Raw genomic sequence first — 57,671 nt, 5'->3', positions numbered from 1 at the left:
GTTAAATTAGAATATATTCATAAATTAATGGGTGTTAAATTAACTGGAAAAGAAATTAAAAACTTGTTTAAAACATTAGATTTTGAAATTACAGATAAGGGAGAAGAATTGATATTTAAAGTTGATGAACTAAGAACTGATATTGTTCATAGTGCAGATATTGTTGAAGAAATAATTAGAATTTATGGTTATGATAATGTTAAATCAATTCCACCAGAAATTCTTTCAGACATTAAGAGTAAAAAACTAGATTTACGTTTACAAAAAAAAAGTGAAAACTATTTATTAGGTCTAGGATTTACAAATATTAAAACTTATTCACTTTTATCAAGTGAAATAGTGGAAAGATGAAATTTATTTGAAATTAAAAAACCAATAAATTTAATGAGTCCATTGAGTAAATTAAGAGAAACTTTTAGATTAAGTTTATCTAAATCAATTATAGAAATAGCTTCATTTAATTATTCAAAAGGTAATAAAAATGTTAAGTTATATGAATTTGCAGATATTTATGATATGGATAATTTAAGACAAAGACATTTAGCAGTATTAATTTCTGGAGATGTTATCAATCAAAAAAGTTATAATCTTTCAATAAAATCAAGTTATGCTTATTTAAAAGGTATTTGTGATTCAATTTTACAAACAACTTATAATCTTGATTTAAAAGAAGTTCAATTTGATTTGAATGAAAAAACATCAAGTGATATTCATCCTTTTATTAATGCAAAAATTATTTATAAAGGTAAAACTTTAGGATTTATTTATAAATTAAATCCTAAATTTGAACAATCACAAAAATTGGATTCAACTTTTGTTTTAGAATTAAATATAACTGCACTTCAAGAAATTAAAAATTCATTTATTAGAGCTCAAGAAGTATCAAAATTCCAAAAAACAACAAGAGAGGTATCATTTATTCTTAATTTGAAAGATAAATATTCAGAAATTATTAAAACTATTATAAATGACGTTAATTTTTTAAACAAAGTTGAACTAATAGATATTTATCAAGATGAAATACTAAGAAATTCAAACTCAAAATCAGTATCTGTATCATTTGAATTCAACAGTGTTGAAAAACAATTAACTGATCAAGAAGTTCAAAAAGAATGAGATAAAATATTAAGTAATTTATCAAAATTAAAAATAGAGGTAAGATAATGCTTAAAAAAGAAATTGAACTAAAAAAAGTTATTAATTTAGATAATGAACTTGAAATAAATTCAAATTTAAACATAAATCATGATTTGATTAAGTCAATTGATAAAGTTTATATTAAAGGTACTTTAAATTATCAAGATCTAATAAAATCAGTTATTGTTAATGCAAAAATAACTGCATCAATTTCTGCAATTGATGCTCGAGATGGTAAAGATATACAATTATTGGATCAAATTTATAATTGACAAGAAGAATATTATTTTGAAAATGTAAATGATGATCAACACAATATTGTATTAGGCGATAAATTTAGTATTTTAGACTATGCAATTGAACAAATTTTTTTAAATATACCTATGAATTTAACTAATAATTATGGTAAAATTTTATTTGTCGGTAAAAATTACATACTTATGTCTGAAGAAGAATACCAACAAGAACAAGAAAAACAAGTAGATTCAAGATGAGAAAAATTAAAGGAATTTAATTTTGAAAAATAAGTAACGGAGGTGTCAACATGGCTGTACCATTTAGAAAAACCAGTAAAGCTGCTAAAAATAAGAGAAGAAGTCACTTGGCTTTAGTTAGCTCAGCAATTATTTCATGTCCAAACTGTGGAAGTATGATTAAACCCCACAGAGTTTGTCGTGAATGTGGTTACTATAAAAATAAAGAAGTTAAAAAAGTTGATTAATTAATAAAATAGAGCACTTATTTAGTGCTTTTTTTGTACTTTGTTAGAAAATATTATTATTTTTAAGTATTAATTATTTTTTGCAAAATTTGTCGATTAATTTTCTAGGAGAAGAAAATATGGCAAATAATATTAAAGAAATATCACAAAGAATTATTCCTTTATCAGCACTAAATTCACTAAATGAAAATGGTTTCAATAGTATTTCATATGAAATAGATGAAAAAACATTTTATGAAATAGTTGAAAATTCAGATCCTTGATTATCAGTTAATTTACTTAGAAGTTTCTATTTTTACTATAAAATATACTTAAATAAATATTTTATAAAACCTTTAATTTTTAAAAAAAGTTCCTCGATTAATGAAATATTAGAAAATGAAAGAAATTTAAAAATAAAAATCGATAAAATAATAAACTTTTTAGAAAGAAAAATAATTCATTAAAAAATGTCTGTTTTGGGCATTTTTTTAATTATTTTGTGGGAGCAAAAAATTAAAAAATACTTGATTATGTAATAAAGTGGTATATAATTGTATATGTGTGGGAGAAAGTGGGGGGATTATTTATGTTATTTGGAAAATTTGAACATAATTTAGATGATAAATCTAGATTGACAATACCTTCAAAGTTACGTAATAATTTGGGCGAACTTGTTTATGTAACTAGAAGTATTGATGGAAATTGTTTAGAAATTAGAACACCAGAAAATTTTAAAGAATGATATAGTGAATTAAAGTCACAAAGTTCACTTTCTTCTTCAACACGTACTGTAGTTAGAACAATTTTTTCAAATACTGATGAATTATCAATAGATAATGCAGGAAGAATTAAACTTCCATTAAATTTATTAGAAGAAGTTGGAATTACAAAAAATGTTCAAATCACTGGGGCTGGTGAATGAATAGAAATTTGAGATAAACAAAAGCATCATAATTATGATAAAGATGCTAAAAATCAGCTAGTAGATGCAGCTGAGAAATTGGGCGGAGTAAATTAATGGCACAAGAACATACATCTGTTTTACTTAATGAGTCTATAGAAATATTGAATATAAAGAATAACGGAATATATGTTGACTGTACTCTTGGGCGAGCAGGTCATAGTGCAGAAATTTTAAAAAAAATAGATCAAGGACATTTATATGCAATTGATCAAGACGAAGAGGCAATTGCAATAAGTAGAAAGAAACTTGAAATTATATCAAGTAATTTTACTATTTTAGAGGGAAACTTTGCAGATATTAAAGTATTGCTTTCTTTAAAGGGTGTAAAAAAAGTAGATGGTATTTTATATGATTTAGGAGTATCAAGTCCTCAATTTGATAAAGCAGATAGAGGATTTAGTTATCGTTTTGATTCAGAATTAGATATGAGAATGGATCAAAAAAATACAAAAATCACTGCAAAAAATGTAGTTAATAGCTATGATGAAAAACAATTAGCTGAAATTTTTTTTAAATATGGAAATGAAAAATTTTCATGAAATATAGCAAAAAAAATAGTTGAAAAAAGACAACTAAAAGAAATTAAAACTACTTTTGAATTAGTAAATATTATAAAAGAGTGCTTACCTCAAAAAATTCTTAAACAAAAAAAACATCCTGCAAAAAAAGTTTTTCAAGCTTTAAGAATATATATTAACAATGAACTTGAAGTATTAAAAAGATCTTTAAGTAATTCATTAGAATTATTAAATCCAGGAGGAATTATTGTTGTAATAACTTTTCATTCCTTAGAAGAAAAAATTATTAAAGATATTTTTAAGACTAAAACAATATCAAAAGAGGACAAATTCTTAAGTAAACTTCCTGTTTTTGTGGAAGCTAAAAAAGATTATGAACTTGTTATTAAAAAACCAATTTTACCACAAGAAAAGGAATTAGAAAAAAATAGGAGAGCTCATAGTTCAAAACTTTGAGCAATTAGAAAGGTAGGCGAGTAAAATGTACAATGAAACTTATGCAGCAATTGAAATTAGCAAAAAATATATTAAATTTGTTGTAGGTAAATATAAACAAAATATTGGATTAAAAATTGTTTTTAAAGAAAGAGAAAAAAGCAAAGGTAATTGACTTACAGAAAATAATGATATAGTTGATACAAATCTTGTTGCTCACAGACTAATAAAAATGATAAATAAATATGAATCAATGTATAAAGAAAAAATTAAAAGAGTTTCAGTTGTTTATCCTACAGGAACACTTCAAATTAAAGAAGCTTCACCAAGCATTTTTATTGAAACTCCAGATAAAATAATAAGACCAGATCATATTAGAACTCTTTATAAAGATGCAAAAAGAGTTATTTTTAGTGATAATCAAATTGTTACAAATATTAAACCATATGAGTTTAGATTAAATAATTCTCACAGTGTTGCAAAACCACCAATAAATATAAAAGCAAATATCCTTTCTATGAATGCAAAAGTATATACTGCAGAAAAACATGTTGTTGATTCATTTGATAGAGTTTTAAAAACTTTAAATATAGAAAAATTAACTGTGGCAAGCCAACTATATTCTTTGGCAAAACAATGTAACGAAGGATTAAACTTTAGACACACATTTACTTTAATTAATTGAGATTGAGATTGAGTAGATATTGGATACTTTTCAAGAGAAACTTTGGTAAAAAAAGAGACTATAAATTTTGGTATAAAACATATTATTGAAAATTTAGCTACTAAAATGGCATCAAAATTTGATATTTCAAATAAATATATATTTAAACTATTAAATTTTTCTTCAACAACATTAGATAACATAGTTATTTATAGAAAATATATATCTAGTGAAAAAAGAACATATGAGTTAAAAACAATAGATATTAAAAAAATGTTGCTTGAAGAGTTAAATGTAGTTATTGATAAAGTTGACGTATTAATTGAAAGAGAAATGAGTGCTGTTAAAAACTTTAAAGTTTATCATACAGGTAAAATTACTGAAATTGCAGGATTTGAAAAAATCTTATTAAGAAGTAAATATAAAAATATTTCAGAAGCATATTATTCATTAGTAACTGGTGCAAGTGAAATTTGAACAACTTCTCTTTGTGGAATTATCAAGCATTCTCGAGCAATAAATAAAAATCAAAAAGAAATAAGAACAAGTACAGAAATTTATCATATGCCATTTTTGGATAATCCAAATCAAGTTCAAAACTATCCAAGAATGCAAGGAATGCCTATGTCACAAAATAGAGCAATGACAGAAAAAGAATATATGATGCAAAATCAACAAATGAATTATCAACAAAATCAACAAATTAACCAGCAATTCAATCAACAAATGTTAGTTCAACAAAGTTATCAAAATAATGAAAACTTTTTAAAAAATGGTATTATTAATACGCAAAGAAATAAATAATAAGGTGAGGAAAGAAATATGTCTACAAAATTAGAATTTAATCAAAATGCCAAGATTAAAGTAATTGGTGTTGGAGGAGGAGGTTGCAACGCTGTTAACAGAATGGTTGATGATAACGTTCAAGGTGTTGAATTTATTGTTGCAAATACTGATGCTCAAGTTTTATCTTCAAGTACTGCTTCAACTAAAATAATTTTAGGTCAAGAAGTATCAAAAGGATTAGGTGCTGGAGCAAATCCTGAAATTGGAAAACAAGCTGCAATTGAAACAGAAGAAGAAATTAAAAAAGCATTACAAGGATCAGATTTAATATTTGTTGCTGCAGGAATGGGTGGTGGAACAGGTACTGGTGCTGCTCCCGAAATAGCAAGAATAGCTATGGAAACTGGAGCTTTAGTTATTGCTATTGTTACAAAACCATTCAGATTTGAAGGAAGATTAAGAAATTCTTATGCTGTTCAAGGGTTAAATGAATTAAGAAAGTATGTTGATTCAATTATTGTTATTTCAAATGATAGATTATTGGAAATTATTGGTGGAATTCCAGTTCAAGACTCATTTAGAGAAGCTGATAATATTTTGAAACAGGGAGTTCAAACAATTACAGATTTAATTGCAGTTCCTGCTGTAATTAACTTAGACTTTGCTGATGTAAGAACTGTTATGAAAGGTAAAGGAAATGCTTTATTTGGAATTGGAATTGGTTCAGGAGAAGATAAGGCAATTGAAGCTGCAAATAAAGCTATCACATCATCTTTATTAGAAACTTCAATTCGTGGAGCTAAAGATGCAATTATTAACGTAACTGGGGGAAAAACTGTTTCGTTAAATGATGCATATGATGCAGTAGATATTGTTCAACAAGCAAGTGGAGAAGATGTAAATATAATTTTTGGTATAGCAATAAATGAACATTTAGATGATGATCTAATTGTTACTGTTATTGCAACAGGATTTGATGATGAGTACATACCACCAAAAATTATAAGTGATAACTCTTCACAAAAATCTAATGAAAAAAAGCATTTATCAAGTCAACAAGCTTCTTATCAAAAAGAACCAATTGAAACTGTTTATGAGCAAAGAACTTCATTTATAGCAAATCAAGATAAAAGACCAGAATATGTAAAACAAATGGAAGAAGAAAATAAACAAGATCAAGATAGATTGGTTCAATGAAATCAAGAAAATGTTGATTTAGAACCTAAAGTTGCACAAAAAATTGAAGATTCAGTTGAAGATGAAGATTTTCCAACATTTTTAAGAAAAAAATGATAAAAATATATAGTTTATTTTTATCAAATTACATAAATTTCATATTTTAAATAAACATATAATGTTTATTTTTTTTATTTTCTTTCTTATATTGTTGAAATTATAATAACCTTTTGCTATTATCTATATAGGCAATGAAGGAGACCAAAAAATGCAAGTATTATCAAATATTAAAAAATTTAATAATCCGATTGCCTTTTTTGCGTTTTCTACATTGTCATTTAAAAATAAGTTTTTTAAAGATAATGCGAACTTAAATATTAAAATGGCTATGTTATGCGCAAAACAACACATGGCGAAATGATCGTAATTGTTTATAGATAGACAATGTTTTAAATGATATTTACAATAAAAAACTGATTTTATTAATGATATTTATTATTTAAAAGAGTGATTTATTTTATAAACAGTTAGGATTTATTATGCCTGTACTTTTTAAAAATAGATTACTCTTTTTTTATGAAAAAATTACACTCGTAGTGTAATTGCAATAATAATTGCAGTTATTGTAAATACCAAGCAGACTAATAAGGTTATTTTAGAAATTCTTCTTAAAAAACCTTCCTCTTCTGATAAAGTAGTTTGATATCGTCTTCTTGCATCATTATAAAACTTTGCAACTTGCTTATTTTTGATTCAACCTATAATTAATCAAATTAATATAGCAAGTAAAGCAAAAGCTGTTATAATTCACTCAGATTTTTCTAAGCTTTTAAAAACAAAAATCCCAATGATGAAACTAAAACCAATAAGAAATAAACTTATTGAAACAGCAATTAGATAGTCATATCATCTTAGTTTCTTTGAATCTATATATTTGGTTTGTGAACCAATTGGATCTTTAGAAATTTCACTAACTTTATCTTTTACTTGTTGTGAATGAGCTTGTTTCTCATTCTCACGTAAATCTTTTAATTTTTGAAAATTACTTGTTTTATTTTTATCTTTCACAGTATCACCTTAATATTTATTATATAGGTTTTATAAGATAAAAATAAAATAGAAAGGACAACTTAAACTTATGGAAACAAAAGTTAATGGCTCAGAGTCAAACAGTGATAAAAGTAAAAACTCCCTTTTGGAAATGTTTGATGAAATTAGTTTAACTGAAGAAGTTAAGCAGACAAAAACTAGCCATTGAAATACTATAAAAAGTGTATTTAGACGTTCAAATGCATCTTTTGATGAATTTATGCAAAAAAATCCACTTTTATCATATTCTATTAAAAGAATAATTTATGCATTTATAACGTTATATATTGCAATTGCATTTGTGTTTGTAATATTAAGAATTGTGACTACTGATGGTGCATATTTATCAGATATTGATTTAGCAAAACATGGTATTGTATATGGTACTCCAGAATATGAAAGACTACTAGAAAATAGAATGAAAATGTTTGGTGTGTTTGGACCAATGATTCAACAAATGTTTATTTATTTAAGAAATATTACACCATTTATACCTAAAACAATTCTTCAAAATCCTATAATTGATGATCAAACTCAAGCTATAACAGGAAATCCAGTTACAATGTGATTTTATTTAGGAGTATTTATGAATAAAGCTAGTGGTGGTGTTCCTGGAACACTCGTTCAAGATGCTTTTGCTAAATCAATTCCTATATCATTTAAAATTGGAGGAATTGCTGTTGCATTATCATATTTTTTAGGAGTACCATTAGGTATTTTAGCTGCTAAAAATAAAGAAAAGTCAGCTGATAATGCAATTAATGGAACAAGCTTAATTATTAGTGCTATTCCAGCATTAGTTATAATAGGTTTGTTATATAAAATGTCAATATATGTATTTGGAGCTCAAGGATCATTTGAAGGATCAAATTTTGAAACAAAAATATGGATAGTTATTGGAGTAATGTTATTAATTATGCCAAAAATTATAGTAGATACTAGAAGATTTGTTTTAGACGAAATGACTGCTGATTATGCTAAATTTGCATTATCAAAAGGATTAAGTGAGAAATATGTTTTCTATGTACATATTTTTAGAAATGCAGGAGTTAGATTAATTAAAACTCTACCAGAAGTATTTATATTAACATTATTTGGATCAAGTATATTAGTGGAAAGACACTGATCAGTTGATGGTATGAGTAAATTTATTCTTAATGGTGTAGCTAATAAAGATACATTTGTTGTTTTAGGATATATATTTGTATCAGCTTCAGCAGGAGTATTCTCAAGTCTAATTGGAGACTTGCTACTTGCTACATTAGATCCAAGAATAAAATTAACAAAATAGAAGGGAATTATTTATGGAACAAAAACAATATACAAATGAAGAAATGAATTCTATAGATGGTTCACTCTTCAAAATAATTGGTGCAAAGCACGAAGAAGCAGAAAAAATTACAAATAAACCATACAGTTATTGAAAATCAGTATTTGCTAGAGTTAGCAAATCAAAAACATTTATTATTTCATTATTTTTATTAATAGTAATAATTATAATGGCATTTTCAATTGGTATTGGTAAAGAACCTGTACCAATTGAAAGACCAGGATTTGACTATGAAGCACCAAGCTGACAGCATATATTTGGTCTAGGGCAATTTGGAGAAGATTTATGAACTAAAATGTGAATTGGAGCAAGAACAACATTGATATTTACTTTCTTTATTGCTTCAATTCAAATAATATTGGGAATATTATTAGGTTCAATTTGAGGATTTTTCTCAAAATTAGACTTAATATTTATTGAAATTACAAGGTTTTTAACTCTTATTCCTTCACTAATCTTATGATTAATAATTATTTTCTTATTTGGAGGAACTACATCGATTCCAGTATTAATATTTGGTATATCACTTACCAGTTGAATTACTTTAGCAGCTGTTATTAGGGTTCAAATTATGCTTGTAAGAAATGCTGAATATAATATTGCATCAAAAGTATTAGGAACACCAAGTTCAAAAATTATTAGAAAAAATATTATGCCAAAGATTTTACCAATAGTTATTCAAACATCAACATTTGCAATACCAACAGCTATAGCTATTGATGCATTACTTGCATACTATAACTTCGGATTTGTAACTAATACATTAGATCAAGCGTCTTTAGGATCAATATTAAATGAATTGTTATCTGGATCAGATTGAGAAGTGTATCCACACTTATTAATTATTCCTGTAGCATTTGTTGGGGGAATATCATTATTATTCTTCTTGGCAGGTAAAGTATTTGCCGATTCATTAGATCCTAAAACACATAGATAGGAGATAAAAAATTATGAATAAAGAAAATAGAATTATATCTGTTCGTGATATGGAAGTTAAATTCCAAGTTAGAGGTAATTTTTTAACTGCTATTAGAAATGTTGATTTAGATTTATATGACCAAGAAATTCTTGCAATTGTAGGAGAATCTGGAAGTGGTAAATCAGTTATTACAAAAACGTTTACAGGTATGTTAGAAGCAAATGGTTGAATAAGTAATGGTTCAATAGTTTATAGACCAAATAAAGAAACATTAAGCGATGAAAATCCTTACTTTAAAGAACCAATTGATATTGTAAACTTACAAAGTCCACTTATTTCAAAAGATGTTATTAAAAGTATTGTTAAAATAAATAATGAAAAAATTAAAGAATTATTAAAAGAAATTAAACAATTATATAAACTAAATCCTAAATATAAAGGCAATTTAGAAAAACAAGAATTAACAAAAATTAGATTAGAAAAATATATTGAACAAGAACAAAATGAAAGAATTTTATCTGGTTTAAATAAACAATTACAAAAAATAAAAGAGGAATTAGAATCTAGCTTAATAGATGAAGATAGTATTTTATCTATCAAAGAAATTAATAATAACAAATATAATTTATTATTATCAAAAAGAAAAGAACAATTAATAGCTCTTCAAGAAAATATAGGATTTAGATCAAATAATCGACATGCTAATAGAGTTATTAGACATAATTTAAAAATTAAAGCTATAGAAGAAACTATAAAAATAATTAATGATAATTCATATAGAAATAAACTAGTAGCATTAAAACTTGAAAATATCTTAAAATTAGAAATGGATATTAATAAAGTTAAACCATTAAATATGAAAATTAGAAATACTGTTTCTAAAATTATTGAAATGATTGAAAAATTCATTGAAACAAAAGAAGTATGAAATGATGAGCAAAAGAAATATGTACTAAATTATTTCTTAGATAAAAAATACTTAAATAGATTTGAAAATGAATTGCAAACTATATCTTTGTCAATAATTCAAAAAAATACTTTAGATAAAGATCATTTTCACAATATTTTAGTTGACTGAAAAAGAATTAAACACAGTGATATGGTAAATAAAATGAAAGCTCTAAAGGAAATTAGAAAATTAAGAGGTAAAACTATATCAACAATTTTTCAAGATCCTATGACTTCATTAAACCCACTATTACCTGTTGGTTTTCAAATTACAGAAGTATTAAGAAAACAAATACGATTAAATAGAAAAGAAGCAAAAGCAGAGGCTATTGAATTATTAAGAAAAGTTGGAATTCCAAATCCAGAAAAACGTTTTAAAGATATTCCTGGAAGATATTCAGGGGGAATGCGCCAAAGAGTTGTTATTGCAATTGCTCTTGCTGCAAGACCTAAAATATTGATTTGTGATGAACCTACAACAGCACTTGATGTTACAATTCAAGCTCAAATTCTTGATTTGATTAAAGAATTACAACAAGAATATAAATTCTCAGTAGTATTCATTACTCATGATTTAGGAGTAGTTGCTAAAATAGCAGATAGAGTTGCAGTTATGTATGCTGGACAAATTATTGAAGTTGGAACAGCAAGAGAAATCTTTGATGATCCAAAACACCCTTATACATGAGCACTATTATCTTCATTACCTCAATTAGGTAAAAAAGGTGACGATTTATTTTCAATTGAAGGAACACCTCCATCACTATTTAATGAAATTGTGGGAGATGCATTTGCTCCAAGAAATAAATATGCATTGCAATTAGATTATATTAAACAACCACCAATGTTTAAGGTTTCTGAAACTCATTTTGCAAAAACATGATTGCTTGATCCAAGATCTCCAAAAGTAGAAAAACCAAAAGTTTTAAATAACTTAAAAAAACGAATAGAAGAAGCAGAAAAGGTAGGATAAAACTATGTCAACAAATAAAGAAGTACTTTTAAATATTAGGGATTTAGTAATTGAATTTCGAAATAAAGGTAAGAAATTTAGAGCTGTTAAAGAAACTAGTTTTGATATCTACAAGAGAGAAATATTTGGTTTAGTTGGAGAATCTGGAAGTGGAAAAACTACAATTGGTAGAGCAATAGTTGGTGTACAGCCTTTAAAAGACGGTGCTATCTATATGGATGATAATATTGTTGCTGGTCGCCCAACAAGTTTATATAAATTAAATAAAGAAATTTCTAAGAAGTTAGAAAATATGTCATATAAAATGAATATAACAACAAGAGAAATTCAATCAAGAATTGATGGATTAAAAGCTTTTTATGAAAAATTTTTAGAAAATCAAAGAACTTTAAATAAAGAAGAATTAGAAAAATATGTAAAAAGTTCAAGATTAGATTATTTAAAAAATATTTTATTAGAAAACTTAAAATATATAAATTCTATTATAAAAAATGAAGATAGAATGATTAAATTTATAGATAATTTAAATTATTATGTACCTAAAGTTTCAAAAAAACTTGAAAGTTCAATTCTTTCAAAACTTAAAGAAACAAAAAAAGCAATTATTTCTATGAAAGATAATGCTGATGAAATTTATTTACAAATAAAAGAAATTAAAAATTATAGAGAATCAATTCAAGAAGTATCTGCTGATAAAGTTGATTTAGTTGTTAAAAAAATTTTAGAATTATGAAAAGTTATTACAGATAATCACAAGGAGTTTTTATCAAAACTTTCTTGAGCTAAATCATTACAGTTTCAATTAAAAGCTCTTTCTTCTCCTATGAGTAAAAGAGAAAAATATGTTAGTTATTACAACTCATTAATTTATGTAAAAAGAAGTGAATTTTTTGAGGAATGTAAAAAACAATTTGAAAAAATGAAACAAGAAGGAATAGATTCATCTGATAAAGAATATAAAAAATTGGAGTACTTTATAACAGATTTTTGATCAAAGAAAAATTTAAATTTAAAGGCATGTAAGAAAATTTTAAAATCTTTATCAGAAGAAAAAAATGTAAATGAAGAAATTAATTTATTAATTTCAAAATTAAAAAATACTGATTTTGAAAATTCTTTAAAAGAATTAGTTTCTAATGAAAAAAATATAACTGATAAAAAATTAGAATCATTAAAAACTGAATTTGAGTATATATCAAAAATAATAAATAAAAATATTATTAAAGATAAAGAACTAATTGAAACATATTATTCTTTAAAAGGTATAGAAAATATGTATACACCAGAAGAAACTGAATCATTTATTGATTTAACAGAATTTTTAGAATTACCTTCAATTGATGAAATAATTAAAGAATCATTCTTATTTAAAGTTCAATCAAAAGAACAAAAAAGAGAAAACAGAAAAAATATACAAATGATTTTCCAAGATCCAGGTTCATCGTTAAATGATAGAATGGCAATTGAAGAAATTATTGCAGAGGGTATGGAAAACTTCCCAGAACTTTATAAAAGTGAAGAAGAAAAAGAGTTATATGTAAAAGAATTTAATGAATTAAATCCAAATGAAAAAATCACATTTGATGATGCAACTCCATCTAAAGTTAAAAAAAATATTATTTTAAAACTTGTTAACTCAGTAGGATTACTTACTGAACACTTATCAAGATATCCTCATGAGTTTTCAGGGGGTCAAAGACAACGTGTTGGTATTGCAAGAAGTTTGGCAATGCAACCAAAAGTTATTGTTGCAGATGAACCAATATCTGCTTTAGACGTTTCAATTAGAGCACAAGTTTTAAACTTATTTAAAAAGTTTCAAGAAAAATTAGGTATTACTTATATTTTCGTTGCTCATGATTTATCAGTTGTTCGCCATATTGCTGATAGAATAGCTGTTATTTATCATGGACAAATAGTTGAAATTGCACCAGCAGAAGAGTTATTTAAAAATCCTCTTCACCCATATACTAGAGCATTGCTATCTGCAATTCCTATACCAGAACCAGAATTAGCTAAAAAGGCAAAATTAGTTGTTTACAACCCAGAAGAAGAACATAAAGATTACATATTTGATATGCCATATTTTAAAGAAATAAGAAAAGATCATTTTGTATGAGCTAATAAGAGAGAAATTAGTGAAATTAAAAAATCACTAAAAAAATAAAACAACGAAAGGAAGAATAAAATGTCAATATGATATAAAAAAACATTAGGATTACTTGGATTAGGGTTAGCAATAACAATGATTTCATCTTCAGTTGTTTCTTGTGGTGTAGCTTCTTTTGATGCTATTTTAAACAGATCAGTTTCAACAGATAAATATTATACAAATTATATAGCAAACTTAACAAGTTGAAATACAGCTCATTCAATGCAAGTATCAGATTCACTTATTTGATCAAATACTTATGATACTTTTCTATCTACAGATCAATATGGAAGAATCTTTGGTTCTCTTGCAGTAAGTGAATTTGGAGAGCAAAGTTATGAGTCTAAGAAAAAAATTTTAACAGTAGGTAAATCTGAAAATGATTCTAAAAAATGAACTTATGCTTTAAGAGAAATGAATTGAGTTGATAATAATGGAAATGTAGCGTATAAAAATGCTGACGTTGTTGAGGGAGTTAAAAATGCAGCAAAATATGCATTAAATCCAAAAAATAACTCAGATGTTTCTCTTTTATGAGTTTCCTTTATAAAAGGAGCTAAAAAAGTACAAGAATTCTATTCTAAAGGTGAAACAGCAAAAGTAGAACAACTTATTAATAGTAATGAATTTGGTATACAAAGTGGACAAGAATGAAAAGGACACAAAACAATTGTTTTTGAACTTACTAAATCAGCTTCTTATTTCGAGAGTTTATTAACTTATTCAGTATTTTCACCAATACCAGATACTTATAAAACAACTGTTAATAGCTATAAAAATGCTTTATTTAATGGAGCTTATTATGCAGTTAAAGCTGATCCAAACTCAGAAATAGTTTTAAAGAAAAATCAAAATTATGTTCTAAAAGATAGTACAAATATAGAAGAGTTACATTTTAGTTATTTAGATGATGGTTCTTCATCAAAAAAAAGAACATTATTTGAATCAGGTTCTAGTAGTTCATTTGAACTTAAATCTGATGATTTAAAAGGATGAGACAAATACATTGGAAAAGGTGAAGAGAAATATTATGAGAAACCAAATTTTGGTTCTGCATATGAAACTCAATCTCCTGATAAAGCTGGTTCATTTTTGATAATTTATAACTATTATAATTCAAACATTGATGATGGTTCATTATCATCAAATGAAAGAGAAAATGCTTTAACAGCTTCAAAATTGTTACAATCATCTGCTGCAAGAGCATATATTTCAACAACTTTAGATAGATCAGAAATGGTGAGATTTTTCTCAAAAACAATTGATCAACCAAATCAAAACTCACAAATGTTAAGAAATACTTATACAGGAACTGGAGTTGCTGCTGATGAAAAGCTAGTTGATTATACAAAATATATTGCAGCTCAATATGAAAGTAATTATAAAAAAGTATCTAAAACTATAACTGCAAGCAATGATTTAACTGCATTAGATGATGGTCAAGATCCATTTAAAGATAATTCAGAAAAATTAGTTGGTAAAACTAAAGAACAATTAAAAGAGGAAATATTAAAATTTATAAAAGAAAATAATTTAAAAACTCAAAATGTAAAAGGTTATAATGGACAAAGAGTTGTTTTGAAACTTATTTTAAATCCAAAAAGTAATACTTTACAAAATCCTTATATTAATTTAATGATAAAAAAATTTAATTCAATTAGTGATAATCCACTTTATATTGAAACTAAGACTTTATCATCACAGGATGAATATCTAACAGCAGGATCAAAGGGAACAACTGATTTATATATGTCAGGTTGATCTCCTGATTATAAAGATCCATCTTCATTTTTAGAAACTATAGTTTTAAAAGGACCTTATTCAGGATATAATGGTACTTCAAAATTATTTGAAGAAAAAAACAAATTAATTGAAGAGAAAAAACCTGTTATAGGTAATAATTATAAGCTTAAAAATGAAAGTTTATATACAACAGAAACTAAGGATTTATTAAAAGTTTTTGAAGATTATTCAGAAGATTATAAAAAAGTAGATACAACAAAAAATATTGTTACAGAAAGATATGAAGGTTTTGCAAAGTTAGAATATGATTTCTTTTATAGAAACTTCTTAGCTTTACCTACATTTACAAAAGCTATGCCAAAAGTTTGAACAGTTAGTCATTTAACTCCATATAAAAAATCATATGAATCTTTTGGAATTGCTGAATTTAAATTTTATAATGTAACTATGGATGCAAAACTTAGAAATAGAGAAGAATATATAGAATTGCTTAAAAAATATAAAGAAGAAAAATTAATAATATCTTTAGATTGAAAAAAAGGCAGAAAAGGTGCTCATTGAGCAAAAGAAACAGATATTAATGGTCAAGAAATTTAAAAAAATTATAATTAATATTTAAAAAAATCTACATATATGTAGATTTTTTTTATACTATTAATTAAGTAAAGGAGTATTAAATTATGAATAAACTTTTAATTCAAAAAATTATTGATTTGCTAAATAATAGAAATAGAAATAATTTTCATATATATAAAAATAATGGTTATATTAATTTATTAGGTTTATATCAACAAGCTATTTTTGAAGAAACAAATGATGAAGAAATTATGAAATTAAAAATTAAAAATTTTAAAAGAGTTGAATTTAAATCTTTTGATTCAAAAAATTTAGTTGGTATTTATCATCTAAATGAAAAGAAAAGTAAAAAGTGAATTGTAGCTTGTCACGGATTTTCTTCATCAAAAGAGTCTTCTGCAATAGCAAGTTATTATTTTAATAAATTAGGATACAACATTTTTTCTTTTGATTTTAGAAATCATGGAGAATCTGATGATGCACTAATAACTATGGGAATAAACGAGGAAAAGGATTTACTAAGTGCTTTACAATATGTAAAAAAAGTTCTAAAAGCTAAAGAAATTAATTTAATTGGCTTTTCAATGGGAGCACATACAGTAAATAGATTTGCATTATCAAATGAATTAAAAAAATATAATATTAAATTCGCTATTGCTGATTCACCTTATTTTGAAACAAATAAAGTTTTAAAAAAAATAATAAACTCTATAGGTTGATCTGTAATAGGAAATATTTTAGATAAACTATTAGTTGAAATTTATAAAGTATATAATAATAAATATAAAATTAATATAGAAGAAGATACATTAACTTATAAACTTCCATTATGTAAAAATACATTTCCAATACTTTATTTACATTCTAAAAAAGATATTGTAACAGATTATCGAGATAGTGAGAAGTTTTATAATTTAAGAAAAGTTTTAAAAGTAAAAGACTCATTAAATATTTTTCAAACAGGTGAACACATAAGAACTCAAATATTGCATACTGAAATGTATTGAAAAATTGTTGAAAATTTTATAAATAAAAAGTAAAAGGGCAGAATAATAATGAAAAATAAACAAATATGTGTATCATTAGAAAATGTTTCAAAAATTTTTAATAAAACAAATTTAGCTATAAAAAAAATAAATTTAAAAATTTATAAAGGTGAAGGTGTAGCAATAATTGGTCCAAATCAATCTGGAAAAAGTGTTTTGGGAAGATTAATTGCTAGTCAAATAAAACAATCTGGGGGAATAATTGAGTATAATTTTGAAAATGATAATGTTATTGCAAATATTGGTTTTCAATTTAGACAAACAACATGACCAATGGGGTTTAAAGTTAAAGAGGTTTTTAATTTATATAAAAATATTTATAATGTTAAAGATAAAAAGTGATTAGATAATTTAGTTCAAGTTTTTTGTATTGAAACAAGATGAAATAAAGTATTAACTTCTTGTAATACTTCTTGATTACAATTATTTTCAATTGCTTTAGGGATAATACACAAACCTGAATTGCTTGTTCTTGATGAAGTTTCTTCTTCAATAGGATTAGATTTTAAGATCAAAATATTGAATTTTTTAAAAGATTATAAAAATGAAAATAATGCTACTTTAGTTATTATTTCTCCTGATGATGCTACTTTTGAAATTCTTTGTGAAAGAGTTATTGTTCTTGAAACAGGATTCATTATATCTGATGACTATATAACAGATTGAAATAAAAATCTTACATTTGAAAAGTATTCATTGAATATAATGAATGCAATAAAACAAAATGAAATTACAGTTAAGCCTGATCAACTTTTTAAACCAATACTTAAAAAGTTTGAGATGAATGTTGAAAAATTTAGAGAAATTTATAACGCTTTTTTAGAAAAAAATATGAATTATGAAGATGAAAATTATATTATTGAAATAAGAAATATATACTTTCATTTAAATGAATTACACAATATATTAAATAGTTTACTTTCAACAGCAATGAATAAAAAAAGTATTGATCAAGTAATTTGACACACTAAAACACTTATTAAATATTTTAAAACTATTAAAAAGAAAATTAGCAAGTTGGAACCAAAAATAGAGTATAAAAAATCAGCAATGATATTTTTTAAAAATACTGAAAGCTTTCTAAAATATTTAGAAGAAGATTTATATAAAAGTTTTAAGTCTAATAAGTACATTGTATATGCAACTGAACTTACAGCAGCTCTTTCTAGAAAAGAATTAAAACAACTTTCAGTTTTAAAGAAAAAATATATTCAAGAAGAGATTAAGTTTATGAAACTAGAAAATAAATTCATAAAAAAACAGCAAAGACAATCAAAAACAACAAAATAAAATAAATAAAAAGGGAAGGGTTTAATATATGAAATCAACTAATTGAAATGTATTCAAAATTATATTTTCAATGCAAGTTTCAAATTATAAAAAAGATTTATTTGTAATTTTTTCAGGTTGAATAGTTACAATACTTACTCTTTTTATTTGATTAGCTTTTAAAAATGCTGGTACAGGAGCAAATGATAAAGGATTAAGAGTAGATGATTTTATTGTTGCAAGTGCTATTGGTATGAGTATTATTAGAAATTGTCTTTATAATTTTGTAAAAACATTATTTGATTTTAAATCTACATTATTTTTTGAAAAACTATTTTCAACTAGTATCTCCAAAACTTTTATATTTTTTATAATAATATTATTTAATCAATTAGTAAATATATTAGTAGCAGTTTTTATGTTTGCAATATCTATGATTTTTGTTGAACAAAGAGTTTTATTGTTAAATATTAATTGATTTATATTTTTATTAGGCTTCTTTTTAATGGCAATTTCATCTAATTTATTAGCTTTAGTTATTGTATTTGTTATAAAAAAAGTTGAGTGAGCTTTAGTAATTGCAAATATATTTTATTTTTTACCAGTATTTTTATTAGGTCTTGGTGTTCCTTGAAGTTTACTTGAAAATAATAAACCAATAATGATATTAGGTTTCTTTTTGCCTCAAAGATATTTTTTAAATATTATGGCATCAGGATGAGTTGGTGATATTCATATGCAAAAAAATCAATTTGGTTATGGAGGAAATTATTGAATAGCATATATTGTATCTATTGCAATTATAGTTATTTTAACTTTAATAATTATTTATATATTTATAAAAAAATTTGAGTATGAAAATAAGAAATTTCAAAAATATCAAAGTATGATGAAACATATGGCAATTATTTACAGTATTAAAAAAGAAAATTCAATTGAAGAATTAAACGAAATTATGAAGGTTAAAGAGTTAACCCAAGAAATTAAACAACAAAAGAAAATTTTAAGGAGTAAAGAGAAAAATGCTAAAAAAGAGTAACTCTATAAAATTAAATAATAACTGAAAAAGTTTTAAAAATTTATATTGATTAGCTATTAAAACTTTTATATATTCTCCTATTAATATGTTTTTAGGAGTTTTTCTAGTTATTTTTACTTTATTTATATGATTACTTTTTAAAGCTGATAATCCATTTCTTTTTGCATCTGCTATAGGAACACTTATTATTAGAAATGGAATTCAAACTTTTCACAGAACACTTGCAAATAATAAGAATACAGGTTTTGTACAAAGAATTAGTAATACAGGTTTAAATGGTTTTATTAGAGCATTAGCTAATATATTGGCAAATTTCACAATAAATTTCATTATAAGTATTTTATTAATGTCTTTAACTTTAATTTTTTTCAAAGAGCAAAGAAATCTATTTTCAAATGTTAATTGATCAATGTTTATAACTGGAGCATTTTTTTTATGATTACTATCAGTTTTAATAAGTTATTCAATTTTCATATTTGTTGATTCAACAACTGTTGGAGCGATTTATGCTTCATTAATTTATATTTTTGCATATAATTTATTAGGCTGTGCATTTCCATATGAAGTTATTGCAAGAATTAAATGATTAAATTTTATTCTTTATTTTTTACCTCAAAGATATATGATGAATGTAATGCAAGCAGGATGAGTTAATGCAAAAAAACTTGTTTTTGAAGGAATTGGAGAAAATCATCTCTATAAAGTCGACTTTAGATTAGGAGGTAATCTTACAATTCCTTATTTGGTGACTTTTGCTTTTATTTTTTTATTACTATTTTTCTTAATAACATTTATAATAACTAGAGTAAGGCAAACAAAAAAAGATATTTATGGAAATAGTGTTGTTGTACAATTGTCTACTGATTATATTAAAGAAGTCAAAAAATGTTCAAATATTGTAGAATTAAAAAAAATGAGAGAAAAACATATTAATGATAGAAAAATTAATTCAAATTATTTTAAATACTATGATACTAATAAAAAATCTAAGAAAAGAAGGTAATAAAATATGAAAATAATTAGTTTAGAAGAAAATAAATTAAACTCAACTGAAGGATCTATACTTAAATTAATTAATACTAATCCAGATTTTTTTTGTAGTCATTCAATTCAAGAAGTTTCAAAAAAAAGTAATGTGAGTCCTTCAACAATGACAAGGGTTTGTAAAAAGTTAGGTTTTAAATCATTTAAATCAACTCAAATGTTTGTTTATGAAAAATCACGTATGCAAAGTGGCTATTATAAATTAGAAGAAAATAATACTATTAATGACATAGTTCACAATGTTAGAGGAGCTGCAATTTATACAATAAATGAAACTTTAAATAGTATTAATTTAGAAGAAATTGAAAAAATTTCAAAAAAAATTTATTCTTCTAAAAGAGTAATAATATTTGGTTTAGAACAACAACAAATTAGTGCTAGTTCTTTTGTTTTAAATTTATCAAGAATAAATATAATAGCTCAAAATGTTTCAAATATTCATAATTATGTTCAAATAACTATTTTTTTTGATGAACATGACTTTGTAATTTTTGTTACAAGAACAGGTTGAACAAAGGAAATAATTGAATTAATTAAGTGAACTTATAATAAAAATATTCCAATATTAGTTTTAACAGCAGATAAAGAAATTACAAAAGAGAATTTAGAAAAAGAAATAGATACTAATAAAATTCATATGATTGAAACTCAAACAATAAGTAATGATAAAATTAAATATCCTTCAATATCTTCAGTTCCAGGCGAAATGATTATATTTGACTTAATATTTAATATAATTGTTAGTCAAAATGAAGAATTTAGAGAAAAATTCAAAAAAACAGCTGAAATATCATTAAATTGAAATTTTGAGGGCAAATTTTAATGGATAATTATGAATTAGAAAAAAAAATAAGAACTCTTGAAAAAGAATTAGAAAATTATAAAACAAGAGAAGAATATACAAAAATAGGTTTAGAAAGAACTAAAAATGTATATGAAATAGCAAGAAAAAATGCTGAAATAATAATTGCAAAATCTATTTCACTAGGTCAAGAATTTAAAAAAGACATTGAAGAAGTTATTTTAAATATTGAAGCAAATCCAATAGAGTTTACAAAATATTTGAAAGAATTTTTGGATAAAAATGATCATTTTTTAAATAAAAAAGATGAAAGTATTGAAAAATATCTTGATGAAATAATAAATACTTTAAAAAAGTAATAGCATTTCTTATTAAATTTTGCTATTTTTTTAATTTATAATTATCTTAAAGGAGATAATATCTATGAAAAAGTTACTTTCAATATTTGCAGCAGCTTCATTTATAGTATCATTAACAACATCAACAATTGTTTCTTGTTCAATAAAGTCAAAAAATTTGAACTCTCTTAATTATAATTGAAATCTAGGTTTTTTACAAAAAGTAAATCAAATGCAAATAATCAAAAAAATTGTAGAGTTTAATGAAATTAATAAGGAAAATTATCAAAATAAACAATTAGATATAGAAATATTGGCAAGTATTTTTTTTGATTATAACTCAATTAAAAAAATAGCAGATTCAGATGATAAAAAAACTCAAACTTATTCAGCAATTATAAAAGCTTCTAAAACTTCTAAAGTTATAAAAGGTGAAGTAATAGTTACTTTTCAATCTAATCAAGAAGCAATTGAAAATGCTAAAAATCCAATTAATCAAAAAGATTCAAATTTAATGGGTACTTGATGAAATTGAGGAAATATTTATCCAGTAAAAGACGATAAAGTTACAACTTGTAAAAAACAAAAAAATAATGAAAAAGAAAAATATTTTGGTTTAGAATGAAGAGAACCTTCTTTAGAAGCAATTATTAAAGCTAAAAATAATGATGGAATTAAAGTAAACCCTTATAATATTATTAATATTTCTTCATTGTATACAAAAGCAGGAAAATACGAAATTGATAGCTTAAATATTGATGATTTTAATCCAAATTCTAATGAAGATGTTAAAAAATATGATATTAAAAATTCAAAATTTTTAATTGATAGAAAAAATAGTATTGAAATGCACACTTGAGATGACAAAACTAAAATAATTACTTCACTTGGTGGAGCAACAGCTGACAGAATGATTTGAAAATGAAAACAAAAAAATGCTTTAAAAGATAAATTAAAAGACATTTTAACAACTTATGGTTTAGATGGACTTGATATAGCTCTTGCTGGTAAGACTTTATATAATAGAGAAAGTCAAGAAACTCTTTCTCAAGGAGTTAAAGAAATTATGGTTGAATATTGATTAGAAGGAAAGGAATTTTACTTAACTATTTCTTCTAAAATAGAATGACTTTATAGAGAAGCACTTGAGATAAATAAACCTACTATAATACCTTTTATTGAATCACTTGAAGGATGATATAAAGATATTACTTTACTTATGTACAATGTAAACAGACCAATTAATTTTTTTATAGCACCAGAAACCTTTACATTTACAAATAAAATAATTGAAAAGGGAGAAAAAATTAGATCAAAACTTTCACCAGCTATAGAAGATCCAGCTTATTTTTATGGAACTTTAAGAGGATTTTTGGATTCTAATTGAAATAAAAGTTCAAAATTTTATAATTTATCAAATAAACCATTAAGAATTGGAGCTGCAAGTCCTCAAACTTCAACAGCAAGTGCTTTAGGCTTTGAAAATAATAGTAAATTAAGTAATTTATCAATAGCTTTACAAAAACTTTATGAAGACTCAAAAGAATTAAATAAGCAATTTACAAAAAAAATAATAGGACTTAATTATTTTGGAATAAATACTTATCAAATATTTTCAAATAACTCTTCATCAACTACTCAAAGTGCAAATGAACATATAAAAAAACCTACAGCTTTTAAATATGGATCAAATTTAGATTGATTTATTAATGAAAATATGAAACAATGATATAAATAATAAAAATAAGACAAAATTTAGATATATGCTTTTCACAGAGAGTTAATGGTTGGTGAGAATTAACAAAAGACTATTTAAATTATCACTTATTTAATTAGCAGAAGAAAAGTTAAATTTACTTAGTAGAACTGCTCGCAAGGATAGCGTTAACAATCTAATTAAGATGAATAGACATATTATTTTTTTGTGTTTATTTAATTAGGATGGTACCGTGGTAAAACGCTCCTATTAATAGGAGCATTTTATTTTGAAAGGAATTAATTAATATGGAAAAAAATTATAAAGATACTTTACTTATAAATCAAACAAGTTTTGATATGAAAGCAGATTTAAAAACAAAAGAACCAGAAATTCAAAATACTTGAAAAGAAAAGAAAATATATAACAAAAAAATTGAAGCAAATAAAAATAAACCAATTTTTATATTACATGATGGACCTCCATATGCAAATGGAAATATTCATGTAGGACATTCATTAAATAAAATTTTAAAGGATTTTATTGTTAGATGAAAAAATCAAATTGGTTATAGTTCACCATATATTATGGGGTGAGATACTCATGGTCTTCCAATTGAAACAGCAATTACAAAAACAGGTGTAAATAGAAAAACAATGTCACCTGTTGAGTTTAGAAATTTGTGTAAAGAGTATGCATTACAACAAGTTGCAAATCAATCAGAACAATTTAGAAGATTTGGTATTTTTACAGATTATGATTGCAAATATATTACACTTACAGATGATTTTGAGTTAAGTGAATTAAAATTATTTGCAAAAATGGTTGAAAAAAACTTAATTTATAGAGATTTAAAACCAATTTATTGATCACCTTCAAGTGAATCAGCATTAGCTGAAGCTGAAATTGAATATGCTGAAATTAAATCACCAACTATTTTTGTAGCTTGTCCAATTATAGAAAATAAAGATTTTAAAGATACTTGTTTAGTAATTTGAACAACAACACCATGAACAATTCCTTCAAATCAGTTAATTGTTTTGGGAGAAGAATTAGAATATGTTAAATTAAAACCTGAAAATGATCAAAGATACTTTATTATTGCAAAATATTTAGTTGAATCTGTAAGCGAACAAATTGGTTGAGAAAATATAAAAATTATTAAAATTTTTAAAGCAAAAGAATTAACAAATATAACATATCAACATCCTTGATTTAAAAATAAAACAGGATTTACAGTAATTGGACATCATGTTACAAGTGAAGCAGGAACAGGTTTAGTTCATATTGCTGGGGGATTTGGAGAAGATGACTTTGAAATTGTTACAAAAAATAATATTAAAGCTTTTGCACCAATTGATGATGAAGGAAAGTTTGATATAACTATAAAAGATTCAAGATTAGAAGGAGTTTTTTATGAAGATGCTAACAAAATCATAGGAACTACTTTACAAGAAAAGGGTTTATTATTAAAATTAAAATTTGTAAAACATTCATATCCACATGATTGAAGAACAAAAAAACCAGTTATTTATAGAGCAACTCATCAATGATTTGTTGGTCTATCAAATGTAAAAAAAGAAATTGATAAAGTTATTGTTAAGAGTGTTCAAACAAATCCAGAGTGATCAAAAGAAAGATTGAGAAATATTATTAAAGATAGAAATGATTGAACTATTTCTCGTCAAAGACTTTGAGGTGTTCCAATTATAGCTTTTTTTGATAAAGAAAAACAACCTCATTTAACAAAAGAAATTGTTGATTTTGCAATTGAAGTAATATCTAAAAAAGGTACAAATTCATGATTTGAATTACCAGCAGATGATTTTTTACCAAAACAGTTTAGAGGACTTGGCTGAACTAAAGAAACAGATATTCTTGATGTTTGATTTGATTCAGGAAGTTCAAATTTGGCAATAGAACAAAATTTTGGTTTGCAAAGACCATATGATGTTTATTTAGAAGGAAATGATCAATATAGAGGATGATTTAACTCATCTATGATTAATTCTGTAATATATGATGGAAAGCCTGCCTATAAGCAATTAATTACTCATGGTATGACAAATGATGAAAAAGGTAAAAAAATGTCTAAATCAATTGGAAATACAATTGATCCATTAGATATAGCAAATGATTTAGGAGCAGATATATTAAGACTTTGAGTGTTTTCAACTGATTTTACAGATGATCAAAGAATAGGAAAAGATATATTAAAGCAAGTATCAGAATCATATAGAAAAATTAGAAATACAATTAGATTTATATTATCTAATTTAGTTGATTTTGATCCTAAAAAAGATTATCAAAAAGAATTAACAGATGTTGATAAATTTGCTTTAAACAATTTAACATTGATAAAAACAAAATTTTTTAAAACTATGGAAAATTATTCATTTAATAGTGGTTATAAATTAATAAATAACTATGTAGCAAATGATCTATCAGCATTTTATCTAGATTTTATAAAAGATATTATTTATGTTGAAGCTGCAAATTCAATAAGAAGAAGACAAGTACAAACAGTCATGTATGAGCAACTTTGAGCATTACTAGATATGTTAAAACCAGTTTTAATTCATACTGTTGAAGAAGTTTATCAACATATTCAAAATATTGAAAAAGAAGAATCAATTCACTTATTAGATTTAAGAGAGCAAAATTTCTTACAATCAGAGGATTTTAACTCTAAATGACAAAGTGTTTTAGATTTACGTGATGATGTAAACGAAGCGTTAGAAAAAGCAAGAAATGAAAAAGTAATAAAAAAAGGATTTGAAGCAGTTGTAAGTTTAGAATTAAAACCAGAGTTTGATTTTATTAAGCAAATTACTGATTTACATCAAATTCTAATTGTCAATTCAATTAAATTTTTAGACTTTAAAAAACAAATAAATTCTAAGGTTGCAGATGTTAGTGTAAAATTAAAACAAGGACTGAAGTGCCAAAGATGTTGAGCTATTTTTGATGAATTAAAAGAAGATATTTGTCAAAGATGTTTTGATGTAATTAATTAAAGGTGTGATAAAAATGAAAGACTTTGTATTTAACATTAAGTCATATTTAAAAGATTATAATTATATATGAAAATATAAATTAGTATGATGTTTGCCATTCATACTTTTTTTAGTAATTTTAGATTTAATAAGTAAAGCTATTGTTGCTGATAAAATGGTATTAGATGGAGCAGCAGTTAAATTTATTCCTAATTTCATAGGTTTTCAATATGTAATAAATCCTGGAGCTGCTTATGGTATGAACGCAGAAAAAATAGGTTTAACAATTTCAATAGCTTCACTTGTAACATTATTTTTAATAGGAATATTTATTTTTATAAAGAATAAATACTGATTAATACCAATTAATTTAATGGTTGCAGGAAGTTTTGCAAATTTATTAGGTAGAGCTTGAGCGCCAGCTACTAATAATGGTGTAAAAGGGGGAGTTATTGACTTTCTTAAATTTGAATTTAGTTTTTTTGGATCAGATAGTTATATTTTCAATTTAGCAGATGCATGAGTTTCAATTGCAGTAGGAGTAATTATACTTATATTAATTATTTATGCTATTTTAGAAATTATAGAACTTGTAATGCGCAAAAAAGATAAAAATAAATATGAATTTTATTTTGATATTAAAAATAGAAAACAAGTTCTTTTTGAAGTATATTATCAAAAATTAAATATTAAAAAAGAAGATAAAATGACATACAATCAATATTTAAAAAGTAATCAAGAGCTTTCAAGAGAATGAAAAGAATACAAAAAAAAGGAGTAAATTATGGAACAGTTAGAAATTAAAATAGAACATAATTCAGGAAGATTAGATAAGTTTTTAGCAGATTATTTAAAAAATGATTATGATTTTTCTAGAAGTTATGTTCAAAAATTAATTGAATCTAATGATGTTCTTGTAAATGATCAACCAGTTAGTGTTAAATATAATCTTTTAAATGGAGATATTATAAAAATTAGTTTAAAAGAACCAGTTGAATTATTAGCACAAGCTGAAGATATTGAATTTGACATAGTTTATGAAGACAAAGATTTATTAGTTGTTAATAAACCAAATGGACTTGTAGTTCATCCAGCTGCAGGAAATCCTAATGGAACTTTGGTAAATGGATTGTTATTTAAAATTAAAGATTTGTCTTCAATTGGTGGAGTATTGCGTCCTGGAATAGTTCATAGACTTGACAAAATGACAACAGGATTAATGATTGTTGCAAAAAATGATAAATCTCATAAGAAATTAACTGAAATGTTGGCAAATAATCAAATTCATAAAGAATATATAGCTTTGGTTCATGGCATTATAGAACCAAATGCTGGAAAAATTAATGCTCCGATTGGTCGTCATAAGGGTGATAGAAAAAAAATGACAATTACAGATATTAATTCAAAACATGCAATTACAAATTTTACAGTTTTAGAGCGTTTTGAAAATCATACAAAAATAAGTTGTATTATTGAAACTGGAAGAACACATCAAATTAGAGTTCATATGGCTTATATAAAGCATCCAGTTGTAGGAGATTGACTTTATGCTTTTAAAGAGGATATGAAAGATGAATTTGGTCAATATTTACACTCTTATAAACTTAAATTTAATCACCCAATAACAAATGAAAAAATTGAATTAATAAGTGAGTTACCAAAACAATTTAATGATAAAATCATTATGTTTAAGAGAATAGGTGAGTAGTTATATATGGCAAATTTTAATGAATTAAAATTAAGTTTAGTTCACTATTTTGTTAAAGTTGAAAAATATAAGACTTTAGAAAAATTTAGTAATGATTATGTATCATATTTAGTTAATCCAAAAGCTAAATTTAAAATAATTAGAGTAACTGTGGGTTCACCTGTTACAACTGATAAAAACTTAGATGAAATAAAAAACACTTTAAAAAGAGAAAAAAGAGAAAAAGTTGATATTTTAAATATTGCTTTAAGTGATAAAGATGTAGATATTTCTTTAGAAGGAATTACTTTTAGTGTTTCTAATTTAGAAAACATAAAAATAAAATTAAAGCCACATTTTTCAAAAATTAATTCTTTAAAAGAAACTAATAAAGAAGAGGAAGATGAGAAAATTTCTGAAGAAGAGTTAATTGAAATTCTACAAAATCCTACAAAATCATCTAATTTAAAATTTAGAAAAGCAGTTCAAAAAATGAATAGAAATACTCCTATTTCTATAATTTTATCTAGTATTTTCTTTATACTTCCAATTATTACAACAGTGTTGTATATTATTTGATTTAAAGATTCTGATCCAAAAGCTATAGATTTATTTTTTGGAGCAACAAATAGAAACTTAACAATTATTGGAGGTCAGTGATGAAGAATTTTTACATATGGATTTACGGCTAATTCAAATGGATATTTAATGGCTTTTATTCAAATTTTTTTCTTAACTTATGGAACATTAAAAGTAGCAAGATATACTGAAGGTCTTGTTGGTACATTTAGATTTGCTATTGCAATATTTATAACTTATCCTTTAACAGGTTTTTTTGTAAGTGCAGCTATTCCTTCACAAACTTCAATTTTTTCAGGTGGACTAGGATTTATGGCAAGTGTAGTTGGAGTACTTGGTGTAACTACTTGAGATAAAAAAAGAGAACCAATTCAATTATTTTCAAAAAATAGATTATTTTTCCCAATAATTTTTTTAGTGTTATATCCATTAATTTTGCAACAATATCAACTATATATTATGATAGTAACTTCAGCTGCTATATCTTCAAGTATTTATTTATTATCAATTTATAATAAACAAAATGTAGATAAATTAATTATTTTACCAATAGTGATATTAATAACTGCATTTGCTTTACCTTTAACTTTAACTTTAATTAATTATTATATACCAGCACATGATCCTTATTCATCAAAAGCACTATCTTATTATGTATCAAAAAAATGATTATCTGCAGATACTGCTAATAAAATATTTAGACGAAATGGATGAAATTGATTTATGAATTCAGATGGTTATATTACTAGTTGGAGATAGTTTATGAAGAAAAGAAAAGATTATATAGATTGAGACACATATTTTTTAGCAATGGTTCAACTTAATGCAATGAGAAGTAAAGATCCAGTCACTCAAGTTGGATGTGTTATTATAAATGATTTAAAACAAGTTCTTTCAACTGGTTATAATGGTTTGCCAAGAGGATTAGATGATAATAATTATCCTTGATCAAGAGAAGGAGACTTTGAAAAAACAAAATATCCTTATATTGTACATGCAGAATTAAATGCTATTTTATCTTCAAAAGAATCTGTAAGAGGAGGTACTATATATACAAATTTATTTCCTTGTAATGAATGTTCAAAAAGTATTATTCAATCAGGAATTAAAAAAATAATATACTCTTGTGATAAATATGATAAAACAATAGAAAATAAAATAGCAAAAAAAATGCTCAAAGATGCAAAAGTTGAATTAGTTTTTAAAAAAGCAGTTAAAATTTCATTATATACTCATTAATTAAAAAAACAAAAAAATCCCTTAATCACACTTAGGGATTTTTATATGAAAATTTTTGAAATTATACAAGAGGATTTTAAATACATTTAAGATATTGTTTAAGTAATTGATAAACTTTTTAAAATTTTGTATTTCTTTTTATATAAAATATTTTGAGTGTAGCTTTTTTCATTAATTTTATTATATGTTTTATTATATTTGAATGTAGTTAGTTCATTTTTAGATATTTCAAAAAATTTAACAGTTTCATTGTATTTTAAAATTTTGTTAATAATTTTTTTGTATATGAATTTCCTAAGTTTCTTTTTTTATGCATAAAAAAATGAACCTCCTAATAGTATTACAAAGTTTTTTTACTTTATACTTACTATTTTGGGTTCACGCTAGTGCTAAATGTTTTTTTAAGACTAAAATAACTAATCAATTGAATTATCACAAATTCCTGTTATTAAAATTTGATGTAAATTTGTAAATGTTGTATCAGCCATATTTTTGACTGCTTCATAAGTGAAATAAGCAATATGCGGAGTAATAATTACACGTGAATTAAATTCAGTTACTAAAGCTTTATAAGTAGAGTTCGGCATATTATAATTTCATTTATTAAAAAATAAATCAGTTTCATTTTCAACTACATCTAATGAAAGACCTTTAATTTTATTTGTTCTTAATGCTTCAGTTATTGCTTCTAAATCAAACAATTCACCACGTGAAGTATTAACAAGTATTACACCATCTTTCATTTTTTCTATTTTTTCTTTATTAATAAAGTGTTTGTTCACTCCTGGAATGTAAGGAAGGTGTATTGTAATTAAATCAGATTGTTTTAATATTTCATCTAATTCTACATATGTCAAAATATCTTCAGCATCTTTGTTAGGATATGGATCATAACCTAAAACTTTAGCTCCTGTTCCTTTTCAAACTTTAGCTGTTTCTAAACCAATGCGTCCAGTTCCAAGTATACCTATTGTTGATAATCTTGCTTCTTTTGAAATAGTGTTTGGATATACAAAAAAGTTTTGATTTTTAAAATTATCATACATTAAAAAAATATTTTTTAATAAAGCCATTCCTGTTGAAAATGCAAGATCGCTAACAGCATTTGGTGAATAACTTGGTACACGCCCACTTTTAAATTCCAGTTTTTTTAGTGTCTCAATATCGATATGATTAGTTCCAACAGTTCTTGTCAACAAAATATTGATACCATAATCTTTAAATTGTTGTAAAGCTTTTTTATCTGCATTGCAGTTAACCATTAGAACAACTACATCATGACCTTTTGCCATTTCTATAGTTTCAGGCTTTAATAATTTGTCTGTAAATGTTAATTCATAATTAAATTTTTCATTAGCTTTGTTAAATATTGATTGTTCAATTTCTTGAACTCCATATAAAAATACTTTCATAGTTCTCCTTTTAATTTAAACTATTTTTTATTTTAAATAATTGAAAAAATAGTTCTTGTACTAATTGCTGTTGTAGTAATTTTCATATAAGAATTACTACAAAAACTTGTAATAATTGTAAATGATTTCATATGTGTAATGAAATTTGCAGTTTTTTATATTGAATTGCATAACTAAAAAACATATTTGTAGTAATCATTTTAATAATTATAATACAAAGCTTAAACAACTGCAATATCAGCTACTTTGAATGCTTCTATTGTACTTCCAATTATAGCAAAAATGATTAATATTATAATTAATAAACCAAAAGTGATTATATTTATAATAAATATTTCTCATTAAATTAAACATGATTTAATTATTTTAGTAATGTAGCTTTTTGTTAGAATATAATCAAAAAAAATTATTTAGTATAAAATTTATTAAAATTGTGTCTACTTTTATTGACAAGTTCATTAAAAAGATTTTTTATATTTTACTGTTGAAATGCAATTTTGTAAATTTTTCAACTTCTGATTTTTTTTCTATTTTATATTTATTAACGTAGTTTTTTACATAATTGCTAGCTCCTAAAGGTAATTTGACTTGATATTCTCTTTCTAATTTTTTAATTTCTTTTAAAAAATGATACCTTGAAATAATACTTGCACAAGCAACTGATATATATTTTGATTCAGCTTTAGTTTCAAAATATATATTGTTAATTACAACTTTTTGATCTTGCAAATATTTATAGTAATTTTTTTCATCTACAAATTGATCCATTATTATTTGTTTATTTTTCAAATTTACATTATTTTTAAATAATTTTTTTAAAGACTGATTATGACAAATTGCTTTTAATTTATGAGTATTTTTATAAATATTATAAGCTTTATTATAATTTGAATTATCAAGTACATAAATTTCTCAAGTTACTTTATCTTTTATTTTTTCAAATAAATTGATTATTTTTGAATCCTTTATTTTTTTTGAATCAACTATTTCTTTTATTAAAGAACTATATTTTTGCATGAAATCTTTTTCAACAAAAGCACAACAAGTTATTAAAGGTCCAAAAAAATCTCCAACTCCAACTTCATCACAGCCAATATTTGGTAATTCTATTATTTTTTTTATTAAAGTAGGATTATTTTTATTATTTTCAGTTTTTAAAAAATATTTATTTGCAAATTCATTGATTTGTTCACCTTGTAATAAAATTGTATTTGTTTTGTAAATACTAATTACAAGTCCGTATGGAAGTTTAAATAAATATTTTATACTTGAATTTTTAGAAGTATATAAAAAGTTTTGATTTTCATTAAGAATTTTATTTATTGTTTCTTCATTTACTTTTTTAAAACTTTTACTATTCATATATCTATCAGTCCTTTAAAATAAATTATAAAGTAAAATATGATTTAAGTTTCAAATAATAAAGTTGGTATAATAATTTGTAGTACGATTGGAGGAAAAGCAATGATTAATATAGGACCTTGATGACTATTTGATATAATAGCTTTTTCTATTATAATTGGTTGTACTGTTTGAGGAATTAAAAGAGGTTTTTTAGCAACTTTTTATTTACTTATTTTACAAGTTATAGCGCTTATAATTTTAATGTTTGTTCCAGAAATTTTAACTAATTCTTTAAATCCAATTTTTATGAAATTATGAGTAAAATCTGGATTTGTTAATGTTTTTTCTTCTGTTGGTGTAACAATTGTTAACTTTATTTCAAATATTTTCCCAAATTCAACAAATTTACCAATTGATAGTTCAGGAACTGGTTATGAAATTTTAAAAGTAATATCAGCACTCGGATTGTACATTTTTCTTACTATCTTTATATTTTTATTTGTAAATATTATAGGTTTAATTTTTTATAGAGTTTTTAAACGAAAAATAAGTAAAGTTAAAATTATTGGAAGTGTAGATAAATTAATAGGTGCTTTTAATGGTCTTGCTCTAGGAATGGCTTTATCAATGTCTGTTAGTTTTATGGCAAGTTTTCCATTATTTCAAACAGAAAATCAAATAATAGGATTAATGGACTATTCAAATATGACAAAAGAGCAAGTTAAAGATAAAATTCTTTATGGAAATTCATATAAAAAGTATTCTTTGGCAAGAAAAATAAGTTCACCAATGCCCTCAGTTCCAATCTTAGGATTTACATATACAAATTCTTGTATAACAAAATATCTATTAGATCCACTTATGGTTATTTCTTCTCAATTAATTGCAGATAAATCAACAGCTAATTTAAAAGATTTCTTTATTGTTTATGAAGATTTATTGGCAAAAGGCTATTCAAGTACAAACCCATTTGATACACCTTTATCAACTTGTATTGAAGTAATGCCAAAAGATTCAAAATCTATTTTTAGATTAGCAACAGAAATGATGCTAATGGGTTCAACTATATTTATAAAAGATAAAAATGCTTCAAAATCTGAAGTTACAAGTGTTCAATTAATTAATGCTTTAGATAAGTATTATTTAGCAACAAATCATGATGAAAAAAATATACATGAAGGATGAATAAATGAAAGGGAAATGATAGGCTTTTATAAATGAGCTAGTGAAAGTCCTAATACACAAGAAGATACTAGAATTAATCCATTTATTACATTAGCTAATATTATTGATCAAAAATGAAAAAAAATTGGTAAAACAACTCAAAGATATATGTCAACTCTTTTAAGAGATCCAAAATTAACTTATAATTTCTTTAAAAGTTTAAATTATGTAAATGCAACAACAAGAAATAATTTAGATACAATGCCTTATTTATCAGCAATTTATACAGCAAGTTATTTAATTGATGGATTAGAAATAGTACCTTCAGGAGAACTAAAACTTGGAGAGTTCTATGGTATTGATGGAATTCCTTTTAATTATTCAAATTATGATACAAAAAATAATGTTAATAATATTGAATATCAAAGTGAATGATGAAAAGAAAATTATAGAAATAGTTATTGAATTCAATATTACTTTGATTTTGCAAAAGGATACTTTAATTAATTATGGCAAAAATAGGAATAGATATTGTTGAAAATAAAAGAATTAATCTAAATGATAAATTCTTAAAGAAATTTTTACATAAAAATGAATTTATTTTATTAAGCAAATTAGAAAGTCAAGAAGCAAAAATTAAATTTATAGCAGGAAGATGAGCTGCAAAAGAAGCAATAATAAAATGTATTGAAAATAAAGTTGTTTCAAATTCAATTAATATTGTTTATCAAAATGAAAAGCCAATTATAGAAAATAAAGAATATGAAAATATTGAAATATCAATAAGTCATGAAGAAAACTACTCAGTTGCAGTAGCTTTAAATTTATAAAAACCACACTATATTTTGTGGTTTTTATTTTTTTTACTAGTTATAATGTTAGAAGGTGATAATGTGAAACAATATTTGGATTTGGTAAAAGAAGTTTTAGAAACTGGAGAGAATAGAGAAGATAGAACCAATACGGGAACTATTTCAAAATTTGGAACTCAATCAAGATATGATTTAAGACAAGGCTTTCCTCTTGTTACAACAAAAAAAGTTTTTTTTAAAGGAATTGTTCATGAAATTCTTTGATTTATTAGTGGAGATACAAATATAAAATATCTTGTTGATAATAATGTCAATATTTGAAATGAATGACCTTATGAAATCTTTAAAAAAGAAAAAGAATATAAAAATGAGACTTTACAAGAATTTGTAGAAAAGATTAGAACTGATTTAAATTTTGCTAAAAAATATGGAGATTTAGGACCTGTTTATGGAAAACAATGAAGAAATTTTAATGGTGTAGATCAGTTTAAAAATTTAATTAGTGACATTAAACTTAATCCATATTCAAGAAGACATATCATTTCTGCTTGAAATCCAGCAGAGGTTAACAAAATGGCACTACCTCCATGTCATTCTTTATTTCAATTTTATGTTTCAAAAGATAATTTTATCGATTTACAACTTTATCAAAGAAGTGGAGATATTTTTTTAGGTGTACCTTTTAATATAGCAAGTTATTCTTTACTTTTAGAATTAGTAGCTAAGGAATGTAATTTAAAACCAAGATATTTTATTCATACAATAGGAGATGCTCATATTTATTCAAATCATATTGAACAATTAAAATTGCAATTAACAAGAGAACCTAAAAAATTACCAACTTTAAAAATTAATGCAGATAATAAATCAATTTTTAAAATAAAATATGAAGATATTTCTTTACAATGATATGAGAGTCATTCAGCAATTAAAGGAGTAGTGGCTGTTTAATGATTTCACTTATTTGAGCACAAACTAAGGATGGCATTATTGGCAAAAACAATAAATTACCTTGAAAAATTAAAGAAGAAATGCAACATTTTATAAATTATACAAAAAACAAAACTGTTTTGATGGGTAGAAATACTTGAGATTCTTTATCTGTTAAACCACTACCAAATAGAAAAAATATATTAATTACTTCAAGAAAATTGGAAAAGAGTTATAATGATATTGAATTATCTAATAAATTAGAAGATTTTTTAGAAAAGTATAAATCGATAGAAGAAGAACTTGTTATTATAGGAGGTTCTCAAATTTATGAAGCTGCATTAAACTATGCAGATAGATTAATAATTAGTGTTATTAAAAAGAATTATCAAGGAGACGTTTTTGCTCCAAAATTTGATCAGTTGCTTTTTAAAATTACAAAAAAAATGGATTTTGAAGAGTTTGAAATCTATTATTATGAAAGGTATTAAAAATGGAACAATTAGAATTAGCAAAACAAGAAAATTTAAGTGATAAAACTCAAGAAGAGAAGAAAGATAAAAAAGAAATGGCACATGTAAGTAAATGAAGATTATTTACTAATGCATGAAGTATTTGAAGAGTTACTGCCAAAGCTAAAAAAATATCAAAAAAAATAAAACAAGATCCAAACCTATATTCAGAAGAATGAAGATATAACTGAGTTAAAAAGAAAAGTAGAAAAGTTTTAAAAATTGCTAATGTGCAAGTAGATGTTATAGGAATTGAAAACTGATTAGATAGAGGTATTGTTTTAGCACCAAATCATCAGTCAAATTTGGATTCAATTTTAATGATGGCTATAAATGATTTTTCTTTACAACAACCAATTGCTTTTATAGCAAAACAAGAATTATGAAAAACAAAAATATTTAGACATTTTATGAATTTAATTGACAATGTACCTTTAGATAGAACAAATCCAAGAAGTGCATTAAATGCTATGAAAGAAGCAAAAGTATTAATTTCTGAATATAAAAGAAGTTTAATAATTTTTCCAGAAGGAACAAGAAGTGCTAAACAAAAACCAAATGAATTTCAGCCAGCAAGTATGAAATTAGCTCAAATGGCATATGTTCCAATTATTCCTATTTCAATAATTGATTCTTATAAATTATTTGAAAAGAGACCAAAAGGAAAATTCCATATTAAAGTAGTTTTTGGAAAAGCATTAATGCCAGAAAAATTTATATCACTTAAAACAGAAATGCTAACTAGAAATGTTCAAAAAGAAGTTGAAAAAAATATAGAAATTTATAAAAACTGAGATCCAAAAGCATTAGGTATAAAACCAAAAAGAATAGATGAAAAAAATAGAGTTGCATATTACTAGTTTTTTATGAAAATGGAGATAAAAAGATGAATTTTGTAAATATTATAGAAAAAAAGAAAAATAATAAAGAATTAACTACTCAAGAAATTTATTGAGTAGTTAATTCTTTTGTTAATAATTCATTAAAAGATTATCAAATGTCTGCTTTTAATATGGCTGTATGATTTAATGGCATGTCAATAAAAGAAATTGCTTCATTTACTCAAGCAATGATAGATTCAGGTATAACTTATGATTTAAGTGAAGTAAAAGGGCAAATAGCAGATAAACATTCAACAGGAGGAGTAGGAGATAAAACAAGTTTAATTTTCTCACCTTTAGTTGCAAAATTTGGAGTTAAAGTTGCTAAACTATCAGGTAGAGGATTAGGCCAAACTGGGGGAACTATTGATAAATTAGAAAGTTGTCCAGGATGAACTGGGGAAATATCAGAAGAAAAGTTTAAAGACATATTAAATAAAGTAGGTATTTCAATTATGAGTCAATCAAGTGAAATAGTTCCTGCAGATAAAAAACTTTATGCTTTAAGAGATGTTACAGGCACTGTTGATTCAATTCCATTAATTGCTTCAAGTATTATGTCTAAAAAATTAGTTATTCCAGCAGATAGCATTATTTTAGATGTAAAAATGGGAAGTGGAGCTTTTATGAAGGATTTAGAAAGCGCTGTAGAACTTTCTAAAACAATGATAAGTATTGGAAAAGAACATAATAGAAATGTTAGTGTAATGATTACAAATATGGATAAACCATTAGGTAGAGCAATTGGTAATGCAATTGAAGTAAAAGAAGCATGAGATACTTTAAATGGCAATGGACCTGCTGATTTAGAAGAATTGTGTATAACTGCAGCTGGATTGACTTTAGTACAAAATAAAGTTTTTAAAGACCTAAAAATAGCTAAAGAAGAGCTTTTAAAAGTATTAAAAAATAAAAGCGCTGCACACTTGTTAAAAGACTTTATAAAGGCACAAAACGGAAATTTTGATGTAATTGTTAATTATGATAAAAACTTTTCAACAAAACATGTTATTGAAATTTTAGCTCAAAAAGATGGTTATGTTTCATTTGCTTCAGCAGATCAATTAGGATATCTTTCAATGTATTTAGGAGCTGGAAGAGCAACTAAAGAAGAAGAAATTGATTTTTCTGCAGGAATTTATTTAAATAAAACAACTAATGAATTTGTAAAAAAAGGAGAATCTATAATGACTCTTTATACAAATAGGGATGATGTTAATAATTTTAAACAAAAAGCAGAAGAATTAATTATAATAAATGATAAAAAACAAAATGATAAATTAATTCTTAAACTTTTGACTAATTAAAGTATTATAAATATATTTAAAAAAATAATTTTTAAATATTGAAATTTAATGAATTTTAAAATATAATTTATTTGTCTGGAATAGTTTAAGATCATTAGCCCATAATGTTTATTTAGCCCTATCAAATGAACATAATATTTAGATTTATAATATATAAAAGTATTGACTATTCTAGATTTATTAAATAAGTACTCCGCCCAGAGTGCTTTTTTATTTAAAAAAAGGTTACAGAACAATTTTAATATCTTTTTAAAAATATTTATAAAAAATATTGACTTTAACTTAATTTTTTTTGTATAATTGAAAAGGTTCTTACTTTTGAAGAAAAGGATAAATGATGACTTAGCTCAGTTGGTAGAGCAATTGACTAGTAATCAATAGGTCGAAGGTTCAAGTCCTTTAGTCAGCACCACATTATTATTTAAAGGGGAGTTAGCGAAGTGGCTAAACGCGGGTGGCTGTAAACCATCTCCTAACGGTTCGGCGGTTCGAATCCGTCACTCCCCACCAGTTATTGGGCTATAGCCAAGCGGTAAGGCAAGGGACTTTGACTCCCTCATGCGCCGGTTCGAATCCTGCTAGCCCAGCCATTTATTTTAATAACGTCTCGTTAGCTCAGTCGGTAGAGCAACTGGCTTTTAACCAGTGGGTCATAAGTTCAAGTCTTATACGGGACACCATTTTTTTATTAAACCCCAGGTGGCGGAATAGGTAGACGCACTGGACTTAAAATCCAGCGACTTTAAGCGGTCGTGCCGGTTCAAGTCCGGCCCTGGGGACCATTATAAGGACTTGATTAAGAAAGCACTATAAAAAGTGCTTTTTTCTTTTAAAAAAATTAGTTAGATAGTTAAAATAAAAAAACTCCCTATTAAGGAGTTTTTTTATTTTAACTAATTGTATTAATTAGAAAATCATTTAAAAATTGATCACTTACTGAATAACTTAATAATTTATTATTTTTTGTTTTTGATTCTCCACCAGAACCTCCAGAACCACCAGATTCTCCACCAGAACCAGAATTTGTTCCATCATTTACTTTATTTATAATTTCTGTTTCTTGTTCTCTATTATTCATTGCAGTTATTAATGGATTAAATAAATTATCAAGTAAAGTTTCAGTTCATCCTCCAGCAGGTTTATTTCCAAAACCATTTTCTCAAGAAACTAGTTTACCATTTCTTATTAGTATAAATATTGGAAATCCTTGAATTTTATCAAGATTAAAGTATTGTTTTACTTTTACTTTAGCTAATTTTGTTGCTAATTTATCACTCATATCACCAATTGTATATTGTTTTTTATAAATTTGAGTTACTTCATCAATCATTCAATTTAGAATGTTTTTTGTTCACTTTTCAGTAAATTTACTTTGATATTCTTCTGTTTTAAATGTTCTTAAATCAACATCATTATTTAATTTTTGACCATATGCTATAAGTGAATCTGGATGTTCAGAACCTTCTTGATTTACAACTTTTTGGTTGTAACTTGTATTTAATTCACTAATTTTTTCATTCAATTTTTTATTGTATTTTTTTTGTACATATTCAAAATCTTGACAATGTGGACAGTTATCTTCTCCTATATATAAAATGAATGAGTCTTTGTTATCAATTCATTTTTTAAACTCGTTATAATTTTTGTTTGAACTACAAGAAACAACAGTTAAAGTTGATGTTCCAACTAGTGTTGCGGTTGAAATTACACTAAGTAATTTTTTCACTTTAATCACTCCTAATTTACTATTATTATTTTACACATTTTTGTTAAAGAATATTTTTTTATTTAAAAAATAAATTCCAAAAATAATTTAATTTAAACTTGATATAATTATTTAAATTACTGAAATTAATAGAAGGTTATATATGAAAGAAAAATATATAAAATTTGCAGAAATTTTTAAAACATTAGCAGATCCAACAAGATTAAAAATTATTAACATGATTTGTGATTGTGGTTGTAATAAGTGTGCTCAAAATATATTAGATAATTTAAATATTACTCAACCAACTTTAAGTTATCATATGCAAATGTTAGAAAAAGTAGGAATTTTAAACTCTATAAAAGAAAAAAACTCAAAAATATATAAAGTAAATAAAGAAATGATAAAAGAAATAGATAATTTTATAAGTTCATTACAAGAAGAGAAAAAGTTAATGATTTGTTCAAAATGTAATAAATAAAAATAGAGTTTTTATAACTCTATTTTAAGAATTTTTTATTAGCAATTTGAGCAAGTACAATTTGAACATGTACATAATTCACAATTACATCCTGAAAAAATTTTATTCATAGTAATCCTCCTTAAGATAGTTATCTATATAGATAACTATCTATATAGATAATACTACAAATTTATCTTTTTATCACATTTTTTAAAAAATTTATTATTTATAATAAAAAAATGAGTATTCTATTACATTTTTTGGTATTATTATTTTGATTATTATCTTAATCAAAATTATCAAGGAGGATTAAGAATATGCGTGAAGGAGTTATTTTACGTTGTGCAACTTGTAAAGAAGAAAATTACATAGCAAAAAACGATAAAAGAAAAGATAAAATTGAAGTTAAAAAACATTGTTTTAAATGTAATTCACATCAAGTTCACAAACAAAAAAAATAGGGAGAATAAAAAATACTTTTTATAAAGTTTTTTACTCTCTTTTTTTGTATAGTATTATTAAAGGAGTTCAATTTATGAAAAAAGAAATATTAAATAAAATTCTAAAAGAAACTAATGCAGATGCAATTTTATTGCACTCACCTCAAAATAGATACTGATTTTCTAGATTTCATTCATCTCTAGGATATATTTTATATACAACTAAAAAATCATATTTATTTGTTGATGGAAGATATATTACAGCTGCAAGAAACTCAATATTATTAAATAATATTGATGAAATAATAGAATTTGGAAAATTGTATGAATTAATTAATAATGAAATATTAAATAATGAAATAAAAACAATTATTTTTGAAAGTGATTGAGTTTTTGTTAAAGATTCAGAAATTTTTCAAGAAAAATTAAATGCAAAAATGATTGGATATAATTTTGATGCAATTAGAATGATAAAAGATCAATGAGAAATTGATCAAATTAAAAAAGCATGTGATATTACACACAAAGTATTTTTAGATGTTTTAGAATTTGTTAAACCAGGAATGAGTGAAAAGGATTTAGCAAGATTTGTAAGTGATTCATTTTTAAAAAATGGAGCTGAAAAATTGAGTTTTGACACTATTGTTGCAAGTGGTAAAAATGGAATCATGCCTCATGCTGTTCCAACAAATAAAAAAATTGAAATTGGTGATTTTGTAACTCTTGATATGGGATGTTACTTTAATGGATATTGTTCAGATCAAACAAGAACTTTTGTAATGGGTAATGCTGATAATTTAAAATTAAAAGAAATTTATGAAGTAGTTTATCAATCACAACAATTAGGAATTGAAAGTATTAAACCAGGAATTAGTGGAAATCAAGTACATAAAATTTGTTATGACTATATTGAAAGTAAAGGATATGGTAAATACTTTACTCATGGAACTGGACATGGTTTAGGAATTGAAATTCATGAAGAACCTTATAATTCTGCAACTGGTAATAAAACTTTGCAAGAAGGTATGTGTGTTACTGTTGAACCAGGAATTTATATTCCTGAAATTGGTGGAGTAAGAATTGAAGATGATATTTTAGTTACTAAAGATGGATATGAATTTTTAACTACGCCATTAAGAGAACTTCAAATAGTTAAATAAAAGAGGTTGAAAATTATTAAAAAATTGGAACATGTAGCTTTTATTCTTGATGGAAATGGAAGATGAGCTAAAGAAAGAAAAAAACAAAGAACTTATGGACATAAAATCGGTATGAAAAATATTTTACCAACAATTATAAGTTCAAAAAAATTTGAAATAAAATATATAACAATGTTTTGTTTTTCAACAGAAAATTGAAATAGACCTGATAGAGAAGTTAAATATTTGATGAATTTTCCAAGTGAAATTTTTTCAAAAAAGCAACAAGAAAAATACATTAAAGAAGGTATTAAAATTGTTTGAATTGGACGAAGAAATAAAGTCCCTTTAAAAACAAAAGAAATACTAGAAGAAGTCGAAGAAAATACAAAACAATGTGATCAAATTGTAGTTCATATTGCTTTAGATTATGGCTCTTTTGAAGAAATAGAAAATGCATTTAAAATAGTGTTTAATAATATTAATAGTAAAAAAATTTTACTTGAAAATTTTACTATTCAAACAATTTTAGATAATTTATATACAAAAAAAGCACCGCCAATAGACTTACTAATTAGAACTGGTGGAGAAAAAAGATTAAGCAATTTTATGCTACTACAATTAGCATATGCTGAATTTTATTTTATTGATGAATATTGACAAGATTTTAAAGAAAAAGATTTAAAGTTGGCAATTGAATACTATAATAATAGAAATAGAAGATTTGGAGGAATTAAAAATGAAGACTAAAGATAAGGATTTTGAAGTCACTGAAACAGTTGAAGTTTCACCAGAAGTTGAAGAAAATATTGGCAAAAATCGCTTTAAATTAGATTCAGCAAAAAGAAATTTAAAAACTAGACTTCTTTCAACGATAGTTCTTTTATTTTTACTTTTAGGATTTGTTTGCTGTGGTGCTATTTATACATCTTTAAAAACATCAAATATAGGCAATCCAGAAATTGCTTCATATTTTTCAATAATTTTAACTGTTATTTTAACTGTAATTTGTATTTTTGAAATGAATAAAGTAATGGGATTCAAATTTTGATATTATCAAGTTTTAATAATTACTATTTCAATAATATTATTATTATTTCCAACAAAATATAGTTTATATAATTTTTCATTTTATAATGAATTAAATTTAGTAACATGATTACAATCATGACAATTTCCAATTATTATTACAGTTTATTTATTGGTTACAATAGTTATTTCTGTTTCTGATAAAAGAATTAACACAAAAAATGCATTGATAAATTTTATAATGACTTTAATAATTATTTTTGCTTTAAAAGCTTTTTCAATAACTTCATTATCACTTGATAATAACTTAGCAAGATTTTCATTTAATACTATTGTTTGAATTTGAATGATGATGATTTTAAGTGATTCGTTTCAATATCTTGGAGGTATGAGATTTGGAAAAACTAAATTAAGTCCCAATATAAGTCCTAAAAAAACTTGAGAGGGAGCATTAATTGGTATGGGAACAGCAGCTATTATTGGAATTATTTTTGCAATGGTTTTCCAATTTGTAAAACCTTTACAAAATTTTCAACCTTTAAGAGAACCAATGCAAGCACTTGGTGATAAAACAATAGCATTAGAAATAATTGTTTATATCTTACTAGCACTTGTATTTCCAATTATTGGTTTATTTGGGGATTTATTATTTTCTTGAATAAAAAGAGTAGTTAAAATTAAAGATTATTCTAATTTAATTCCAGGACATGGTGGAGTTTTAGACAGAATGGATTCCATTTTATTCTCATTATTTATATTGTTTATCTTTATATCTTGTTTGCCTGTTTAATATGAAAAATATAATATTATTTGGAGCATCAGGAAATATTGGACAGCAATGTATAGAATTGCTAAAAGAAAATAAAGATAAATATAATTTAATAGCACTTAGTATAGGAGAAAATGATTCACAAGTTGAATCTTTTTTGCTTTCATTTCCAAGTTTAAAAAAGATTTATTCTAAAAAAGAATTAACTTATTTAAAAATTAAGTTTCTAAAAGTTGAGTTTATAAATGATAATATTTTAAATTTATTTAATAGTAATGATGAAATAGTTATTAATGCTTTAAGCGGATTTTATGGTTTACAAGTAACTTTAAAATCAATTGAAAAGAATTTAATTTTATTAAATGCTAATAAAGAATCATTTGTAACTGCTGGAAATTTAATTAATGAAATGCTTAAAATAAGTAAAACTAAAATTTATCCAATTGATTCAGAACATTGTGCTATTTTTCAATGTTTAGAAAAAGAAAATAAAGCAACTACTTTATTTTTAACAGCTTCAGGGGGAAACTTTAAAAATTTAACTTTAGAAGAAACCAAAAAAGTAACTTTACAAGATGCTTTACAACATCCAAATTGAAATATGGGTAAAAAAATAACAATAGACAGTTCAACTATGTTTAATAAAGCTTTTGAAATATTGGAAGCCTATTATTTATTTGATGTTAAAAATATAAAAGTTTTGCAACATCCTCAATCAATTATTCATTCAATGATAGGTTTTAAAGATGGATCAATAAAAGCTCAATTATCTATTCCAGATATGAAACAAGTAATTAATTATTTTTTACATTTTCCTAAAAGATTTTCATATTATAAACAAAAAGATATGCAATTTAATGATTTAATTAACTTAGAAATAAAAGAAATTGATCAAGATAGATTTAAACCTATTAAATTTGCTCTAAGCTGTCTTAATTATAAAAACTCAAAGTCAATTGCTTTGAATGCTTCAAATGAAGTATGTGTTGATTATTTTTTAAAAGGAAAAATAAGGTTTTATGAAATAACAGAAATTGTGGAAAAAGTTTTTAATGAATGTGAAAATATAGAATTAAAAAATTATGAAGAGATATTAAAATATGATAAAGCAATAAGAAATATTACAATATCAAGAATTGGAGAATAATAAATGAGTGAAATAAGTAGCGGAATGATTGTATTAGCTTTTTTTATTGGAATTATAGTTATGTTATTGTTAATAACTATTCATGAAGTTGGACACTTGGTTGTTGCAAAAATAGCAAAAGCTTATGTTTATGAATTTTCAATTGGTTTTGGACCAAGGATTTTTGTATTTAAAGGAAAAGAAACATGAGTTTCTATTAGAATATTTCCATTAGGAGGATATTGTTCAATAGCATCAGATAAATCAGATCCACCAAGTGAAAGAGAAGATGAAGTAGTTCCCGATGAAAGAAAATTAGATTATATTGCAAGATGAAAAAAAATGTTTTTTATTCTAGCAGGACCATTAATGAACTTATTTGTTGCTTTATTATTATTTACAACAATTTTTGCAGCAATTGGTGAAAAGAAAAATGATATGACTTATTTTGGGGCAAACTATGTCCAAAATGGAATTGCTGCAAAAGCAATTAAAGAGAGTGAAATTAATCAAAATGTTAATATTGAATATGTAGAGCAAGATTATGTTATTTGAGGGTGAAGAATGTTTGGAAATAAAAATGAAGAACCTAAAATAACTTTATTTGATAATATTTGTGATTCACAAAACTCAAAATGTGATGTTAAAATAAATAATTTGGAGGAACAAAAAGCAGTTGATTATAAAAAGACTGTTTATAATTTTATTGATAATTTAAAATTATCAATAAATTATGAAAATATAAAAATTCAGTTTGCTTATAAAAAAGTTGATAAATATAGTGGATATTCATTAGATAAATACAAAGAAGGAGTTATTACTAAATTACAAAATATTAAAGTTGGTGAATCAGTTGGAATAGCACCACCAAATAGAATTTATGAAACTACACTTCAAGCTTATGGAGATGGATGAGGAGAAACTTTTAAAGCTTCAATTTCAATTTTAGAAGCTCTTGGTAATGTATTTACTGGTAAATTCTCAAATCTTGTAGGACCAGTTGGAGTTGCAAAACAAACTGCAAGTTTACTACAAAGTGCATATCAGTTTTTTATTTATGTAGCAACAATTAGTGCAAATTTATTTATATTGAACTTAATTTTCTTACCACCACTTGATGGATATAGATTATTAGAAAATTTTATTGAAATGATATTAAGAAAAGAGTTACCTTTAAAATATAAAATTTTTGTAAATACAGCAGGAGCAATTTTATTTTTATTATTATTTGTAGTAATTACTATAAAAGATTTTATAGTGTAGTAGAAAAAAATGGAGGTTAGTAAAATGAATAAAGAAGTAAAAGATATGTTTGAAAAACTAAATGTTTTTTTAGAAGAGTCAGAAGAAGTTTATTTTGAAGGTGCTCATTTTTACAAAGAAGCTGAATTTAGTGCAAGTGTTAATAAACTAAGGGTTTTTATTAAAATTAAAGATTTTTTAACAATTCATTTATTAAATAAAATTGAAACTATTTTAAATACAAATACTTTAGTTCCAACAAAACTAAATTTATTAGTTAATAATAATAATTATTCAAAAGAATTAATATGAAATCATATAGAATATATCAAAGAACAAAAAGCAGAAGTTAAAACAGGAACAATTAAAATTCTTTCACCATCAACTGTAGAATATTTTAATGAATACAGAATGGTTATATTTAATGTTTCTAATCAAACTGAAAAAATTCTTTTAGAAGAGCATAAAGAATATTATAAAAATAAACTTTTAAAGTATGGTTTTAAAGATATTGATTTAGAAATTAAAGTTAAAGAAAATCTTAAAACAAATGTATTAGAGTCAATTAGAGAAAAATATGAAAAAGCTTCTAAAATAATTCCAAATCAACAAAAAGAAGTGTTTGAATCTAAACCTATTTTTTCTGCATCAAAAACTAAATATAGATCAAATGAAGAAATTTTAAATAAACCAACTTATGAAAAAATAGTTGATTTAGAAGAAGATGCTCAAAATGTAACAATTCAAGGAGAAGTTATTTCTAAAAAAATTCGTAAATCTAAAACTGGGAGAAATATTTACAATATTGCAATAACTGATGGTACATCATCGGTTATGTGTATTTTTTTTCAAAGAAACAATGATCCAACTTTTTTTGATGAAATAACAGAAGAGACAAAAGAAAGTTTAATTGGTTTTGAAAACCAAATTATAAGAAAAGGGGATTGAGTTTCTTTTAATGGAAATTTTAATTTTTCAACTTTTGATAAAGGTTATATTTTTTATATTAATAAATATAAAAAAATTGAATCAAAAAAAACTTATAGAAAAGATGAAGCCAAAATTAAAAGAGTTGAACTACACACTCATACAAAAATGTCTGTAATGGATGGAATAAGTAGTGCAAAGAGTTACATTGAAACTGCAAAAAGATTTGGATGAAACTCTATTGCTATTACAGATCATTTAAACTTGCAAGCTTTTCCTGAAGCATATTATGCACTATTAGATGTAAACAAAGGTGTAGAAGAGGAAAATAAATTAAAGTTAATTTATGGTAGTGAACTTGTTATGTTACAAGATGACGCATGAATTATTAAAAATCCAAAAAATCAAAATTTACGTGAAGCAAAATTTGTTGTTTTCGACTTAGAAACAACTGGTTTATCTCCAGAATATGATGAAATTATTGAATTTGGAGCAAATGTTTATGATTATGCTAAAGGAACTTCAAAAAAATATGATATTTTGATTAAACCAACTCAACCAGTATCAAAATTCACAATTGATTTAACTAATATTACAAATGAAATGTTAGAAGATAAAAATTCAATTGAAATTGAATTCAAAAATATAATGGAAATTATTAAAGATGGTATTCTTATTGCCCATAATGCTAACTTCGACTTTAATTTCTTACAATCTTTTGCAACTAAACTTGGTTATGGAGAATTAACAAATACTGTAATTGATACTTTATCACTTTCTAGACTTTTACAACCAAGATTAAAAAACCATCGATTGGGAACTGTTGCTAAAGCATATCAAATTTTATATGATGAGAAAATTGCTCACCGTGCTGACTATGATGCTGAAGTTCTTACAAATATGTATGAACATATGTGAAGTGAAGCTAAAAAAATTACTTCAATTGATATTGATTCAGATTGAAATAAATTTAATAAAGATAAATTTGAGAATGAGAATTTTAGAAGATCTAGAGGTTTTCATGTAAATGTTTTGGCAAAAAATCAATATGGATTAAAGGATTTGTATAAGTTAATTTCCTATTCTCATACAGATAATTTTTTAGGATCTCCAAAAATATTTCAATCAAAACTTTTAGAAATGAGACAAAAAAACAATATTTTAATTGGTAGTGGATGTGTCAATGGAATTGTTTTTGAATATGCACGAACTGGAACTTTTAAGATGCTAGAAGATGCAATTAATCTTTTTGATTATATTGAAATTCAGCCATTAAGCGTTTATAAAAAGTTAATACAAACAGATGATTTAACTATGGAATATTTAAAAACTATAATTTTAAAAATAATTGAAATTTCTAAAAAATTAAATAAAAAAATTATTGCTACAAGTGATGCTCATTATATAGATCCTGAATTAAAAAAAATTAGAGATATTTATATAAATACAAAGGGATTAGGAGGAATTTATCATCCACTTTATGATTTCAAACAAAGAGTAAAAGATAATCCTGATCAACATTTAAGAACTACAAATGAAATGCTAGAAGAATTTAAATGATTAGAAAATAGTGAATTAATTAATGAAATTGTAATTCAAAATCCATTAGATCTTTCAAATTTAATTGATAAAAACATAATTCCTATTAAATCAGGTTCATATCCACCTAACATTGAAAATGTTGATAAATTATTAACAGATGAATGTTATAAAAATGCTAAAGCAATTTATGGAGAAAAGTTACCTGAAATTGTTAAAACACGTTTAGAAAAAGAATTAGCTTCAATTATAAAACATGGTTTTACAGTTGTTTATTGAATAAGTCATTTATTAGTTAAAAAATCAAATGATGATGGTTATTTAGTTGGAAGTCGTGGTTCTGTAGGAAGTTCATTTGTAGCAACAGCATCTTTAATTACAGAAGTTAATCCACTTAAAGCTCATTATATATGCAGTGAATGTAAATATTCAGATTTTGAAACACCAGAAGAGTTTAAATGTGGATATGATTTGCCAGAAAAAATGTGTCCTAAATGTAATGCAAAATTAATTGGAGAAGGTCATGATATTCCTTTTGAAACTTTTTTAGGATTCGATGGAGATAAAGTTCCAGATATAGATTTAAACTTTTCTGGAGATTATCAACCAATTGCTCACAATTTTACTAAAGAAATTTTTGGTGAAAATAATGTTTTTAGAGCTGGTACTATATCAACTGTTGCTGAAAAAACAGCTTATGGATTTACAATGGCATATTTTGAAAAACAAAATGCTAATTTTGATTTAATTAGAAAAGCTGAAATTGAAAGACTTGCAAGTTTATCTACAGGAGTAAAAAGAACAACAGGCCAGCACCCAGGGGGAATTATTATTCTTCCAAAAGAATATGAAATTGAAGATTTTACACCAGTAAACTATCCAGCAGATGATGAAACAAGTGATTGAAAAACAACACATTTTGATTTTCATTCAATTCATGACAATTTATTGAAAATGGATATTTTGGGACATGTTGATCCAACTGCTTTAAGAATGTTATATGATTTAACTAGATTTGATCCAATTAAAGTACCTACAAATGATAAAAAAGTCTATTCTTTATTTTCAGAACTTTCAGCATTAAAAATTGATTCACAATCAATTCTTGGTGAAACAACAGGAGCTATTGGACTTCCTGAATTTGGAACTCATTTTGTTAGAAACATGTTAAAAGAGACAAAACCTAAAACATTTGCAGATCTTGTTCAAATTTCAGGATTAAGTCATGGAACTGATGTTTATGTTGGAAACGCTCAATCTTTAATTAAATATGGTATTGCAAATATATCGTCTGTTATTGGTTGTAGAGATGATATTATGGTATATTTAATGTCAAAAGGATTAGACTCTTCTAACTCATTTAATATTATGGAAAGTGTTAGAAAAGGAAAAGGACTTTCAAAAGAGTGAATATCTCTTATGAAAAATCATAATGTTCCTGAATGATACATTAATAGTTGTTTAAAAATTAAATATATGTTCCCAAAAGCTCATGCAACTGCTTATGTATTAATGGCTTATAGAGTGGCATGATATAAAATTTATTATCCAGAAGAATATTATGCTGTTTGATTTTCAACAAGAGCAGATTTCTTTGATTTAGAAACTGCTTTAAAAGGAAAAGAAGCAATTAATGCAGCAATAGAAGATATTAGACATAGATTAAATAATAAATTACCAGTTACTGCCAAAGAAATTTCTTTAATTACAGTTTATGAAGTTTTATTAGAAATGTTTGCAAGAGGTATTGAAATTAGAAATATAGACTTTAATATTTCTGAGGGTAATCAATTTGTTATTTTTAAAGATGGAGATAAAAAAATTTTAATACCACCATTTAATGTTATTGACTCTCTTGGAGAGGCAGTGGCAAAATCAATAGTTAATGCTCGCAAAGATAGAAAAATAACAAGTGTTAGTGATTTAAAACAAAGAACACAAGTAACTCAAACACAAATTGAAATTTTTGCAAAACTTAAAATAACTGATAATTTAAAAGATGATGAACAACTTTCATTTAATTTTTAAGTGAAAATCATTATCTTTTTTTATTTATTAACTTAAAATAATATAAAATTAATCTATAAAAGAGGTAACTATGTCATTAGAAATTGTAAAAAATAAATACTTAGATAATATAAAAGAAATTCTTAAGGAATATAATTTTTCACTTTATGAATTAAATATAGTAAATGATTTTGAATCAACAGTATTACAAGTTTTGGTAGAAAATAAAGATATTAAGAAAAAAAATATGGACTTTGATTTACTAATTAAAGCCAATGAAAATATTTCTATTTTATTAGATGACATAAAAGAACTTAAAGATCCATATATTTTAGAAGTTGGTAGTGCAGGAGCAGAAAGAATTGTAAAATCAGCAGAAATTCTACAAAATAATATTGGTAGTTATTTTTTCTTGAACATTATTAAACCTATTGAAACTTTGACACAATTTTCTGCAACGTTAACAGAATTTAAAGATGAAGAGTTCTTATTTGAATTTTTTATTAAAGGAAGACCAAAAAAAATAAAATTAAAATGAGATGATATAGAATTTATTAGATTTGCAATTAAATTTTAATTTTTTAAAGTATTTAAGCGATTAATTCATTGGTGATTAATTTGAATTATAAATTTTTAAAGCAAAAAGGACAAAATGATTGTGCTGTTGCAGTAAGTTCAATGTTAATAAACTATTATCATAATAAAGATTTTGGAATAGAAGAGATTAAGTTTGAAAATTCTTTAAATGATGAGATGTTAAGTTTATATGATATTGAAAATTTATTAAACAAATATAAAATTGAGTTTATATCTTATACATGTAATTTTAATGAATTATTAGAAATAGATGTTTCAAATCCAATAGTTTTAAATTTTTTAAATGAGAATAATTTAGATCATTTTATAATTATTTATAAAAAACGAAAAAATGAGTTTTTAATAGCAGATCCTAATTCAAATGATTTAAAATGAATAACTTTTGATGAAATTAAAAAAATATATCAAGGATATTTATCAACAACAAAAGTATTTGATAAAATAAATTTTAAAAATAAAAGTTTATTTAATTGATTTACTTTTTTAAAAAAGTTTAAGTTAGAAATATTATTATTGTTTATTGTTTCAATATTACTTAATATTTTAATTTTAATTAGTAATAATTTTATAAAAATATATATGGATAATATAAGTTTAAAAAATAATAAAACTATGCAATTAATTTTTTTAACTTTTATTTTAACTTTTATAGTTCAAATAATAACTTCTTATTTTATTAATAAAATAATCTTTAAAATAAAAAATAAAGTAACTAAAAATATATTTTATTTTTATAAATCTAAGCTTATAAATCTTAATATTGAAAAATTTAATTCTTTTTCTAAAGAAGAATGAATAAAAAAATTATCTTATATAAATTCTATGTCTGATTTTATAAGTCAATGTACAATATCTTTACCATTGGGGTTAACTCTTTTTGTAATGTCATCTTTATTTTTACTTTTAATATCTCCATTTATTCTAACGTTAGTTTTAATACAAAATTTAATTTGTGTTTTTTTATCACTTGGTTTTTTTTATTTTATGAAGTAACTGAAATTAAGAAAAGAGAGAAAAATAATTGAGTTTTATCTTGGATATAGACAATTATTAGATGGATTTGAAGAAATAAAATATAAAAATATAGAGTTAGAAATTAAATCTCAAAATTTTAAAAACTATTTATCTACTATTAAAGAAACAAAAAATATCTTTAATTTAGACAATAAAGCTCAGGTATTATTTTACTTAACTAATAAGTTATTTTTTTATTTAATATTTTATATATCAATAATATATATAAATCAAGAAAAATATTCTTTATCTGATTTACTTTTTTATACATCAGTTAGTTCATATATAAATATTTTTTTTAATAACGTTGAAAGTTTTATTTTAAATATACAAGAAACTTTAATTGCAGATAAGTCCTTAAATTTTATTTTTAAATCTGATGATAAGAATATAGAATATAAAAAAATAAATAAAATAGAGAGTGTAACTGCTAAAAACTTATACAAATATAAAAGTGATTCTTGTTTACTAAAAGATTTCAATTTTGAATTTAATAAAAATACTTTTATTCATGGAAAGAGTGGTAGTGGCAAAACTACTTTATTAAAACTTTTATCTGGACATTATGAAAAATATGAAGGAGAATTAGTTGTTAATGAAGATACAAATTTTAAAAATTTAGATAAAAACTCATTTTTAAGTAAATCAATATATTTAGGTCAATATGATTATTTATTTAATGGATCTGTGTGACAAAATATTCAACAATTTAAAAATAAAGTGGATTTTCAGATTTTAGAAGATTTTCATTTAATTGAGATTTTAGAAAGAAATAATATAGATTTAGCAAAAAAAATTTATGAAAATGGTTATAACTTAATCAAAGGTCAAAGACAAATTATTAATTTTATAGCTTTATTTTTTACAAATAAAGACTTATATCTTATTGATGAACCTTTAAGTAATGTTGATAAACATACTGATTATTATTTATTTAAAACTTTTATGGAATATAAAAAAAATAGTTTAATTGTAATGTGCGATCATGATTTAGCTTATTCTAACTTTTTTTAAAAAATAGTGGAGGTAATTTAGTGAAAAAAGAATTAAAAATGCTTTATTTTCTTCTAATATTTCTTTTACTATTCTTATTAACTTTAATTTTACTTAAGAAACAACAAACTTTTTTTGGATCTGTTTATATACAAGAATATATTGATGAACAAGGAAGTATAAAGAAAGATTTGTATCTGTTAAGTTCTAAAAAATTGAATATAAGTTTAATTGATTATATAATTTTAGAAACAAATCAAGGAAATATGTTTGTTAGTTCTTCAAAACTTGAATATAGTAATTCTTTAATAAAGATTAATATAAGCAATATTGGAAGTATTAAGTATCCCTCAAATAATGTTTTGATATATGGTGAGAAAATATCTTTATTGTCTTATTTATTATCAAACATTTTCTAAAATTAAATAGGAGATTAAAAAATGAATGATTTATTAGAATTTAATTATGAAACAAAAAAATCTTTGAAAGAGTATGAAAATTTATTTAGAAATCTTTTAGTTTCTGCTAAAAAAATATTGCATATAAATAAAAATTTAAGTTTATCTGTAAATTATATTAATGAGATTAAGTCAAAAGAAATAAATAAGCAATATAGAGAAAAAGAATATGTTGGAGATGTAATTTCTTTTCCAATTAATGATGAATTTGGCATTTATGAACAATTAGATTTTAAAGAAGTTGGAGATATTTTTATTACTTTTAGCGAAGCACAAAATAAAGCAAAAAAATATAATCATACAATTATAGAGGAAATGGCTTGATTGTTTGTGCATGGCTTACTTCATATATTAGGTTTTGATCATGAAACTAATGAGCAAGAGGCAAAGGAAATGTTCAAATTAACAGATGATATTTTGGAAAGTGAAAATATTAAATATATTATGTCTTTTTAATATCATTTTTTTTTTTTTTTTAGTATTATCTATATAATTAACGTTTTAAATTAATTGTAAAAATAAAATAAATAAAAGGTAGTGAAAAACATGAAAATTTTAATAATGCTTTGAACATTTTTAAATCCATTTTCTTATGCTGCTTCAACATATGAAGTTATAAAAGAGAATTCAATAAATAATTTAGATTTAAATACAAATAATCAAATAAATAAAAATAAATCAATAGATTATAAAAGTTTAATTGAACCAAATCAAAAAAATGCCTACTATGGTCGTATTTTAAAATATTATTATGCAAATAGTATAGAAGTAAATAATGAAGATATTACTACAATAGAAAGCAATTTAGATATAGGTGAATTATTTGGAATAGGTTGATTATTTGGGAAAAGGGGAACTAATTCAAAATTTTATAAGCAATTAATTATTCAAAATATGTTAGCATCAACAATTATGCCAAGTATTTATGGAGCTTCTAGTGATCAAGAATTTTTTGCAGAAAGTTTTAGTAAATGATTAAATACAGATGATGATATAAAAAATAAAAGTTGAGAAGTTACAAATAATTTTTATATAAACATATTACCTAAAATTATATCAGTTGGTGGAAGATTTGATGATATATATCAAGAAAATCAAACTATTTTTGATAAAACAATTGAAATAGTTAATTCTTATTTAAATTCATCTGCAAAAGTAAAATATGATGCAACTTTAGGTAAAAATGAATCTAATGCTTTAAATTTACAATATAGTCCATCAATTATATGAAATAATTCTCATGAAAACGCTTTATCAAATATTATTGAACAAGTTGAAAAAGAATTTCAAAGAAAAATTATTTTATCTAATAAACCAAAAATTACACAAATAGTTTCTGCGTGAATGTATGATTCATATACACCAGCTAGTAAAGAATCAATAAATTCATTTAATAATTTCAACAATAAACATTATAATTCATTTGAAGAATTAGATACTAAATTACAAAATTCATCTAAAGATATAAATAATTATAGTACTGTTTGATTTTCACATATTTATGAAAATCTTGAACAGAATTATTTATCAAAAACTCCAAATATAGGAATTAACAATGAAAAATGAACAAAAAAACAAACGCTACAGTTAAAAGAAACTACTTTAAAAATGTATAATGCACTTTTTAATTTAATTAAAAATGAAGAATGAATTAATAAACTCTTATTAGCTTTAATAATTACTCCTGATTTTCCATTAAAATTGGAAAAAAAAGGTGTTATGGGTTATACATCTACTTTACCGCAAATTAAGGGTAATGGTATTTTTGGCAGATTTATAAGTATTAGATATTCATATATTGTAATTACAGGTCCTAGTTTAACTTATAAAAAGTTTAATAACCAATATAAAACTGGATTTTGAAGTAGTCCAAATAAATACAGTGTTTTAATACACGAAATGGGTCATGTTGTTGATCATTTTGGAAGCAAAAATAGTGAAAATAGATTAACTAATTATTCAAAAGCAATAAATTATAAAAATCTTTATGAAGGTGAATTCTTTGGTGAATATACTCCAAGTTCATTATGAATAAACAAATCATTGTGAATTATAGTTGGTTCAGTTGCAGCAACAATAGGGACTATAACAATTTTTTATCTAGTTATAACAAAAATTAGAGTAAAAAAATCTAAAAAATAGTTTAAAATGCCTTTTAAAGGGCATTTTTTATATATTGCAAATTAAAAGTTAATTAAAGTATAATAAAAGAGCAGAATAAAAGGTGTAAAAATATGGCAAAAAAAAATGATATTAAAAAGAAAACAAAAGTTGGTACAAGAGTAAAAAATAAATTTGCAAATGCAGCAAGAGGTATTTTTACTGCATTTAAGGAGGAATCAACTTTAATTGTTTATTTAATAGTTGTTATTTTTGCAATCGGTCTAGGTATTTGAATTAAACTTTCTACTATCGAATGATCAATAGTAATACTTACAATAGGGGTATTAACAGGATTTGAATTTGTAAATACTTCTATTGAAAATTTTGTAGATTTGTTAAGTTTTGAATATAATATTCAAGCGAAAAAAATTAAAGATATTTGTGCAGCAGCAAGTATTATAAATGCTTTATTGTCTGTTGTTATTGGTTTTTTAATTTATTTGCCAAAACTAATAGAAACTATTAGTAATTTATTTAATTAGTGAGGAATGAAAATATGAGTTTAAGTAAAGATAAAGTTTATAGTGATTTAAAAGAACTTAGAAAAAATGCATATGCACCTTATTCAAATTTTAGAGTTTCTTGTGTAATTTATTTAAAAAATGGTAATGAAATAAAGGGTGTTAATGTAGAAAATGCAGCTTATAATCCTACAATATGTGCTGAAAGATCAGCTTTAACTCAAATGATAGCACAAGGTTATAATAAAAATGATGTAGAAATTATAGCTCTATACACTGATTCAGAAGGGTTTGGTTCTCCATGTGGAACTTGTCGACAAACACTTTTTGAATTACTTTTGGAAAATCAAGAAATTTGAGTTTATAATAAAAATAATTTTATTAATTCATTTAAAGTAATAGATTTTTTACCATATGCTTTTACAAGCAAAAATATAAAATAATAAGGAAAAAATTATTTATTTTATAGAACTAATAAAATTTGAATCAATATTTATTAATTAGATAAAAGTTTGAAATATTGTAAGAGAAATCATTTTAAAAATAAATAATACTTAAATCAATTAAAAAAATTATATTTAAGATAACTAGGTTTTTACCTAGTTTTTTTATATAATTTTATAGACTAAAAAGGAGAACTAAAATGATAAGATTAGATACAATCGTAACAGACGTATTAGCAGCAGTTGGTCTAGCTATTATAATTTTATCTCCTTTAATTTTTTGTGATATTCAAAGAAAAGTTTTAAAACAAAGACTTCATACTAGAGTTGATGGAGAAAAGTTGTTTGAAAAATTAAAATATGATTTAAAACTTTCTCAAGTCTCAGGTATTTCTAAAACAAGATTATATAAAGATGTTGATTATGCAAAAACAATTTTTAGAGGGGCAATGGATTATAATTCTAGAGAAGTTGTATGATATTTTAATGAATTATTTGCAAAAAGACATATCAATTCAACAATTAGAAAAAAAGCATGATTACAAACATGAATTTGAATTATGACAATTTTAGTTATTGGAGGAGGATCTTATTTAGATATATTAAATTGACTTTTTGATATGAAAAAAATGCAATCAAGTAGTGGAATAGTTTCTATTTGAGTTTTATTCTTTTTTGCAAATGTAATTTCAACTCTAATAAAATATTTCGAGTTTAATAAAGTAAAAACTGTAATTAATGATCAAGTTAGACAAATTAATTTAACTAAAAAAGAAAAAGTTCGGAAAGATTATAAAATAGTTTATTGAATATCTTGTGCTGCTCCTGTTGTAGGATTTATATTGATAGTAATTAATATATTTTTCAAATAATAATAATTTAAAAAAGGTGGTGATAATATGAAAAAAACAAATTATTTAATAAGAGGAAAAATTGGTGAGTTTTT

51 protein-coding genes, 4 tRNA genes and 1 pseudogene (2 of these 56 cut by a window edge) are annotated in these 57,671 nt (G+C 23.8%); 52 read left to right on the top strand and 4 right to left on the bottom strand.

Features of this window, described 5'->3' with window-relative positions; translation table 4 throughout:
- The 8 genes from pheT to ftsZ all read left to right on the top strand — a co-directional run.
- Nucleotides 1–1,164 carry the end of a phenylalanine--tRNA ligase subunit beta gene (gene pheT / locus AACK92_RS04355; protein WP_339020478.1) on the top strand. 1,248 nt of this gene lie to the left of the window's left edge, so 1,164 of the gene's 2,412 nt are visible here — the last part of the coding sequence; its start codon lies beyond the left edge, outside the window; its stop codon occupies nucleotides 1,162–1,164.
- A complete protein-coding gene (locus AACK92_RS04350; RefSeq protein WP_339020476.1) occupies nucleotides 1,164–1,664 on the top strand; it encodes a hypothetical protein in 501 nt (166 codons plus the stop codon). The genes pheT and AACK92_RS04350 overlap by 1 nt, the downstream gene beginning before the upstream one ends.
- Nucleotides 1,665–1,681: 17 nt before the next feature.
- Nucleotides 1,682–1,858: a 50S ribosomal protein L32 gene (gene rpmF / locus AACK92_RS04345; protein ID WP_020836573.1), complete on the top strand. Its 177-nt coding sequence runs from the start codon at nucleotides 1,682–1,684 to the stop codon at nucleotides 1,856–1,858.
- A 119-nt stretch (nucleotides 1,859–1,977) separates the two neighbouring features.
- Nucleotides 1,978–2,304 (top strand): hypothetical protein, encoded by a 327-nt coding sequence (locus AACK92_RS04340; protein ID WP_339020474.1) that lies wholly within the window; start codon nucleotides 1,978–1,980, stop codon nucleotides 2,302–2,304.
- Between the two features lie 122 nt (nucleotides 2,305–2,426).
- Entirely contained in the window at nucleotides 2,427–2,858 is a 432-nt protein-coding gene (gene mraZ, locus AACK92_RS04335; protein ID WP_339020473.1) for a division/cell wall cluster transcriptional repressor MraZ, read from the top strand.
- Nucleotides 2,858–3,802: a 16S rRNA (cytosine(1402)-N(4))-methyltransferase RsmH gene (rsmH, locus tag AACK92_RS04330; RefSeq protein WP_339020471.1), complete on the top strand. Its 945-nt coding sequence runs from the start codon at nucleotides 2,858–2,860 to the stop codon at nucleotides 3,800–3,802. The genes mraZ and rsmH overlap by 1 nt, the downstream gene beginning before the upstream one ends.
- Before the next feature lies 1 nt (nucleotide 3,803).
- The gene (locus tag AACK92_RS04325; RefSeq protein WP_339020469.1) at nucleotides 3,804–5,225 is read left to right on the top strand and encodes a hypothetical protein; all 1,422 of its coding nucleotides are present in this window, start codon (nucleotides 3,804–3,806) and stop codon (nucleotides 5,223–5,225) included.
- Between the two features lie 18 nt (nucleotides 5,226–5,243).
- Nucleotides 5,244–6,503, top strand: a complete 1,260-nt coding sequence (gene ftsZ / locus AACK92_RS04320; RefSeq protein ID WP_339020467.1) for a cell division protein FtsZ — start codon at nucleotides 5,244–5,246, stop codon at nucleotides 6,501–6,503.
- A 465-nt stretch (nucleotides 6,504–6,968) separates the two neighbouring features.
- Here the strand turns inward: ftsZ and AACK92_RS04315 are convergent, their stop codons facing one another.
- A complete protein-coding gene (locus tag AACK92_RS04315; RefSeq protein ID WP_339020466.1) occupies nucleotides 6,969–7,451 on the bottom strand; it encodes a hypothetical protein in 483 nt (160 codons plus the stop codon).
- Between the two features lie 70 nt (nucleotides 7,452–7,521).
- On the opposite strand from AACK92_RS04315, the gene oppB reads away from it, so the two are divergent.
- From oppB to AACK92_RS04230, 17 genes are all read left to right on the top strand, one after another.
- Nucleotides 7,522–8,763 (top strand): oligopeptide ABC transporter permease OppB, encoded by a 1,242-nt coding sequence (gene oppB / locus AACK92_RS04310; RefSeq protein ID WP_339020465.1) that lies wholly within the window; start codon nucleotides 7,522–7,524, stop codon nucleotides 8,761–8,763.
- A 13-nt stretch (nucleotides 8,764–8,776) separates the two neighbouring features.
- Complete coding sequence (oppC, locus tag AACK92_RS04305) at nucleotides 8,777–9,739, top strand: oligopeptide ABC transporter permease OppC (RefSeq protein WP_339020463.1); 963 nt, start codon at nucleotides 8,777–8,779, stop codon at nucleotides 9,737–9,739.
- A 13-nt stretch (nucleotides 9,740–9,752) separates the two neighbouring features.
- Entirely contained in the window at nucleotides 9,753–11,642 is a 1,890-nt protein-coding gene (oppD, locus tag AACK92_RS04300) for an oligopeptide ABC transporter ATP-binding protein OppD (protein WP_339020461.1), read from the top strand.
- A gap of 4 nt (nucleotides 11,643–11,646) precedes the next feature.
- Nucleotides 11,647–13,809 (top strand): oligopeptide ABC transporter ATP-binding protein OppF, encoded by a 2,163-nt coding sequence (gene oppF / locus AACK92_RS04295; RefSeq protein ID WP_339020459.1) that lies wholly within the window; start codon nucleotides 11,647–11,649, stop codon nucleotides 13,807–13,809.
- A gap of 21 nt (nucleotides 13,810–13,830) precedes the next feature.
- Complete coding sequence (locus tag AACK92_RS04290) at nucleotides 13,831–16,134, top strand: ABC transporter substrate-binding protein (protein WP_339020458.1); 2,304 nt, start codon at nucleotides 13,831–13,833, stop codon at nucleotides 16,132–16,134.
- An 83-nt stretch (nucleotides 16,135–16,217) separates the two neighbouring features.
- Nucleotides 16,218–17,153, top strand: coding sequence for an alpha/beta hydrolase (locus AACK92_RS04285; protein ID WP_339020457.1), 936 nt, complete (start codon nucleotides 16,218–16,220; stop codon nucleotides 17,151–17,153).
- 15 nt (nucleotides 17,154–17,168) lie between these two features.
- Entirely contained in the window at nucleotides 17,169–18,449 is a 1,281-nt protein-coding gene (locus AACK92_RS04280; protein WP_339020455.1) for an ATP-binding cassette domain-containing protein, read from the top strand.
- 28 nt (nucleotides 18,450–18,477) lie between these two features.
- Nucleotides 18,478–19,467, top strand: coding sequence for an ABC transporter permease (locus AACK92_RS04275; RefSeq protein ID WP_339020454.1), 990 nt, complete (start codon nucleotides 18,478–18,480; stop codon nucleotides 19,465–19,467).
- Nucleotides 19,451–20,470 carry a hypothetical protein gene (locus AACK92_RS04270; protein ID WP_339020453.1) on the top strand — a complete coding sequence of 340 codons (1,020 nt, stop codon included), beginning with the start codon at nucleotides 19,451–19,453 and terminating at the stop codon, nucleotides 20,468–20,470. Before AACK92_RS04275 ends, AACK92_RS04270 begins: the two co-directional genes overlap by 17 nt.
- Nucleotides 20,471–20,476: 6 nt before the next feature.
- The gene (locus AACK92_RS04265; RefSeq protein WP_339020451.1) at nucleotides 20,477–21,334 is read left to right on the top strand and encodes a MurR/RpiR family transcriptional regulator; all 858 of its coding nucleotides are present in this window, start codon (nucleotides 20,477–20,479) and stop codon (nucleotides 21,332–21,334) included.
- Nucleotides 21,334–21,672, top strand: coding sequence for a hypothetical protein (locus AACK92_RS04260; RefSeq protein WP_339020449.1), 339 nt, complete (start codon nucleotides 21,334–21,336; stop codon nucleotides 21,670–21,672). The genes AACK92_RS04265 and AACK92_RS04260 overlap by 1 nt, the downstream gene beginning before the upstream one ends.
- A gap of 64 nt (nucleotides 21,673–21,736) precedes the next feature.
- Entirely contained in the window at nucleotides 21,737–23,389 is a 1,653-nt protein-coding gene (locus AACK92_RS04255; RefSeq protein WP_339020447.1) for a hypothetical protein, read from the top strand.
- A 266-nt stretch (nucleotides 23,390–23,655) separates the two neighbouring features.
- Nucleotides 23,656–26,364 carry an isoleucine--tRNA ligase gene (ileS, locus tag AACK92_RS04250; RefSeq protein ID WP_339020446.1) on the top strand — a complete coding sequence of 903 codons (2,709 nt, stop codon included), beginning with the start codon at nucleotides 23,656–23,658 and terminating at the stop codon, nucleotides 26,362–26,364.
- 13 nt (nucleotides 26,365–26,377) lie between these two features.
- On the top strand, nucleotides 26,378–27,124 hold the full coding sequence (locus AACK92_RS04245) for a signal peptidase II (RefSeq protein WP_339020445.1): 747 nt from the start codon (nucleotides 26,378–26,380) through the stop codon (nucleotides 27,122–27,124).
- A 3-nt stretch (nucleotides 27,125–27,127) separates the two neighbouring features.
- Nucleotides 27,128–28,051: an RluA family pseudouridine synthase gene (locus AACK92_RS04240; protein ID WP_339020443.1), complete on the top strand. Its 924-nt coding sequence runs from the start codon at nucleotides 27,128–27,130 to the stop codon at nucleotides 28,049–28,051.
- A 6-nt stretch (nucleotides 28,052–28,057) separates the two neighbouring features.
- The gene (locus AACK92_RS04235) at nucleotides 28,058–29,368 is read left to right on the top strand and encodes a hypothetical protein (protein WP_339020441.1); all 1,311 of its coding nucleotides are present in this window, start codon (nucleotides 28,058–28,060) and stop codon (nucleotides 29,366–29,368) included.
- Nucleotides 29,369–29,371: 3 nt separating this feature from the next.
- Nucleotides 29,372–29,848, top strand: coding sequence for a dCMP deaminase family protein (locus AACK92_RS04230; RefSeq protein ID WP_339020440.1), 477 nt, complete (start codon nucleotides 29,372–29,374; stop codon nucleotides 29,846–29,848).
- A 416-nt stretch (nucleotides 29,849–30,264) separates the two neighbouring features.
- Here the strand turns inward: AACK92_RS04230 and AACK92_RS04225 are convergent, their stop codons facing one another.
- Nucleotides 30,265–31,260: an NAD(P)-dependent oxidoreductase gene (locus AACK92_RS04225; RefSeq protein ID WP_339020438.1), complete on the bottom strand. Its 996-nt coding sequence runs from the start codon at nucleotides 31,258–31,260 to the stop codon at nucleotides 30,265–30,267.
- 471 nt (nucleotides 31,261–31,731) lie between these two features.
- On the bottom strand, nucleotides 31,732–32,622 hold the full coding sequence (gene rnhC, locus AACK92_RS04220; protein ID WP_339020437.1) for a ribonuclease HIII: 891 nt from the start codon (nucleotides 32,620–32,622) through the stop codon (nucleotides 31,732–31,734).
- 102 nt (nucleotides 32,623–32,724) lie between these two features.
- Here rnhC and AACK92_RS04215 point away from each other — a divergent pair, with 102 nt between their 5' ends.
- The 10 genes from AACK92_RS04215 to AACK92_RS04170 all read left to right on the top strand — a co-directional run bounded on the left by AACK92_RS04215 (nucleotide 32,725) and on the right by AACK92_RS04170 (nucleotide 38,992).
- Entirely contained in the window at nucleotides 32,725–34,275 is a 1,551-nt protein-coding gene (locus AACK92_RS04215; protein ID WP_339020435.1) for a hypothetical protein, read from the top strand.
- The gene (locus tag AACK92_RS04210) at nucleotides 34,275–34,598 is read left to right on the top strand and encodes a holo-ACP synthase (protein WP_422397889.1); all 324 of its coding nucleotides are present in this window, start codon (nucleotides 34,275–34,277) and stop codon (nucleotides 34,596–34,598) included. Before AACK92_RS04215 ends, AACK92_RS04210 begins: the two co-directional genes overlap by 1 nt.
- Before the next feature lie 63 nt (nucleotides 34,599–34,661).
- Nucleotides 34,662–35,531: a thymidylate synthase gene (locus tag AACK92_RS04205; RefSeq protein ID WP_339020432.1), complete on the top strand. Its 870-nt coding sequence runs from the start codon at nucleotides 34,662–34,664 to the stop codon at nucleotides 35,529–35,531.
- Entirely contained in the window at nucleotides 35,531–36,001 is a 471-nt protein-coding gene (locus AACK92_RS04200) for a dihydrofolate reductase (protein WP_339020430.1), read from the top strand. Before AACK92_RS04205 ends, AACK92_RS04200 begins: the two co-directional genes overlap by 1 nt.
- 2 nt (nucleotides 36,002–36,003) lie before the next feature.
- Nucleotides 36,004–36,882 carry a lysophospholipid acyltransferase family protein gene (locus AACK92_RS04195; protein WP_339020428.1) on the top strand — a complete coding sequence of 293 codons (879 nt, stop codon included), beginning with the start codon at nucleotides 36,004–36,006 and terminating at the stop codon, nucleotides 36,880–36,882.
- A 26-nt stretch (nucleotides 36,883–36,908) separates the two neighbouring features.
- Nucleotides 36,909–38,210: a thymidine phosphorylase gene (locus tag AACK92_RS04190; RefSeq protein ID WP_339020426.1), complete on the top strand. Its 1,302-nt coding sequence runs from the start codon at nucleotides 36,909–36,911 to the stop codon at nucleotides 38,208–38,210.
- 426 nt (nucleotides 38,211–38,636) lie between these two features.
- Nucleotides 38,637–38,720 (top strand) — tRNA-Tyr (locus tag AACK92_RS04185).
- A gap of 5 nt (nucleotides 38,721–38,725) precedes the next feature.
- Nucleotides 38,726–38,800, top strand: a tRNA-Gln gene (locus AACK92_RS04180).
- 14 nt (nucleotides 38,801–38,814) lie between these two features.
- Nucleotides 38,815–38,890 (top strand) — tRNA-Lys (locus AACK92_RS04175).
- Nucleotides 38,891–38,903: 13 nt separating this feature from the next.
- Nucleotides 38,904–38,992: transfer RNA gene (locus AACK92_RS04170), tRNA-Leu, on the top strand.
- A 107-nt stretch (nucleotides 38,993–39,099) separates the two neighbouring features.
- Here AACK92_RS04170 and AACK92_RS04165 read toward each other — a convergent pair.
- On the bottom strand, nucleotides 39,100–39,936 hold the full coding sequence (locus AACK92_RS04165; RefSeq protein WP_339020424.1) for a lipoprotein: 837 nt from the start codon (nucleotides 39,934–39,936) through the stop codon (nucleotides 39,100–39,102).
- 142 nt (nucleotides 39,937–40,078) lie between these two features.
- On the opposite strand from AACK92_RS04165, the gene AACK92_RS04160 reads away from it, so the two are divergent.
- From AACK92_RS04160 to AACK92_RS04075, 17 genes and pseudogenes are all read left to right on the top strand, one after another.
- Complete coding sequence (locus tag AACK92_RS04160; RefSeq protein ID WP_339020422.1) at nucleotides 40,079–40,396, top strand: metalloregulator ArsR/SmtB family transcription factor; 318 nt, start codon at nucleotides 40,079–40,081, stop codon at nucleotides 40,394–40,396.
- 299 nt (nucleotides 40,397–40,695) lie between these two features.
- Nucleotides 40,696–40,839, top strand: a complete 144-nt coding sequence (gene rpmG / locus AACK92_RS04155) for a 50S ribosomal protein L33 (protein WP_100916809.1) — start codon at nucleotides 40,696–40,698, stop codon at nucleotides 40,837–40,839.
- Nucleotides 40,840–40,913: 74 nt separating this feature from the next.
- On the top strand, nucleotides 40,914–41,978 hold the full coding sequence (locus tag AACK92_RS04150) for an aminopeptidase P family protein (protein ID WP_339020421.1): 1,065 nt from the start codon (nucleotides 40,914–40,916) through the stop codon (nucleotides 41,976–41,978).
- A 6-nt stretch (nucleotides 41,979–41,984) separates the two neighbouring features.
- Nucleotides 41,985–42,707: a polyprenyl diphosphate synthase gene (gene uppS / locus AACK92_RS04145; protein WP_339020419.1), complete on the top strand. Its 723-nt coding sequence runs from the start codon at nucleotides 41,985–41,987 to the stop codon at nucleotides 42,705–42,707.
- A complete protein-coding gene (locus tag AACK92_RS04140; RefSeq protein WP_339020417.1) occupies nucleotides 42,697–43,776 on the top strand; it encodes a phosphatidate cytidylyltransferase in 1,080 nt (359 codons plus the stop codon). Before uppS ends, AACK92_RS04140 begins: the two co-directional genes overlap by 11 nt.
- A gap of 1 nt (nucleotide 43,777) precedes the next feature.
- Nucleotides 43,778–44,902 (top strand): 1-deoxy-D-xylulose-5-phosphate reductoisomerase, encoded by a 1,125-nt coding sequence (dxr, locus tag AACK92_RS04135; RefSeq protein ID WP_339020415.1) that lies wholly within the window; start codon nucleotides 43,778–43,780, stop codon nucleotides 44,900–44,902.
- Between the two features lie 3 nt (nucleotides 44,903–44,905).
- Nucleotides 44,906–46,144, top strand: coding sequence for an RIP metalloprotease RseP (gene rseP / locus AACK92_RS04130; RefSeq protein ID WP_339020414.1), 1,239 nt, complete (start codon nucleotides 44,906–44,908; stop codon nucleotides 46,142–46,144).
- 24 nt (nucleotides 46,145–46,168) lie between these two features.
- Complete coding sequence (locus AACK92_RS04125; RefSeq protein WP_339020413.1) at nucleotides 46,169–50,617, top strand: PolC-type DNA polymerase III; 4,449 nt, start codon at nucleotides 46,169–46,171, stop codon at nucleotides 50,615–50,617.
- Nucleotides 50,618–50,687: 70 nt separating this feature from the next.
- Nucleotides 50,688–51,173, top strand: a complete 486-nt coding sequence (locus tag AACK92_RS04120; RefSeq protein ID WP_339020411.1) for a hypothetical protein — start codon at nucleotides 50,688–50,690, stop codon at nucleotides 51,171–51,173.
- Between the two features lie 41 nt (nucleotides 51,174–51,214).
- Nucleotides 51,215–53,221: pseudogene (locus AACK92_RS05830) on the top strand (cysteine peptidase family C39 domain-containing protein).
- 20 nt (nucleotides 53,222–53,241) lie between these two features.
- A complete protein-coding gene (locus AACK92_RS04105; RefSeq protein ID WP_339020407.1) occupies nucleotides 53,242–53,619 on the top strand; it encodes a hypothetical protein in 378 nt (125 codons plus the stop codon).
- Between the two features lie 21 nt (nucleotides 53,620–53,640).
- A complete protein-coding gene (gene ybeY / locus AACK92_RS04100) occupies nucleotides 53,641–54,114 on the top strand; it encodes an rRNA maturation RNase YbeY (RefSeq protein ID WP_339020406.1) in 474 nt (157 codons plus the stop codon).
- A 90-nt stretch (nucleotides 54,115–54,204) separates the two neighbouring features.
- Nucleotides 54,205–55,800 carry a hypothetical protein gene (locus AACK92_RS04095; RefSeq protein ID WP_339020405.1) on the top strand — a complete coding sequence of 532 codons (1,596 nt, stop codon included), beginning with the start codon at nucleotides 54,205–54,207 and terminating at the stop codon, nucleotides 55,798–55,800.
- 92 nt (nucleotides 55,801–55,892) lie between these two features.
- Nucleotides 55,893–56,303, top strand: coding sequence for a diacylglycerol kinase family protein (locus AACK92_RS04090; RefSeq protein WP_339020404.1), 411 nt, complete (start codon nucleotides 55,893–55,895; stop codon nucleotides 56,301–56,303).
- 14 nt (nucleotides 56,304–56,317) lie between these two features.
- Complete coding sequence (cdd, locus tag AACK92_RS04085) at nucleotides 56,318–56,725, top strand: cytidine deaminase (RefSeq protein ID WP_339020403.1); 408 nt, start codon at nucleotides 56,318–56,320, stop codon at nucleotides 56,723–56,725.
- A gap of 200 nt (nucleotides 56,726–56,925) precedes the next feature.
- A complete protein-coding gene (locus tag AACK92_RS04080; RefSeq protein ID WP_339020402.1) occupies nucleotides 56,926–57,597 on the top strand; it encodes a hypothetical protein in 672 nt (223 codons plus the stop codon).
- 27 nt (nucleotides 57,598–57,624) lie between these two features.
- A protein-coding gene (locus AACK92_RS04075; protein WP_339020401.1) for a hypothetical protein crosses the window boundary here: on the top strand, nucleotides 57,625–57,671 show its start. Its footprint extends 1,102 nt past the window's final position; only the first 47 of its 1,149 coding nucleotides appear in the window; its start codon is at nucleotides 57,625–57,627; its stop codon lies off the right edge, out of view.

It is taken from the genome of Spiroplasma endosymbiont of Atherix ibis, from assembly GCF_964020005.1.
Taxonomy (GTDB): Bacteria; Bacillota_I; Bacilli_A; order Mycoplasmatales; family Mycoplasmataceae; genus Spiroplasma_A.
The sequence above is the reverse complement of the archived record's forward strand: the minus strand, read 5'-3'. Positions and strand labels throughout refer to the sequence as shown.